Here is a 57,671-nt window from a genome sequence, read left to right on the forward strand (position 1 = left end):
AAACGGGCGCCTCGGCGCCCGTTTTCGTTTGCGCAAGTATTGGCTGGTTGGTCGAAGAGCGTCGGGCCTGAAGGCCCTCCCACAAAAGTCTTCGAAGGCTACGACGGGCCTGAAGGTTCTCCGACGACAGCTGTCGCAAGCCACGAATATTTTTGTGGGAGGGCCTTCAGGCCCGACGCTTTTGTATCAGGTAGCGATGCCGCTCAACGCGGCGCCAGCCGGGTCAGTCCTTCGTTCAACATCAGCCGGGTCGCCGCCGCGCGCTGATCCATCGGCAGATCCTTGAGCGCATCGAGCAGCCAGCCGAACGAGCGGCAGCGCGCCTGGCGCGCGGCGCCGTCGTCGCCGTCTGCGTTCAAGCCGGCGGCGAAACCGTCGTGCAGGATCATCGCCTTGGCGCCTGCCGACTTGAGCGTCTGCTTGGCCGCGGCGGCATCGAAGCTCTGGCGCGGACTTTGCAGCCCGGTCGCGGCGATATTGATCAGCGCATTGCTGAAACGCTGACGGCTGTCCGGGCCCAGATTCTGCGCCGCGGCCATCAGCGCCTGCGCGCTGCGGTCGGCGCTCGGGTCGAACAGCGCGCACAGCGTGCTGGCATCGTCGGGCACGCGCGAGGCGCGGTGCAGCGCCTGGAACAGCTCGTCGATGTTGCCGTCGGGCGCGCGCATCACCGTATCGTTGGCGCTGGCCATGATCGCGGCCGGGTCGAGCTGGGACAGGTCCAACTGCGACAGATCCAGTTGCGAGAGATCGAAACCGCGATGCTGCGCGCCGGTCACCGCCGGCGTCAGACACAGGGTGAGCAGCAGGCCGAACGGCAGGAGCTTGGACATGGCGGAGGCGGCGGAAGGGGCTCGCCGCGAGTCTAGGCGGCGCCGGATGAACCTTCGCCGTGCCGCGCGGACGGCGCGGCGCGATCGGCCGCGCCGGGCAACAGGTTATGCGGAACTATCGGCGACGGACGCGGTAAGCGGCCGCCGCGAGCGTTTCGCCGACACGCGAATGCGCCGCGTCGCAATGCCGATCCGATCGCCGCGCCGACAGCCGCCGCGGCGATCGCGCCGGCGCTTATTCCTTCTCGACTTCGAAGTAGCCGTACACCGCGCCGCCGTCGGGCAAGCGGTCGTAGCCCATCGCCACGGCCACGCGCTGCGGACTCAGCAAGCCGATCTTCCACACGCTCACGCCGTCGAAGCCGGCCGCGCCGGTCTTGGCGAACTCGCGCTTGCCGCCCAACTCGTCCTGGATGTGGTTGCCGGTGTAGCTGTCGAGCACCACCCACTGCGGGCGTGCCTTGTAGAGGAAGAACCGCTTGGCGACGATGCGGTACTGGCCTTCCCACAGTTCGGTCAGCGCATTCTCCAGCGCGGCCTGCTGTTCGCCGTGCTGATCGGCGCTGAGTACGGCGTCGTCGGCGTTGTGGGGAATCTTGTCTAACAACATGGGTGAGTCCTTTGCGAAAGTGCAACCCGCGCAGCAAAGCAGCAGGGTCGTCACGAGGATTTTGAGCAATCTTGATCCGAGGCCGGTCATGCCGCGAACTCCAAGGGGCGAGGCCGTGCGCTGCGCGCTCAGGCGCGCATCGACGGTCCGCGGGCGGGCGAGGCGACTTCTTCGGGTTGCGGCGCGGCGGCGGCTTGCTGCTGATCGTTGAGCTGGCTGCGGCCGGTGGCGGCGAACTGCTGGCCGTCGGGCGAGGCGGCCAGATCGCGCATCGACTGCTTCAGCGCGGCCGGGTTGTCCAGGCTGGCCAGCATCGAGTCGAGATGGCGGTCGCCGGTTTCGGCGCTGGCTACCTTGACCTTCGGCTGCTGTGAAGGCGCCGGGCCGATGTCGATCTTGTTCAGGCCGCCGCCATCGACGATATCCTTGAGCTTGACCGAGATGCTGGCGTTGGGTGAGCCGGGGCCTTCGCTTATGCGCTCGTTGTGGCCCCAGGGGTTGCGTACTTGCAGCATGACCTCGTTGCGTTCGTTCTTGTAGACGCGCTCGACCATGAAGGCGTGGCGATCGACCAAGCCGTCCTGAGGGGCGTCGGCTGAGAAAATGTGGGTGTCTTCGGATTTGGTCGCCAGAGTGACCGGTCGGTGTTCCTTGAGCGCGGTGTCCAGGCGCTTGAAGGACTTCTCCATGCCCATGTCGTCGAAGTCGTCGGCGTCGAGCGTCTTGCCGTGCACGCCGGTCAGCGTGTACAGCGCATCGGCCGGCCAGCCGCCGTTGGCGATCTTGTCGTAACCTTGCTGCAGTCCGTCCTTGGGGTTGCGGTCGTGCATCTTGGCGTAGGCGGTTTCCATCACCGCCGGCCAGATCGGCGAATTCTGGCCCGGATGGCCGTCGACGGTGCTGCCGCCGCGGCGGGAGAGGTTGCCCTCGATTTCGCGCTGGGTCACTTCGACCTCGACCGCCTTGGTCACGTTGTCCTTGAACCAGCCAGGATCGTGTTCCCTGTAGAGCGTGACCGTGAACGTGCCCTTCTCAGCGTTGTACTTGATCGCGTTTTCCAGCCGTTCGGGCTGCTGTTGCGCCAACGAACCCAGCGAGGAGACGAAGTAGCAGTCGCCGAGCGAGTTCTGTTCGATATCCGACGAGCTGGGATGGCCGCTGGGGCCATACAGGGTCGCAGCGGAGAACTGGCGCGATTCGGGCGGCGGCGGGGGCGAGGTTTCGATAGCGACGGCCATGACTGCGGTCCTTTGCTTGGCGTTGTTGGGTCTGCGCGAATCTAGCGCGGACCGTTAGTGGGAACAAGTTGCGTTACTGCACTGTAGGGACGGGCGATGGCCGATAATCCGGCCACCGATCCGGGCAGGCGTCCGGCCAATGACGGCGTTAAGGATTGAACGAATGGAGCAGGAATTCTCGACCCTGGTGGACACGGCCAAGCGGTTGGCGCTGTTGGCCGAAACCCTTGAGCGCCGGTCCGAGGCGGCGGTGCAGGAGCAGCAACAGGCTGTTCAGGTTCTGGAACAGGCCTTGGGGCGGATTCGCGGCGACCTGGGCCAGGTGATGGACGGCGCGGCGACGCGGGTCGCGCAATCGGTCCAGCAGGGGCTCGATTCCAGCCTCGGTCAGGGCGCCGAGCAGTACGAACGGGTGGTGGCGAGCGCCTCGCAGCGACTGGGCGGGGCGAGCCAGGCGCTGGCGCAGGCGCAGGACTCGGTCGCGGCGGGCACGCGCAAGGCGGTGATCGTCGCCTATGCCGCGGTGGCCGGCGCGATGGCGTTGCTGGTGATCGGTGGCGCGATCTTGCTGAATTTCGAGTATCGCCAGTACCAGCAGGCGCGCGATCGCACCGCCGCCGCGCAGGTACGCGCCGAACTCGCCGAGGCGTTCACCCGGATCGGCGTGACCTCGTGCGCGGGTACGCCGTGCATCCAGTTGAACAAGGACGCGCCGCGCTGGGGCAGCAACAGCGATTACCTGCTGATCCAGCGTTATCCGGATAAAAAGCCGCGCTGATCGGCCCGGGCCCGGATGGTGGCGCGGCGTCAGCGCTCGATCAGATCGATCTTGTCCGGCTTGCCTTCCCATTCCTTGGCATCGGGCAGGGCGTCCTTGCGCGTGGTGATCACCGGCCAGGCCTTGGCCAGTTCGGCATTGAGCGCGACGAAGGCTTCCTGGCCGGCGGGCACGTCGTCCTCTGGATAGATCGCGTTGATCGGGCATTCGGGCTCGCACAAGGTGCAGTCGATGCATTCGTCCGGGTCGATCACCAGGAAGTTCGGGCCTTCATGGAAACAGTCCACCGGGCACACCTCGACGCAGTCGGTGTACTTGCACTTGACGCAATTCTCGGTGACGACGAAGGGCATGGCTGGGTCCTGATATGTGGTCCGGTACAAGCAGGCCGGGCGGTCGATAGTGTAGCCACTCGCATCGTGCGCGCCCAAGACAAGGATTGGCCGATTGCCGGGCGATCGCGAAGCTGCGAAGCGGGTAACGATGAAAATGGAACTGTTCGAACAGCTGTATTCGCGACCGCGGTCGAAAACCCTCGTGGACGGTCGAACGGCGGGCCAGCGCCGCGCTGCGGAACGGCCCACAACGAAAAAGCCCGCGTCTCCGCGGGCTTTTCCTGCGACCAGGTCGCATATTTGGCGCTCCCTACGGGATTCGAACCCGTGTTTTAGCCTTGAGAGGGCCACGTCCTAGGCCTCTAGACGAAGGGAGCAGGTGGTTCATCCGCCAGTCGCGAGCCGGGTCTGCGGGTCAGGCAGGCCGATGGAAGGCGGTTGGGGGCGGATCGCACGGACTCTCAACCCGATGCGGCCTGCTAGTATATGCGCCGCCGTAGCCTCGGGCAACGGTTGGACCCACGAAACTTCTAGAAGGCGGCGCGCCCGCGCTCGATGCAAGCCGACAATTCCTCACTTACTCCCAAGACCTCGCTACGGGTTATCCCGCGCGACCAGCACAACGTCTCGCGCAAGGAGATCAGCCCCAACGCGTTGCGAGTGCTTTACCGCCTGCGCGACAGCGGCTTCGGCGCCTACCTGGTCGGCGGCGCGGTGCGCGACATTCTGGTCGGCGGTCATCCGAAGGACTTCGACGTCGCCACCGACGCCACGCCCGAGCAGGTCAAGGGGCTGTTCCGCAACTGCCGCCTGATCGGCCGGCGCTTCCGTCTGGCTCACGTGGTCTACGGCCGCGAGATCATCGAGGTCGCCACCTTCCGCGCCAACAGCGACGACGGCAGCGGCGATCGCGAGACCGATACCGGCGGCCGGCTGGTGCGCGACAACGTCTACGGCAGCATCGAAGACGATGCGGTGCGCCGCGACTTCACCGCCAACGCGCTGTATTACGCGGTCGAGGATTTCTCGGTGCGCGATTACACCGGCGGCTTCGAAGACGTGCAGAACCGTCTGATGCGCCTGATCGGCGATCCGGAAACGCGCTATCGCGAAGATCCGGTGCGCATGCTGCGCGCGGTGCGTCTGGCGGCCAAGCTCGGTTTCGAGATCGAAGCGGCGACCGCCGCGCCGATTCCGCACCTGGCGTCGCTGCTGGCCGATGCTGCGCCGGCGCGTTTGTTCGAAGAGTGCCTGAAGCTGTTCCTGTCGGGTCACGCGGTGGAGAGTTTCCTCGGCCTGGAGCGTTACGGCCTGCTGTCGGCGCTGCTGCCGGAAAGCGCCGCCGCGCTCAAATCCAACCGCAGCGGCGCCTTGCGCCGGATGTTGCTGGAAGGCTTGAAGGGCACCGATGCGCGGGTGGCGGCCGATGAACCGGTCTCGCCGGCGTTCTTGTTCGCCTTGCTGCTGTGGCCGGCGTATTGCCGCGACTTGATGGGCCTGCAGGCGCAGGGCGTGCACACCGCCGAGGCGCAGCGTCGCGCCGCCGATCGGGTCACCCTGCATCAGCTGGCCACCATCGCGCTGCCGCGTCGTTTCTCGCTGCCGATGCAGGAGATCTGGCTGCTGCAGTCGCGTTTCCAGCAACGTCAGCGCAAGCGCGTGTTCCGCCTGTTGTCGCATCCGCGTTTCCGCGCCGCGTTCGATTTCCTGGTGCTGCGCATGGCCGCCTCCGAGGAACATGCCGGCGACGTGACGTTCTGGCGCGAAGCGCAGGCGCATCCGAACGAGCTGCTGGCCCAGGCCGAAGCGCAGCCGCGCGCGGCCGACGATGAGGACGGCGAAGAAGGCGACGGCCGCGCGCCGCGCAAGCGCCGCCGTCGCCGTCGCGGCGCTCCGGTGGCTTCGGAGTAAGTCGCCGGGTCGGTTCCCGAGCGATCGGTTCGGGAACCGGCGGGCCTCGGATCGGCGGTTCGGCGACAGGCCGGTTCGCGGCAGGCTCGCCGGAAAGCCGATCGCTTCGAACCACGAAGCCCCGGCGGCTGCTGGTCCAGCGCGCGGCTTCCACCGCGGCAGCCTTCACTTTCCCGATGCGCTCTGCGCTTGGCCGGAACGATGAGCGTGATCGATTCTTCTCCCACCACGACCGCCTACGTCGGTCTCGGCAGCAACCTCGGCGACAGCGCCGCGGTGTTGCGCGCGGCCTTGCGGGCGCTTGATGCATTGCCGCGCACCCGTCTGAGCCAGGCCTCGCGGCTGTACCGCACGCCGGCCTGGGGTCAGACCGACCAGCCCGATTTCCTCAACGCCGTGGCCGCACTCGAGACCGCCTTGCCGGCGCGCGACTTGTTGGCGGCGATGCTGGAGATCGAACGCGACGCCGGGCGTTCGCGCCGCGCCGACGGCAGCGACCGCTGGGGGCCGCGCACGCTGGACCTGGATCTGCTGTTGTACGGCCAGGCGACCATCGCCGAACCCGGCCTGCACGTGCCGCATCCGCATTTGCACGAGCGCGCGTTCGCGCTGGTGCCGCTGCTGGAGATCGCCCCGCAGGTCCGTATCGCCGGCGTCGGCCTGGCGCGCGAGGCGCTGGCCGGAATCGATATCGGCGCGATCCAGGCGCTCGGGCCGGACGATCGTTGACCGGCGCGAGCCGGATCGGCACAGCCGAGTCTTCGCGCGAACCGCCGCGGCGGCCCCGGTTGTCCGCGTAAGGCGGGCCGACAGCGTTCCGCCGGTGAGGGTCGCGTCGGCGCGGCAACCTGTTAAGTTATGGCGCTCTCCCCACGACGTCCGTCGCCACCGGACGAATCGCCATGTATACCTCGGCTCCGACCGACGCCAACGCCCAAGAAAAACGCAAAGCCTGGACCGTGCCCATGCTCGCCGACGCCAAGCGCGACGGCCGCAGGCTCGTCATGTTGACCGCCTACGACGCGGGTTTTGCCCGCACGATGGATGCTGCGGGTATCGACGTGGTGTTGGTCGGCGATTCGCTGGGCATGGTCGTGCAAGGCCACAACAGCACCTTACCGGTCGCCACCGCCGACATCGTCTATCACACCGCCTGCGTCGCGCGCGGCCTGTCCAAGGCGCTGCTGGTCGCGGACCTGCCGTTCCAATCCGACGCCACGCCCGAGCGCGCGCTGGACGCGGCGACCGCGCTGCTGCAAGCCGGCGCGGCGATGGTCAAGATCGAAGGCGCGGGCCACAAACTCGACGTGATCCGCTTCCTGGTCGAACGCGAGATTCCGGTCTGCGCGCACCTGGGGCTGACTCCGCAATCGGTGCTGCGCCTGGGCGGCTACAAGCTGCAGGGGCGCGACGACGTCACCGCGAACAAATTGCGCGGCGACGCGCGCGCGGTCGCGCAGGCCGGCGCGGCCTTGCTGGTGCTCGAATGCGTGCCGACCGGCCTGGCCGGCGCGATCACCGCCGATCTGGCCATTCCGACCATCGGCATCGGCGCCGGTCCGCATTGCGACGGCCAGGTGCTGGTGCTGCACGATCTGCTCGGCGTGAACTCGGGCCATCGCCGGCCTAAATTCGTCAAGGATTTCCTGGCGCAGGGCGGCTCGGTCGAGGGCGCGTTCCGCGCTTACGCCGACGACGTGCGCAGCGGCGCGTTCCCGGACGCTTCGCACTCCTACGACTGATCGCGGCCGGGCGCTGGAAATCTTCGGCGCCCGACCCGATATCGCGCTTGAAGCAAGCATCATCCATCCAAGCATCCTCCGGCAGGGACTGGCCCGGGTTTCGTCGCGCACGGAGTGGCGCCGTTCAACCACGAGTACCGCATGCTGACCGTCGATCAACTGGACGCCCTGCGTTCGACCCTGGAAACCTGGCGCCGCGCCGGCGAGCGCATCGCCTTCGTGCCGACCATGGGCAATCTGCACGCGGGCCATCACTCGCTGATCGCGTTGGCGCGTGAGCGCGCCGACCGGGTGGTGGCGAGCGTGTTCGTCAATCCGACCCAGTTCGGCCCGAACGAGGATTTCAGCCGCTATCCGCGCACGCCCGAAGCCGACGCCGAAGGATTGAGCGCGGCCGGCTGCGATCTGCTGTGGCTGCCTTCGGTCGAGACCATGTACCCGTACGGCGCCGACAACACCGTGTCGATCCGAGTCCCGCAAGTCACCGAGACCTTGGAGGGTGCGCACCGTCCTGGCCATTTCGACGGCGTGGCGACCGTGGTCGCGCGTTTGTTCAATCAGGTCCAGCCCGATGTGGCGGTGTTCGGCCGCAAGGATTTCCAGCAGCTCGCGGTGATCCGCTATCTGGTTCGCGATCTGGCCTTCCCGATCGAAATCGTCGCCGCGTCGACCCAGCGCGAGGCCGACGGGCTGGCGCTGAGCTCGCGCAATCAATACCTCTCGGCCGACGAGCGCCCGCGCGCGGCCGAAATCCATCGCGTTCTGCAGGGCATGCGCGAGGCCGTTCAGGACGGCCGGCCGCGCGAAGCGGTCGAGGCCGAAGCGGCGCAACGTCTGGCCGCGGCCGGCTTCGCGGTCGACTACGCGGCGGTCCGGCGCACCGATCTGACCCTGCCCGAGTCCGCTGCGGCGGCGGGCAATGCGGCCCGGGTGGCCCTGATCGCGGCCCGTCTGGGCCGAACCCGCCTGATCGACAACCTGGAATTCACCGCCTGAACAGGGCCGGGCCGGCCGGGCTGGACGGGAAAGCACCGTTCCGCCGACCATGGCCCCCGCCCATGTTGCAGCGCGCCATGCGCTGCTAGACTTCAGGCCCTTCGCGCCCGCGCGCCTGCGGACCCACGAGTAACGACCATGCAACTGAACCTGCTCAAGGCCAAGATCCACCGCGCCACCGTCACCCACGCCGAGTTGCATTACGAAGGCTCCTGCGCGATCGACGGCCGTCTGCTCGATATCTCGGGCATCCGCGAGTACGAGATGGTCCACATCTACAACATCAACAGCGGCCACCGCTTCTCCACCTACGCCATCCGCGGCGAAGAAGGCAGCGGGGTGATCTCGGTCAACGGTGCGGCGGCCCACAAGGCCCAGCCCGGCGATCTGGTCATCATCTGCGCGTACGGTATCTGCGACGAAGCCGAGGCGGCCAAGTACAAGCCGACCCTGGTCTACGTGGACCGGCACAACCAGCTGACCCACACCAACCATTCGATGCCGGCTCAAGCCGCCTGATCGATCCTCAACAAGAGCCTCTCGCACGATGAGCGATGACGTCCGACTTCACGAGCTGCGCGCCGAGGTCGGGCGCGTCGCTGTCACCCCGCTGGCCCGACTGATCGCCCAGGACCCGGCCCGCGCCGCGGATTTCGCGATCCAGGTCGGCCCGCTCTACGCCAGCTTCGCGCGCCAGCACTACGACCGCGACGCACTGGCCTGGCTGCAGCGAGCGGCCGCCGACGCCGGCAGCGTTCAGCGCCTGCGCGCGCTGTTCGACGGCGAGATCGTCAACGTCACCGAAGGCCGCCCGGCGCTGCATACCGCGCTGCGCGGCGATCTGTCCTCGACCGACACCGCACGCGCCGCGCATCAGCAGGCGCTGACCGCGCGCAAGCAGATGCGCGCGGTGATCGACAAACTCGCCGCGAGCGAGGTCACCGACATCGTCAGCGTCGGCATCGGCGGCTCCGACCTCGGTCCGCGCCTGGCCGCGGACGCGCTGACCGGCGCCACGCCCGGCCGCTTCCGCGTGCATTTCCTGTCCAACGTCGACGGCCACGCGGCCCAGCGCACGCTGGCCGGGCTGGACCCCAAGCGCACCGCGGCGCTGTTGATCTCCAAGACCTTCGGTACGCAGGAAACCCTGCTCAACGGCGGGATTCTGCGCGATTGGCTCGGCGACGACTCGCGTTTGTACGCGATCAGCGCCAATGTCGAGCGCGCCGCGAGCGCGTTCAACATTCCATCCGAACGCATCCTGCCGATGTGGGATTGGGTCGGCGGTCGCTATTCGCTGTGGTCGGCGGTGGGTCTGCCGATCGCCTTGGCGATCGGCATGGACCAGTTCGAACAATTCCTCGACGGCGCCGCGCGGATGGACGCGCACGTGCTGGAAACGCCGCTGGAGCGCAATCTCGCCGCCTGGCACGCGCTGACCGCGATCTGGAACCGCAACGGCCTGGGCTATGCGACCCAGGCGGTGCTGGCTTACGACGACCGCCTCAGGCTGTTGTCGAATTATCTGCAGCAGTTGGTGATGGAAAGCCTGGGCAAATCCACCCGCCTGGACGGCTCGCCGGTCAGCGGCGACACCGTGCCGGTGTGGTGGGGCGGGGTGGGCACCGACACCCAGCACAGCTTCTTCCAGGCGCTGCACCAGGGCACTTCGATCGTTCCGGCCGACTTCATCGGCGTGATCCACTCCGACGCGCCGTATCCGCAGAACCATCGCGCGCTGCACGCCAATCTGCTGGCCCAGACCGAAGCCTTCGCCAACGGCCAGAGCAGCGACGATCCGCATCGCGCCTACGCCGGCGGACGGCCGAGCACGACGATCCTGCTCGACGCGCTGACTCCGGCCTCGCTCGGCGCGTTGCTGGCGATGTACGAACACAGCGTGTATCTGCAATCGGTGTTCTGGGGCATCAACGCCTTCGATCAGTTCGGCGTGGAACTCGGCAAGCAAGTCGCCAGCCGTTTGTTGCCGGCGCTGGCCGGCGAGGCCGAAGCCGAGGATCCGGTGACGCGCGAGCTGTTGCGCAAGCTGCGAGGCTGAGCGGATCTGGTACGAGGTGGATGTCGCGAGGTCTTTTGTGGGAGGGGCTTCAGCCCCGACGCTCTTGTGTCAGATCACTGTGAATCGGCCGAAGAGCGTCGGGGCTGAAGCCCCTCCCACAAAAGACCTGGTGATTCATCGAAACCTTGCGAGGTTTTTGCAGGCCGGTTGCGGCGCGGTTTTACGAAATTCCATGCCGCGCCAGCGCCCATTCGACATGCTCGCGCACCACTGCGCTGGAATGCTCGCGCCGCGAGCGCAGCGCCGCGACGACTTCGGGCGAATCCGGCGCATTGCCCAGCGCCACCGCGATATTGCGCAGCCACCGCTCATGCCCGCTGCGGCGGATCGCCGAGCCTTCGGTGCGGCTTAGGAACTCCGCTTCGTCCCAGGCGAACAATTGCGCCAGGGTCGCCTTGTCCAGGTCGTTGCGCGCGCGGAAGTCCGGCTCGTCGGTGCGCTGGGCGAATTTGTTCCAGGGGCAGACCAACTGGCAATCGTCGCAACCGAAGATGCGGTTGCCGATGGGTTCGCGCAGTTCCAGCGGAATCGCGCCGTCGTGTTCGATGGTCAGATAGGCGATGCAGCGCCGCGCATCGAGCCGGTGCGGCGCGACGATGGCCTGGGTCGGGCAGACGTCGATGCAGCGCGTGCAGGTGCCGCAGTGCGCGGTCGCCGGCGTATCGACCGGCAAGGGCAGGTCGAGGTAGATCTCGCCGAGGAAAAACCACGAGCCGCCGTCCTTGTCGATCAGGCAGGTGTGTTTGCCGATCCAGCCCAGTCCGGCGTTGCGCGCCAACGCGCGTTCCAGCACCGGTGCGGAATCGACGAACACGCGATGGCCGAACGGCCCGACCAGTTCGGCCAGGCGGTCGGCCAGCCGTTGCAGGCGTTGGCGCATGAGCTTGTGGTAGTCGCGACCCAGGGCGTAGCGCGCGACATAGGCGCGTTCGCGATCGGCCAGGGTGGCCCAGGCGTCCTCGTCGTCGCGGCGGCCGTAGTCGAGCCCGACCGAGATCACCCGCACCGTGCCCGGCAGCAAGGCGCTGGGGCGGGCGCGCAGATCGCCGTGCCGCGCCATCCAATCCATCGAGCCGTGCAGGCCCTGTTCCAGCCAGTCCAGCAGATAGGCCTCGTCCTGGCCCAATTCGACGCCGCTGATGCCGCAGCGCTGGAAACCGAACTCTCTCGCGATCTGACGGATGCGCGCGGCCAACGCCGCGTAGTCGGGCGCGGCGGCGGTGTCGGGCGAGGCGGGGCGGGCGTCGGGCTGGCTCACGATGCGGCAAGTATAGAATCGCGGCATGTCCTCGACCCGCGAATCTGCTGTGACCTCGTCCGCTGCGCCCCTGTCCCAGTGCTGCCTGTTCGACGCGGCGGCCCTGCGCGCGGTGGAAACCGCGGCGGCGGCCGAACTGGGCGATGCTTATGCGCTGATGCACCGCGCCGGCGAGGCGGCGTGGCGGGAATGGCTGGAGCGCTGGAGCCAGGCCTATTCGCTGCTGGTGGTCTGCGGCCCCGGCAATAACGGCGGCGACGGCTATGTGATGGCGCTGCACGCGCACCAGGCCGGGCGCCGCGTTTGCGCGATCCGGCTGCGCGAGCACGCGCCACGCGGCAAGCTCGCGCAACGCGCGGCCGGCGAATACGAGGCCGCGGGTGGCCGCACCGTCGAGTTCGACGGCGCGCTGCCGCCGGCCGATGCGATCGTCGACGCCTTGTTCGGCATCGGCCTGAAGCGGCCGCCGGAAGGCGCCGCCGCCGATCTGATCGCCGCGATCAACGCCCACGGCGCGCCGGTGTTCGCGCTGGATACGCCCAGCGGTGTGGATTCCGATCGCGGCGCAGTCGAAGGCGCGGCGGTGGTGGCCGATCGCACCATCGAATTCATCGCGCGCAAAGGCGGATTGCGCACCGGTGCGGCGCTGGATCATGTCGGCGCTCTGAGTCTGGCGACGTTGGGCCTGGAGCCCGCGCATTACCACGCCCATCCGATCGCCGAATGGCTGCAGGCCGCGGATATGCGGCGCTGGCTGCGGCCGCGACGTCGCGACAGCCACAAGGGCCGCAACGGCCGCGTGTTGTGCGTCGGCGGCGATCATGGCCATGGCGGCGCGCTGCTGCTGTGCGCGCAAGCGGCGCTGCGCAGCGGCGCGGGGCTGGTCGATGCGGCCACGCGCGAGGCGCATGTGGCGCCGATGCTGGCGCGTCTGCCCGAGGCGATGCCGCGCGCGGTGGAGAGCGCCGAGGATCTGCGCGCGGCGATCGAGGCGGCGGACGTGATCGCGATCGGCCCGGGACTGGGTCAGAAAGACTGGGGAAAACAGCTGCTTTCGGCGGCGATCGACAGCGGCAAGCCGTTGTTGCTGGACGCCGACGCGCTCAATCTGCTCGCCGCGCAGCCGCGTTGGTTGTCGGCCGATACGATTCTCACGCCGCATCCGGGCGAGGCCGCGCGTCTGCTCGGCAGCGACACCGCGCGCGTGCAGGCCGAGCGTTTTTCCGCGGTACGCGCGCTCGCCGAACACTACGGCTGCACGGTGGTGCTCAAGGGCGCCGGCAGCTTGATCGCCGCGCCCGGCGGCGCGGTGCGGGTGATCGGCGCGGGCAATCCGGGCATGGCCGTGGGCGGCATGGGCGATGTGCTCAGCGGCGCGATCGCCGCATTGCGCGCGCAAGGATTGAACGCGTTCGATGCGGCCAGTTGCGGCGCCTTGCTGCATTCGGTCGCCGGCGACGAGGCGGCGCGCGACGGCGGCGAACGCGGTCTGTTGCCGAGCGACCTGATGCCGTGGCTGCGCCGCCACGCCAATCCGTCCACCGATACGCGATGATGCATGCGATGAACTCTCAAGCGCCTTCTCAATCCGCTTCGACGACTTCATCGCGATCGCTGGTGTTGAACCTGGCCGATGCCGAGGCCACCGACGCATTGGGCGCCGCGCTCGCCGCCGCGCGCGCAACGCTTTCGCCGATGCCGACTCTGCAAGCGCATCTGCACGGCGATCTGGGCGCGGGCAAATCCACTCTGGCGCGTGCGTTGTTGCGCACACTCGGCGTGCGCGGCGCGATCCGCAGCCCGACCTACACCCTGGTCGAACGTTATCCGCTCGCCGAAGGCGGCGAGGCCTGGCATCTGGACCTGTACCGGATCGGCGATGCGGGCGAGCTGGAATTCCTCGGCCTGGATGGCGGCGAGGCCACGCTGTGGCTGATCGAGTGGCCCGAACGCGGCCGCGGCTGGCTGCCGCCGGCGGATCTGCGCATCGATCTGGCGGTCGACGGGGCGGGGCGGCGGGCCGAACTGAGCGCCGTCACTGGGGCCGGTTCGGCCTGGCTGGAGGCCCTGGCCGGGGCGACCGGTTAGCGGGCGTTTGCGACCGACTCCTGAATGATTCCATAGGAAGTAGCGGCAGGTACCGGATTTGCAAGGGAAAAATACTTGCAATTCATCAATTCCGGTGCTTGACTTACACCCATGCGAGTAAAAGGGGTCACCGTTCAGAAATTCCTGCTTGGCTTGGCGCTGCTCGCGGCGCTGGCTTGGAATCTCGCGCACGCCAGTGAAATCAAGGGCTTGGAGCTGCACAACGGCGCAACCGGGACCCGCGCCGAGATCGTTCTCGACGGTGCCGGCGAATACAAAGTCATCAGCCTCAAGGGCCCCGATCGCCTGGTCGTGGATCTGCCCGCCTCGCGCCTGGGCAAGAGCGTCAAGCTTCCAGCCGGCGCCGGCATCATCAAATCCGTGCGCAGCGGCGAGCCGCAGCCGGGTACGGCGCGGATCGTGTTCGACCTGGCCCAGCCGGTCGCGGTGCTCAAGCCGCGGATCGAGCAGGGCGCTTCGGGCGCGCGTCTGGTGCTGGAATGGCCGGGCGACGGCAGCGAAACCGCCGCGGCGGTGGCGGTCGCGCCGCCGAGCGCGTCGCCTGCCGCCGTCGTCGCGGCCCAGCCGCCGGCCTCGGCTCCGAGCGAAGCCGAGGCGACCGCCGCGTCCAACGCCGCAACCCAGAAACTGATCGCCGAATTGGCCGCACGCGCCGCCGCGACCCATCCGACCACATCGCCAGCGGCCGCGCCGACGGCTCCCGCCAGCGCGCCGCCACCGGCCTCCGTCGTAACGGCTCCGCCCGCCGCCGCGGTGGCGACGACCGCGTCGGCGCCGGTACACAACACCGCTCAGCAAGCCGCCAATCAGGCCGTGTTCGAACAGGCCGCCCAGGCGCCGGTGCCGAACACGGTCGCGACCGGCGTGCCGACCCGTATCGCCACCGGCGTGCCCACGCGCGTCGCCACCGGTGTTCCCGCGCCGGTGCCCGGTTCGGCTGCCGCGATGGCGCCCGCCGCGATGGCGCCCGAAGCGGTGCCGCCGCCGGGTGCGGTCAAGACCATGAAGGACGTGATGCGCGGCCGCGGCATGCGCCCGTTGATCATCGCCATCGATCCCGGCCACGGCGGCCAGGACCCCGGCGCGATCGGCCTGACCGGCAAGCGCGAAAAAGACGTAACCCTGGCGATCGGCCGCGAGCTGGCGCGCCAGATCAACGCCACCCCGGGCCTGAAGGCCTACATGACCCGCGACAGCGACGTGTTCATCCCGCTGCCGCGGCGTGCCGCCCTGGCGCGTCAGGCCAAGGCCGACATGTTCGTCTCCATCCATGCCGACGCGGCCGAGAACCGCGCCGCCAAGGGTTCCTCGGTGTATGTGCTCTCGCTCAAGGGTGCGTCCTCGCAGCGCGCGCGCTGGCTGGCCGACAAGGAAAACGCCTCCGACCTGATCGGCGGCGTGCGCCTGCAGCAGACCGACAACACCCTGGCCTCGGTGCTGCTGGACCTGACCCAGAGCGGCCATATGAAGGCCTCCGAAGACGCGGCCGGGCACGTGCTCGACGGGCTCAAGGATGTCGGCAACAACCACAAGCCGCATATCGAGCGCGCCAACTTCGCGGTGCTGCGGACCTCGGACATGCCGGCGATGCTGGTCGAAACCGCGTTCATCTCCAATCCGGACGAAGAGCGCCGGCTGACCGATCCGAGTCATCAGCGCGCGCTCGCCCGCGCCGTGCTGAGCGGGATCAACACCTATTTCACCCGTCAGCCGCCGCCGGGCACGATGTACGCCGCGCGTGCCGAGGCCCAGCAGGCTTCGCCGGGCGGGTTCGGTGGTGGCAGTCCCTGAGGTTCTGGTATCGCTTCGGTACGGTTTTGATTGGCGGCTCTTCGGGGCCGTCTTCGTTTTGGGAGGGCTGGTCCTCACTCCAAGCCCGACCCCGGCCCAAACGCATAGCGGTTTGGGCGTCCACGCGCACGCGAGCCAGTGGCTCGCAAGCTGCGCGCGTTCACCCCGCTTGCGGGAGAAGGTGCCCGGAGAGCGGATGAGGGAGGGCTGGAGGGGCCAGCCACCACCGCGCAACACACCAAACCGCAAGCTCCGGATCGCGGCGACCCTCGGCCAGCGGCTATCATCGATCCCCATTCCCCAACGGCGCCCCGCGCACCGAAACGCCGCCTGTGAGCATCCGCCAACTCCCCGATACCCTCATCAATCAGATCGCCGCAGGCGAGGTGGTCGAACGGCCCGCGTCGGTGGTCAAGGAATTGGTCGAGAACGCGCTCGACGCCGGCGCGCGCCGGGTCGACATCGATCTGGAAGAGGGCGGCGTGCGCTTGATCCGCATCCGCGACGACGGCAACGGCATCGCCGCCGACGAACTGCCGCTGGCGGTCTCGCGCCACGCCACCAGCAAGATCGCCTCGCTCGACGATCTGGAGGGCGTCACCACCTTGGGCTTCCGCGGCGAAGCTTTGCCCTCGATCGCCTCGGTCAGCCGCTTCGCGCTGTCCTCGCGGCGGATCGGCGAAGACCGCGGCGCGGTGCTGGAGATCGACGGCGGCCGCCTCGGCGAAGTCACGCCAAAATCGCATCCGCAAGGCACCACGGTCGAAGTCCGCGACCTGTTCTTCAACGTCCCGGCGCGGCGCAAATTCCTCAAGGCCGAACGCACCGAGCTGGGCCATATCGAAGAATGGCTGCGCCAGCTGGCGTTGGCGCGGCCTGACGTCGAACTCCGCGTTTCGCACAACGGCAAGGCCACCCGGCGCTGGAAAGGCGAGGGCGACTTGATCGACATGGGCCTGTCGGACGTGCGCATCGGCGAGGCCCTGGGCGAGGAATTCGCCAAGAACGCGTTGCGAGTGGACCACAGCGGCGCCGGTCTGCGCCTGCACGGTTGGATCGCGCAGCCGTCCTACAACCGCGCCAGCGCCGATCAGCAATACCTTTACGTCAACGGCCGTTCGGTGCGCGATCGCAGCATCGCCCATGCGGTCAAGCAGGCCTATGCCGATGTGCTGTTCCATGGGCGTCAGCCGGCCTATGTGCTGTTCCTGGAACTCGACCCGCGCCGGGTCGACGTCAACGTGCATCCGGCCAAGCACGAAGTGCGCTTCCGCGACGCGCGGCTGATCCACGACTTCGTCTACCGCACGCTCAACGACGCACTGGCGCAAACGCGCGCGGGCACTTTGCCGTCGGCGCAGGTGCCGGGCGGCGGCGATCCGTTCGCTTCGGCCAACGGCGAGGGCGCCGCACCGTCGAACCTGTATCAGTACCGGCCGACCGCGCCGCTGGGTCTGCAGATCAGCGAAACCCGCGTGGGTTATGCGGCGTTGTACGGCAGCGGCGGCGGCACGGTGTCCGGTCCCGCGCCGGGCGCCGGACTGTATGCCGGTTCCGGCAGCGCCTACGCCTCGCCGTCCCCGGGCATGCCGCTGTCGGCGTTGCCGCGCGGCGACGACGACACCTTGCCGCCGTTGGGTTACGCGATCGCCCAGTTGCACGGCATCTACGTGCTTGCCGAAAGCGCCGAAGGCCTGATCGTGGTCGACATGCACGCCGCCCACGAGCGCATCGGCTACGAAAAACTCAAGCACGCGCACGACGGCGAAGGCCTGCGCACCCAGCCCCTGCTGGTGCCGGCCAGCCTGGCGGTGTCCGAGCGCGAGGCCGAGGTCGCCGAGCGCGAGGAAGCCACCTTGATCGCACTCGGCTTCGAGGTCACCCGTAGCGGCCCGCAATCGCTGACCCTGCGCGCGGTGCCGGCGCTGCTGGCCCATGGCGACGTCGAGGCGCTGTTGCGCGACGTGCTGGCCGATCTGCGCGAGCACGGCGAATCGCGCCGGGTCGCCGCGGCCCGCGACGAACTGCTTTCGACCATGGCCTGCCATGGCGCGGTGCGCGCCAACCGGCGTCTCACTTTGCCCGAGATGAACGCCTTGCTGCGCGAAATGGAGGCGACCGAGCGCTCCGGCCAATGCAATCATGGGCGTCCCACCTGGGCGCGTTTCAGCCTGCCCGAAATCGACCGCTGGTTCTTGCGAGGGCGTTGATGATGTCCGCAGTCCGTCCGTTGTTCCGACGTTCCTCCGCGCCGCTGCTGGGCGCGGCATTGCTGCTGGCTGCGCTGGCCGGCTGCGATTCGCCCGAGCAGCAGGCCGCGCGTCAGCGCCAGGCCGCCAGCGTGGCCCAGGCCGGCGACAACTTCGCCCGCGACGAGCAACTGTGGCGCGAACAGCGCCGCGAATCGCTGCTCAAGCCCGACGGCTGGACCAGCTTGATCGGACTGCATCCCGTCGAGCAGGGTTCGCACTACTTCGGCAGCGATCCCGACAACGGCATCCGCCTGTCGATGGGGCCGGAGCACATCGGCATGATTTCCCTGGACAAGGACCGCCTGCGTTTCGTGCCGGAAAGCAGCGTGGCGTTGACCTTCAACGATCAGCCGCTCAAGGGTTCGGTCAATCTGCTCGCCGACGACTATCCGGCCGGTCCCAGCAAGATCGGTTTCGACGAAGGCAAGGGCGTGTTGACCGTGATCGAGCGCGGCGACAAGTACTACCTGCGCGTGCGTCACGCCGAAGCGCCGGCGCGGATCGCGTTCAACGGCATCGACTACTGGCCGGCGCAGGAAGACTGGAAGATCACGGCCAAGTTCGTCGCCCATCCGCCCGGCAAGACCATCGAGGTGGCCAACATCATCGGCCACGTCGAAGCCACGCCCAATCCCGGCGCGGTCGAGTTCGAGCGCGACGGACGCACTTACCGCATCGAGGCGCTCGACCAAGGCGGCGACGAACTCATGCTGGTGTTCGCCGATCGCACCAGCGGCCACACCAGCTACAGCGCCGGCCGGTTCCTGGACGTGCCGCGGCCGAACCTGCAAGGCAAGGTCACCGTCGATTTCAACAAGGCTTACAACCCGCCGTGCGCGTTCACCGCGTTCGCGACCTGCCCGCTGCCGCCGGAGGGCAATCGCGTGGACCTGGAGATTCTCGCGGGCGAGAAGACCTACAAATCCCCCGCGACCGCGCCGCCGCACGCCTCGTGAACGGTCGCCGGCGCCAACGCGGGAACCTGCCGTCTTGAACGACGCTCGCAGCCGCCGCATGCGCGCCGCAACCAATGATCCCAACTCTTCCCGGGCCGCTGTCCCCAGCGGTCCGCCTCACCGAATCCAAGGACACATCCGACTCATGCGGTTCCTGAAGTTGTTCGCTCTGCCGATGATCACCGCGACGCTGCTGAGCGTGTCGCTGACTTCCGCCACCGCGCTGGCCGGCGGCGAGCGCGCCGCGGCGCCGGTCGGCAAGGCGCCGCCGGTGCCGTTGTTGTGGAAGGTTTCCGACGCCGACAACGCGGTGTACCTGCTCGGCTCGTTCCATCTGCTGCGCCCGGACGACTATCCGCTTTCGACCGACATCGATCAGGCCTTCGGCGCATCGGACAAGGTCTTGTTCGAGGTGTCGCCGCAGGAGATGTTCGATCCGACCGTCGGCCAGCGTTTCATGCAGCGCGCGCAGTACGCCGACGGACGCACGCTCAGTCAGGTGCTGCCGGCGGACTTGCGCGAAAAGCTCAATCGCGTGCTGGCCAAGAACGGTCGCTCGCTGAGCCAGGTCGACACCCTGGAGCCGTGGTTCGTCAATCTCTCGCTGGTGCTCGGGGTGTCGCAGTCGATGGGCTTCAGCCCGCAACTGGGCCTGGACCAGTACCTGATGCGCCAGGCCGCCGAAGCCGGCAAGACCGCCGGCGGTCTGGAGAGCATGGATCATCAGCTCGACGTCATGGATTCGGGCCCGCTGCCCGAACAGATCAAGGCGCTGCGCGAGTTCCTCGACAAGCCCGACGAAGTGCCGGGCATGCTCGAAGACATCCACAAGGCCTGGCGCACCGCCGATCTGTCCGAGCTGGACGAGAAGGCGCGGCGGGAGATGAAGGACAAGACCCCGGAGACTTACCGGATGGTCAACACCGAACGCAACGAAGCCTGGCTGCCGCAGTTGAGCAAGCTGCTCGACGAGGCGAAGAAGGGCGACACCCTGGTGGTGGTCGGCAGCCTGCACCTGCTCGGCGACGACGGACTGGTCGAGCGTCTGCGCAGCAAGGGCTACAAGATCGAGCGCGTGTGCTCGGCCTGCGCCAGCGGTACGCCGGATCTGGCCCCGCCGCCGGCACCCGCGGCACCGACCGTGACCCTGGATGCGCCGCCGCCGGAATCGGCCAAGCCGCCGGCCGAAGGCAAGCGCGAAACGCGCAAGTAAGTCGGCTCGAGTCGCGCGCGAAAAACCGCGACGAGCGCAGCATGGCTGCGAAGTCTCTGGATCCCCGCCTGCGCGGGGATGACGGCAAAAGCAAGGCAACGCTTCGGCGACTCGCCTCGAACGCCGTTCGGCTCAGGGCCGCCAGAGCGCCATCGACGCGGCGGAATCCGCCGGCACCAGCACGATGCAATCCACCGGACAGGCCGGAACGCACAACTCGCAACCGGTGCACAGCGGCTCGATCACCGTGTGCATGTGCTTGGATCCGCCGATGATCGCGTCGACCGGACAGGCCTGGATGCACTTGGTGCAGCCGATGCAATCGGCTTCGACGATCAGCGCCACCGGCGTGGGTTTGTGCTGGCCGCGGGCGCGGTCGTAAGGCCGCGCCGGCACGTCGAGCAAGCGCGCCAAGGCCCGCGCGCCGGCATCGCCGCCGGGCGGGCAGTGATCGATGCCGGCGTCACCCTGCGCCATCGCTTCGGCGTACGGCCGGCAGCCGGCGTAGCCGCATTGGCCGCATTGGGTTTGCGGCAGCAGCCGATCGAGGCGTTCGGCCAGATCCGGGATTGGGGATGGGTGATTCGGGATTGGCATGGCGCTCTATGGAAAGGAAACAGCCGCAGCGAGTTCCGAATCCCTAATCCCGAATCCCGGCCTTATCGAATCGGCATGCCCGGCTCGGCGCCGCCGTCGGCATCGAGCAGGAACAGATCGCCGCCGTCGAAACCGGCCGAGAGGATCATGCCTTCGCTCAGGCCGAAGCGCATCTTGCGCGGGGCCAGGTTGGCGATGAACACCACGCTGCGGCCGACCAGTAGTGAAGGTTCGGCGTAGGAACCGCGGATGCCGGAGAAGATCTGGCGTTTGCCCAGATCGCCGGCGTCGAGCTCGAAGCGCAGCAGCTTGTCGGAGCCTTCGACGAATTCGCAGGCCAGCACCTTGCCCACGCGCAGATCGAGCTTGGCGAAGTCGTCGATGGCAACCGTCGCGACGGCGGACGCGGCAGCAGGTTGAGCCGCGACAGCCGGCGCAGAAGCCCCGGCAGCGGCGGAAGCGTCCTTCGCGCTCTTCGCAGCGGTGTTTTCAGATGCCGCGGCCGCGGACGGGGCGAGGGATTCCTTGCTGGCGTCGATCATGTTCTCAATCAGTTGGGTGTCGATACGGGTGAACAACGGGGCGTAGGCGCCGATGGTGTGCGCGGTCAGCGGCGAGGCCAGATCGCCCCAGTGCGCGACCGGCGCCTGCAGGAAGGCCTCGGCCTGCGCGGCCACGCGCGGCAGCACCGGCTTGAGCGCGGCGGCGAGCACGCGGAACAGGTTCAGGCCCTGCGTGCACACGGCCTGCAATTGCGCGTCCGCGCCGTCCTGCTTGGCCAGCACCCAGGGCTTGTACTCGTCGATGTATTTGTTGGCTTCGTCGGCCAGCGTCATGGTCAGGCGCAGTGCGGTCGCCGCTTCGTTGCGGTCGTAGGCCTGGGCGATCGGGATCAGCTGATCGACGAAGCGCTGGTACATCGCCGGATCGGGCAGCGCATCGGCGAGGCGGCCGTCGAAACGCTTTTCGATGAAGCCCGCGCAGCGGCTGGCGAGGTTGACGAACTTGCCGACCACATCGGCGTTGACCCGCGCGACGAAGTCGGCGAGGTTCAAGTCGATGTCTTCCACGCCGCCGCTGGTCTTGGTGGCGAAGTAGTAGCGCAGTGCTTCCGGATCCAGGCCCGCGTCGAGGTAGGTGCGCGCCATGATGAAGGTGCCGCGCGATTTGGACATCTTCTCGCTGTTGACCATCAGATAGCCGTTGACGTGCAGGCGGGTCGGCGCGCGGAAACCCGCGCCGTGCAGCACCGCCGGCCAGAACAGGCCATGGAAGGTGACGATGTCCTTGCCGATGAAGTGGTGCAGTTCGGCTTGGCTGTCGCGCGCCAGATACGACCAGAAGTCGAGGCCTTCTCGTTCGGCCAATACCTGGAAGCTGCTCAGATAACCGATCGGCGCGTCGAGCCAGACATATAGGTACTTGCCTGGATGCCCCGGAATCTCGAAACCGAAGTACGGCGCGTCGCGCGAGATGTCCCAGGCGCGCAGACCGCCTTCGGCGTCGAGCCATTCGTGCAGCTTGGCCTTGATGCCGGGCGTGCCGACGTCGCCGGCCAGCCACTCGCGCAGAAAGGCGTCGAAATGGCCGACCTCGAAGAAGAAATGCTCCGACTCGCGTAGCTCCGGCGTCGCGCCGCTGACCACCGAGCGCGGTTCCTTGAGTTCGGTCGGTGCGTAGGTGGCGCCGCAGTTCTCGCAGTTGTCGCCGTACTGGTCGGGCGTGCCGCAGTTGGGGCAGATGCCCTTGACGTAGCGGTCAGGCAGGAACATCTGCTTGACCGGATCGAACAATTGCGCTACCGAACGCCGGCCGATGTGGCCATCGTTGTCCAGGCGCGCGTAGAAGCCTTCGGTCAGCTTGCGGTTGACCGCCGAATGGGTGGAGTCGTAGTGATCGAACTTCACGCCGAAGTCGGCGAAGTCGCGCTCGTGACGGACCTGGATGTCGGCGATGTACGCCTCCGGCGTCTTCCCTGCCTTTTCCGCGCCGAGCATGATCGGCGTGCCGTGGGTGTCGTCGGCGCAGACGTAATGGACCGTGTTGCCGCTCATTCGCTGCGCGCGGACCCAGATGTCGGCCTGCATGTAGCCGACCAGATGACCCAGGTGCAACTCGCCATTGGCGTAGGGCAGAGCGTTGGAGACGACGATTTCGCGGGACATGAGCGGGGTAGCCGTGGGTGGTCGTGAATTATGGCATGGGGCCGTTGCCAGCTTCGGGTGTGTGGCCGGGGCCGCGGAAGTCGGGATCGGCGCGATGTCCGAAGTTTTTTGTGGGAGGGGCTTCAGCCCCGACTCGATCCGGTCGCAGCGCCGCTTCATGGAGTTGCACCGCTCCGACAGTCGGGGCTGAAGCCCCTCCCACAAAGACTCCGGTTGTGAACGGCGACGGGGCCGATCAGAAACTTGGCCGAGGCCGGAGCCATTAACAAGAAACCTGGTCAAGGCCGGAGCCCATTAACAAGAAACCCGGCCAAGGCCGGAGCCCATTAACAAGAAACCCGGCCGAGGCCGGGTTTCCGTGAGCATACGGACCGGCCGAGGCTTATTCTTGACGCATCCAGGTCTGAGTGCGGCCGAGCATCGAGAAGCCCATGAAGCCGCGCACCTCGAGCTTTTTGCCGCTCTCGACGGGGGTGACCTTGACCGAGTAGATCTTGCCGGTGGCCGGGTCGAGGATCTGGCCGCCGTCCCAAGTGTTGCCGTCCTTGCGGATGCCCCACAGGATCACCATGCCCTTGACCGGCTTGTCTTTGCGCTCGCCGGCGCACTTTTCGCACAGCGGGTTGGGGCCGCGTTCGGACTGCAGGATTTCGTTGACCCGGCCGGCCAGGCTGCCGTCCTTGGCCTCGTAGATTTCGACCACGGACTTGGGCTTGCCGGTCTTGTCGTCGATGGTGGTCCACGAGCCGATCGGCGTGGCCTGGGCGAACGCCGCCGTCGGCAGCGCCAGCAACAACAGTGCGAGCAGTTTGATGCGCATGTATCCCCTCCCAGAGACAGTGAGCGTGACGGGCCGCGTACCGGTTGGCGGTGGGCGGCAGTTGCAGCCTTTATACCGCATCCGCCCACGTATGGAATCGGGGCGACGGTAGGTTCCGCGGTCCGGCCCGCAGCACGCAGGCCCCCGTGTCGCGGGCCGCTCCGAGCGGTAGTTTCGGGTGTTGCGGGGGGCTGGATCGAAATGAATGCGCCCAGCGGCGGCACCAGGCCTTACCATGTATGCCGGCCGCGACGCGGCACCCAGACCGAGTTTCCAATGCGCAAGCATCATCCGTGGCCGGCGGGATTACCGGCGTGAGCGAGAGCCTGCAAGCCCTGATCGCGGCGCTGCCTCTGCCCGACACCGACCTGAGCCTGGCCGACAGCGAAGCCCGCGTCCGCGCCGGCGCCGCCGAGGGCCGGGTCGCGGTGTCCATCAATGCCGGTTACCCGCTGGCCGGCCTGCGCGCCGGCCTGGAGTCGGCGATCGGCGCGCTGCTGGCGCCACAGGGCTTGACCCTGGCCAGCCTGGAACTCAACTCGCGGATCGTCTCGCACGCGGTCCAGCCCAACCTGTCGCCGCTGAGCAACGTGCGCAACGTGATCGCGATCGGCTCGGGCAAGGGCGGGGTGGGCAAGTCGACCACCGCGGTCAATCTGGCCCTGGCCCTGGCCTTGGACGGCGCTCGTGTCGGTCTGCTCGACGCGGATATCTACGGCCCCAGCGTGCCCACCATGCTCGGCGTGCACGGCAAGCCCGACAGCCCCGACGGCAAGCACATCGAGCCGCTGCGCGCGCACGGCATCGAGGCGATGTCGATCGGGCCGCTGGTGGAACAGGACACGCCGATGATCTGGCGCGGCCCGATGGCGACTTCGGCGCTGACCACCTTGCTCAACGACACCCAGTGGAGCGAGCTGGACTATCTGATCGTCGATCTGCCACCGGGCACCGGCGACATCCAGCTGACCTTGTCGCAGAAGATTCCGGTCGCCGGCGCGGTGATCGTGACCACGCCGCAGGACGTGGCCACATTGGACGCGCGCAAGGCGCTGCGGATGTTCGAGAAGGTGCAGGTGCCGGTGCTGGGCCTGATCGAGAACATGGCCGTGCATATCTGCACGAACTGCGGCCACGCCGAGCATCTGTTCGGCGAAGGCGGCGGCGCGCGCATGGCCGTCCAGTACGGGGTGCCGTTGCTGGGCAGCCTGCCGCTGGAAATCGCGATCCGCGAGCAGGGCGACGCTGGCGTACCGGTGGTGGTGGCCCAGCCCGATTCGGCCGCCTCGCGCGCCTATCGCGGAGCCGCGCGCCGGCTGGCCGCGCAGTTGGCGCGTCGGCCGCGGGTGACCCCGTCGATCTCGGCCTCGCTGCTCGGCTGAGCGGGCGCGCCGATTTCGGCGTCCGCGCCGCTTACAATCGCCCGCTGCCTCTATTTTGTCCGTACGCGCGGCCTCGCCGCGCCCTGATGGGAACACCGCATGAGCATCAAGTCCGACCGCTGGATCCGCCGCATGTCCGAGCAACCCGGCGGCATGATCGAGCCGTTCGAAGCCGGCCAGGTCAAGCATGCCGCCGACGGCCAGCGCATCGTCAGCTACGGCACCTCCAGCTACGGCTACGACGTGCGTTGCTCGCGCGAGTTCAAGGTGTTCACCAACATCAACTCGACCATCGTCGATCCGAAGCATTTCGATCCGGGCAGCTTCGTCGACATCGAGAACGACGTGTGCATCATCCCGCCCAATTCCTTCGCCCTGGCGCGCACGGTCGAGTATTTCCGCATTCCGCGCGACGTGCTGGTGGTGTGCCTGGGCAAGAGCACCTACGCGCGCTGCGGCATCATCGTCAACGTGACGCCGCTGGAGCCGGAGTGGGAAGGCCACGTGACCTTGGAATTCAGCAACACCACGCCGCTGCCGGCGCGCATCTACGCCAACGAGGGCGTGGCGCAGATGTTGTTCTTCCAGTCCGACGAGGTCTGCGAGACCTCTTATAAGGACCGCGGCGGCAAGTACCAGGGCCAGACCGGCGTCACCCTGCCGCGGACCTGAGTGGCGACGCGGCCCGGCCGTGGGCCGGGCCAGTCCCGGCTATCTGGCGGTTTGACACCCCCGGGCACGCTCCGGGGCAAGGCCGCGCGCGCGCCAGGCACCGATCCGGACGAGGGCCGGACGCAAATTGGCGCGAGCCGGATGCGTCAGTTACCGCCCGCGCCTGTTATCTTCGCCGGGTAAATCCAAGGCGCCGCGGTTGGGGAAACCGTGGACGCCCTATCAACCAGCAAGGAGTAGACGAATGGACCCGCAGAACCCTTATCAGAGCCCGCAGTCGCCAGTAACCGCTCCCGACACCGGCGACCAGGAGCTGGCCGAGCGTGGCATCCGCCTGGTCGCGGCGATCATCGACGGCGTCATCATGATGGTGCTGATGTTGCCGCTGATGTTCGTCGGTGGCTATTTCGCCGCCGTCACCGAGGCCGCCCAGACCGGCTCGCAGCCTTACGGCCTGCAGATTCTCTGGGGCCTGGTCGGTCTGCTGCTGTTCTTCGCGGTGCAGTACCTGCCGCTGAGCCAGACCGGGCAGACCTGGGGCAAGAAGGTCATGAAGATCAAGATCGTCGACCTCGACGGCAACAAGCCCAGCGTGGGCACGCTGTTGGGCAAGCGCTACCTGTTCCAGAACGGCATCGGCATCATTCCGTGCCTGGGCGCGGTGGTCTCGCTGGTCGACATCCTGATGATCTTCCGCGAAGACCGTCGCTGCTTGCACGACCAGATCGCCGGCACCCGCGTGGTGGTCGCGCGCTGAGCGCAAGCTAAGCGGTACGCTTCAGCGAAACGCGTCGATGCCTCAGGCATCGGCGCGTTTTTCTTTGGTCAGCGTCTTTTGCTTTTGTCGTTCCCTTCTTTGAAAAAAGGGGGCAGGGGGACTCGCTCCTCGGCGTCGTTTGCGCAAAAGCAAATCCCCCGGCGCAGCCGGATTCGCCAGCGGCCCAAGCCGCGCAGGCGCCAGCCCCCTTTTTCAAAGGGGGCGAGTTTCAGATACGCGCAGCCCCGCAGCCCCGCAGCCCCGCAGCCCGCAGCCCGCAACCGCTTCGCGCGCCTTTGCTGTTCCCCCTTTGAAAAAGGGGGGCAGGGGGGATTTGCTCTTAGCCGTCGCCACAGCAAGCGCAAATCCCCCGGCGCAGCCGAATTCGTCACCGGCCCAAGCCACGCAGGCGCCAGCCCCCTTTTTTCAAAGGGGCGAGTTTCATGAAGGAGCGGTTTCAGATAACCGCCGCCCGCTTCACGGCTTCTGGTAGGTCACGAAGAAACCCTGCAGGTCGCCGTTCTCGATGTACGGCTCCACGCTGACCACGTCGTAACCGCGGGTGGTGAAGGCTTGGTGCGCGCGGCTGAGCGCGTTGGCCGCGCCCTGATTGCGGAAGCCCCAGCTGGCGTCGACCCACAAGGTCACCGCGCGCAGGTTCTTGGTCACCGCTTCCTGCGCGACCTGGTCGGGGTTCTTGTCGAACAGCCCGGCGTGCGCGGGCGAGGCGGCGAAGGACGCGGCGGCGAGCAAAACGGCGAGCAAGGTGCGGTGCATGGGAGCTCCATCCAGCGGCTAGAGCCGCGATCGGTGTCAGTGTTCGGCGCCGCCGGCGATGCGGCGGTCGACCGAGGTCGCCAGCGCGGTCTGCATCGCCACGCGCAGGGCCTGGACCACGCTGTCGGTGGCCAGACTCGCTGCGCCGGGATGGCGCTCGGCTTGCGCGGGAGAATACGGAATGTGGATGAAGCCGCCTCGAACGCCGACGTGACCGGGTTCGCTCAAGGCATGCATCAGCCCGTAGAACACGTGATTGCACACGTAGGTGCCGGCGGTCTGCGATATCTCGGCGGGAATGCCGGCCGCGCGCACCGCCGCCAGCATGGCCTTGATCGGCAAGTTGCCGAAGTACGCCGCCGGGCCGCCTTCGACGATCGGGATATCGATGGGCTGCGCGCCGAGATTGTCGACGATGCGCGCATCGTCGATGTTGATCGCGACCCGTTCGATCGACAACAGCGAGCGTCCGCCGGCCTGGGCCACGCACAGCACCATCTCCGGCCGCAGCGCGTCGATGTGCGCGCGCAACTCGCGCACCGATTCGCCGAACGCCACCGGCAGCCGGCGTGCGGCGATGCGGTGGCCTTCGACGATGGCGCCGTCGAGTTGGCGCACCGCTTCCCAACTGGGGTTTGTTTGATCGCCGCCGAACGGCTCGAAGCCGGTCAACAGCACGGTGCCTTGCGGCTTGCGGTGGGACGTCATCGGAAGGCGATCCAGTACATCAACAGCACATTGCAGATCAGCAGCACCGCGCCGGTGGGCCATTGCGCGCGGATAACGCCGTAGGGGTCCTTGAGTTCCAGCAACGCGGCCGGCACCAGGTTGTAGTTGGCAGCCATCGGCGTCATCAGCGAGCCGCAGTAGCCCGACAGCATACCGATCGCGGCCAGCGAAGCGGCATCGGCGCCGTGATGCTGGATCAGCAAGGGCAGGGCGATGCCGCCGGTCATCACCGGAAACGCGGCGAAGGCGTTGCCCATGATCGCCGCGAACAAGGCCATGCCCAGCGCATAGGCGACCACCACGACGAAGGCGTTGTCGACCGGAATCACCGAACGCACCACGCCGGCCACGGCCTGGCCGACGCCGCCGGCCTCGAACACGCTGCCGAGCGCGGCCAGCAACAGCGGCAGCAGCGCGGCCCAGCCGATCGAATCGACCAGCCGCCGCGACTGCTCCACGCCGCTCCACGGCGTCTGCCGTGTCAGCCGGCAGGCGGCGAACAAGGCGACGATGCAGGCCAGGGCCAGCGCGATCAAGGTGACGTTGGCGCTTTGCAGCAGCGGCGCGTCGCCGATCTTTACGTACTTCAGGCCCAGCGCGCCGAGCAGAGTCACCGCCGGAATCAGCAGCGCCGGCCAGAACAGGCGGTTGCCCAGGCGCCGCGCTTCGGATTGTTTCTCTTCGCCGTCGGTTTCCGCGTAACGACCCTTGCCGAGCCCGCCGAAACCGGCCAGCACCGCCAGCACCACCACGCAGGCGCCGACGGCTTTGTTCGGCAGGTGTTCGGCCAGGAACATCAGCGCCGCGATCAGGCCCCAGAACAACGCGGTGGTGTAGCGGCGCGGATTGGCCGCGTCGCGGACGCCGCGCCAGGCCAGCGCGGCGAAGTAGGCGCCCATCAGCCAGTAGACGAAGGTCAGGGTGATCATGGCGACGGCGCCCGATCGTCGGCGGCGGCATCGGCGGCGTCGCCCGCACGGGCGTTGCGCGCCTGCTCCACGCGCCGCGCCAACGTGCGCTCGAATCTCAGCACCCGCAGCACATGGATGACGAAGGCGCAGATCGCGGTCGGAATGCCCCATAGCGCGATCTGCAGCGGATCGAGCGCGAGTCCGTGTTCGGCGAAGAAGCTCTGGATCAGCAGCACCGCGCCGAAGGCGATGAAGATGTCCTCGCCGAAGAACAGGCCGACGTTGTCGGTGCCGGCGGCCATCGCGCGGATGCGCTGGCGTTCGTCTTCGCTCAACTCGCCGTGCGCGCTCTGCGCCGCGCCCTCGGCCATCGGCGCCAGCAGCGGCCGCACGGTCTGCGGGTGGCCGCCCAGGCTGGTCAGGCCGACCGCGGAGGCCAGCTGGCGCATCAGCAGATAGGCGATCAGCAAGCGGCCCATGGTCGCGCCGCGCAAGCGCGCGACCCAATGCTGGGCGTGTTCCTTCAGGCCATGGCGTTCGAGCAGGCCGATCACCGGCAAGGTCAACAGGAACAACAGCAGGAAGCGTTTTTCGGTGTAGGCCTTGCCCAGCACTTCGAGCACGTCCAGCGGCGAGAGCTGCGAGGCCAGTCCGGTGATGAAGCCGGCGGCGACCACCACCAAGGCCGGGTTGAGCCGCAGCACGAAGCCGAGCACGACCGCGGCGACGCCGATCAAGGGCCAATAATTCATGCCGGGTCCTGGTAACGGAGAAAGAGGGCGGAAACGCTGCACGACCGCGCCGCCGATGGCGCGCGACGACGATCCAGGTCGCCGCTCACAAGGCGGCGACCTGAATCCCGTCGGCTTGCAATGCCTCGCGCACCGCACGCGCGAACGCTGGCGCGTCCTCGCGATCGCCGTGCAGGCACAGCGTGTCGGCGCGCAGGGCGATGCGGCCGCCGCCGGCGACGTCGACTTCGCCGTGCAGCACCAGATCGCGCACTTGCCGGATCGAGTCGGGCAGCGATTCGATCACCGCGCCGGGCTGGCCGCGCGGCAGCAGCCGGCCGTTGGCCGCGTAACCGCGTTCGGCGAAGACTTCGTGGGCCACGCGCAGGCCGGCGTGTTCGGCCGCGTCGGTGAGTCGGGATTGGGCCAGCCCGTAGACGATCAGGTTCGGATCGAAGGCGGCGACCGCGGCGACAATGGCTTCGGCGACGATGCGGTCGTCGGCGGCGAGGTTGTACAGCGCGCCGTGCGGCTTGACGTGAGTCAGGCGCAGACCTTCATCGTCGGCGATCGAGGCCAGCCGCGCCATCTGGCCCAGCATCAGCATGCCGATTTCGTCTCGGCTCAGCGGCAGGGTGCGGCGGCCGAAATGTTCCGGATCCTCGTAGCCCGGATGCGTGCCGGCGGCGACGCCGTGGCGGCGGCACAGGCGCAGGGTCTCGCGCATGCTGGCCTCGTCGCCGGCATGGCCGCCGCAGGCGATGTTGGCCGAGCTGACGTAGGGCAGGATCGCGGCGTCGTCGCCGCAGCCTTCGCCGAGATCGCAGTTGAAGTCGATGCGTCCGGACATGGCGGGCGTGTGGCTAGTTGCGCTTGAACAACAGGCCCAGGCCGACCGCGATCAGGATCGCCGGCCACCAGGTCACCAGCACCCGGGTCAGGCTGAGATTGGTGAAGCCCAGGTTGTTGAGCAGGAACAAGGTGCCGATGACGATCAGGATCAGGGCGCCGACAACGTGGGATTTCATTTGCGGGTTTCTCTCGAATGTCGCGAAACGTCGATGGCCCGGCGTTGCCGGAGCCGGGTGGGGTCCGGGGACGAGTCTAGTGCTCCACGGCCGGTTTGCCCAACCGGCGCGGGCACGGTCCGTCGGCCTCCAGGTCGCGGCGATACGCAAGCCCGTCGCGCGCGGCAGCGCCATTTCACGGTGTTTTCCCGTGTAACCAATGTGTTCCTCGCGTACCCGGCGGTGTTCTGAATAGCGTGATTTGCATCACCAAACGGCGATGTCGTTACGAAAATCCTGAACTGGCGTGGGGGATCGGCGGCGCGTCTGCGTCCAGTTATCTGATCGCTCCCACCGGCCCTTAACCGGCCACCGCGCAGCGCCCCGACGTACGACGTGTTTCAAGGACGATTCTGATGACCGCCCCCCTGTTCCGACTCGCCTTCTTCGCCGGGCGCGATTCGCGCCGCCCTCTCCCCACGGAAACCGGATCTGCGCAGAACGCGCACGCCGAGCCGACCCGGCGCGCATCCGCGGCGGTCGCCGGCCATCGCGGCACCGCGCCGGCGACGGCGATGGTCGTGCTGATGGCGGCCTTGGCCGCGCCGCCCAGCCGCGGCCAGATCGTCGGTGCGCCCGAGGTGCCCGGCAGTCAGCGCCCGGTGATTCTGACCACGCCCAACGGCCTGCCAATGGTGAACATCCAGACGCCGTCGGCCGCCGGCGTCAGCCGCAACGTCTACCAGCAGTTCAACGTCGGCCCGGAGGGTGCGGTCCTCAACAACAGCCGCACCAACGTGCAGACCCAACTCGGCGGCTGGGTGCAGGGCAATCCGAATCTGGCCGGCGGCGCGGCGCGGATCGTGCTCAACGAAGTCAACGGCGGCGATCCGAGCCGCCTGCGCGGTTATCTCGAGGTCGGCGGCCAGCGCGCCGAAGTGATCATCGCCAACCCGGCTGGCATTTCGGTCGACGGCGGCGGCTTCATCAACGCCAGCCGCGCCACCTTGACCACCGGCACGCCGCAGTTGAACTCGCTCGGCGGGCTGGACGGCTTCCTGGTCCGCGGCGGCACCATCGCCATCGACGGCAAGGGCCTGGACCTGAGCCGCACCGATTACGCGGCGATCCTGGCGCGCGCGGTGCAGGCCAACGCCGGCATCTGGGCCAGCGAACTGAAGGTCGTGACCGGTGCCAATCAAGTCTCGGCCGACCATGCCCGCGTCGACGCCGTCGCCGGCAACGGCCCGGCGCCGGTCTACGCGCTCGACGTAGCCGCGCTCGGCGGCATGTACGCGGGCAAGATCGTGTTGATCGGCACCGAAGCGGGCCTGGGCGTGCGCAACGCCGGCACCGTGCAGGCCGCGGCGTCGAACGTCGTCGGCGCGCCCTTGGCCGCGGCCGGCCAACTCGTCGTCACCAGCGCCGGACGCCTGGAGAACCTCGGCACGCTGCAAGGCACGGCCGATACGAACGTGAGCGCGGCTGCGTTGGCCAACAGCGGCCGCGTGTCCAGCGGCGGCAACCTCAAGATCGCCACGCAGGCCGACCTGGCCAACACCGCCGCCGGCAAGGGCGGCATGATCGAAGGCTCGCGGCTGGAATTGAACAGCGCCGCCGGCGATCTGGACAATCGCGGCGGCACGCTGCGGCAGACCAGCAGCGCGGGCCTGGTCTTGAACGCGCCCAGGCTCAGCAACGCCGGCGGCGTCATCGGCCAGGAGCCGATCGCGCAGGGGCCGGGTCCGGGCACGCCAGGTACGCCAGGCACGCCAGGTACCGGCCCGGGCACGCCGGGAGGCGGGAACCCGGGAGGCGGCACGCCGGGTGAACCCGGCGGCGGCATAACGCCGCCGCCCTACGTTCCGCCGTCGCCCGGTGCGATCGCCGCGGCAGGTGCGGTGCGCAACGACGGCGGCCGGATTTACGGCGGCGCCGATATCGATGCGCAAAGCGCCGATGTCGACAACAACGGTGGCTCGCTGAGCCTGTCGACGCTCACCGTCAGCCAGCCGCGCTTCGACAATCACGGCGGCACGCTCAATATCAGCCGCGCGTTCAACGCCAATGTCGAACGCTTCGATAACAGCGGCGGCAAGCTCAATGCCGGCAGTCTGAACATCTCCGCCAGCGGCGATTTCTTCAACACCGACGGCCAGCTCACCAGTGCCGGCGATGCCACTGTCAACGTCGGCGGCAACGCCGACAACACCCGCGGCACCGTCTCCGCCATCGGCGTGCTGACCGCCAATGTCACCGGTAGTGCGATCAACAACGCGGGTAGTTTGATCGCCAATCGCGGCGTGAGTTTGAATGCCGCCGCGCTGGACAACAGCAAGGGCAGCATCCAGTCGGCGCAAGCCGGCACGCAGTTGAACGTAGCCGGAGCGCTGAACAACGCGCAGGGACAGATCGGCGCGAACACGGACCTGATCGTTCGCGCCGGCAGTCTGGCCAACAGCGGCAGCTTGCGCGGCAGCAACGACACCACGCTCACGGTGAGCGGCGCGCTGAGCAACGACGGCGGCATTACCGCGGGCCGTGACGTGACGATCGCCGCCGGCAGCGTGCAAGGCGGCAAGAGCGGCGTGCTGGGGGCCGGCGTGCAGAGCGACGGCAAGCTCGGTGGCGCGGGAACGTTGCAAGTCACCGCCAGCGGCGCGCTGGTCGCGCAGGGCACCAACCTCGCCGCGGGCAACGCCAGCTTGCAGGGCGGCAGCATCGATCTGTCGGACAGTCAGACCAACGCGGCCAACATCGCGCTTACCGCAACGCAAGGCGACATCGCCACCCGCAAAGCCACCGTGGCCACCGCCGGCACGCTGCGCATCGCGACCGCGGGCAACGCGGCCCAGACCCTGGTCAACGATGGCGGCAAGCTCAACGCGAATCAGTTGGACATTCAAGTCGCCAATCTGAGCAACGGCCAGAGCGGCGAGATCGTGCAGACCGGTACCGGTGTCAGCACACTCGTCGCGCGCGGAACGTTCGACAACAGCGGCGGGCGCATCTCCAGCAATGGTGCGGACCTGACCCTACAAGCGGCGAATATCGGCAACAACGGCGGCAAGATCGAACATGCGGGTGCGGGCACGCTGAAGATCGCAGGCGGCAACTACACCGGTGCGAACGGCCAGATCATCAGCAACGGCGGTTTGAACGTCGCCTTGACCGGCGGTTTCAACCAGAACGGCGGCGTAGCCAACGCCAAGCGCGTCGCCATCGAGGCCGGTTCGCTGAGCAACCGCGGCGGCCAGATCGTCCAGACCGACAAAGACGCCACCCGCATCGCAGTCGCGGGCACGATCAACAACAGCGGCGGCACGATTGCCAGCAACGGCGATACCACGGTGACTGCCGGCGGCCTGATCAACCAGAACGGCATCTTGCGTGCGGCCGATACGTCGAAGCTCGATCTGACGGTCGCGGGCGCCCTGGACAACAGCGCGAAAGGCGAGATCGGCGCGGGCGGAAATCTGCGCTTGAACGCCGGCAGCATGAACAACGACACCGGCCGCATCACCTCGGTCGGCGATTTGAACGCGCAGATCGGCGGCGCAGCCAGCAACCGCGGCGGCACGATCGCCGCCAACGGCAACGCCGCGCTCAATGCGGCCAGGCTGGACAACAGCGGCGGTACCGTCGCGGCCGTCACCGGCGCGCTCGATGTCGTCACCACCGGTGCAACCGACAACGCGGGAGGAACCCTGCAGGCCGGCGGCGCTACCCGCTTGAGCAATGGCGGCCTCAATAACGTCGACGGCAAGATTTTCGGCGACAGCATCGCCATCGACTCGGGCGTCGCCGCATTCGACAACACGCGCGGCACCATCGCCGGCGTCAAGACGGTCGACCTCAAGTCCGGAGCGCTGACCAACAGCGCCGGCCTGATCCAATCCGGCACCGCGATGTCGATCGACACGCGCGGCCAGACGCTGGTCAACACCAACGCGGCGGGCCACGGCACCAAGCAAGGCGGCATCAGCAGCGGTGGCACGTTGGCGCTGAACGCAGGCGCGGTGAATAACGCCGCGGGCTACATCGGCGCGAAGGAGGCATTGACCGCGAATACGCAGGGTTTCACCAACACCAGCGGCGGCCTCGTCCTGGGTCAGTCGACGGTCGCGATCAACACGCAAGGCGCGGGTTTCGACAATCGCAACGGACAGTTGCTGGCCAAGAGCGATCTCACCCTCAACGCCGGCGCGGTCGACAACACCGACGCGCTGATCCGCTCGCTCGGCACCGCCACGCTCAATGCCGGCAACATCGTCAACGCCAACACCAACAAGGCCGAGCGCGGCATCGAGGGCAAGAACGTCAACCTCGGCGTCGGCAACCTCGACAACAGCAACGGCGCGATCCGCGCGGACCTGATCGCCAAGATCACCAGCGGCGGTACCGTCAACAACAGCAACGGCCTGATATCGGCCGGCGACACGGTCGCCATCGTCGACCCCAACGCCGGCAATCCCGGCGCCAAGTCGCTCAACCTGATCAACACCGGCGGCACGCTGGTGGCCGACAAGCTGCTGAACATCGACGCGGCACGCTTCAGCGGCGACGGACGTGCCCTGTCGGGCAAGGACCTGAGCATTGCCTTGACTCAGGACATCGTCAACAACGGCGAAGTGGCTGCCAACGGGAGCGTGAGCTACACCACCACCGGCAACTTCACCAACAACGGCAAACTCGCCGCCGGCCAGACGCTCACCGTCGGCGGCAGCACGGTGAACAACACCGCCAGCGGCGATATCGCCGGCAACGTCACCGTCGTCAATGCCGGTACCTTGAACAATCGCGGCATCATCGACGGGCGCAACACCCAGATCAATGCCGGAACGGTCAACAACGTCGGCACCGGCCGCATCTATGGCGATGCGATCTCCATCGGCGCGGGTACGATCAACAACGATGTCGAAACAGCCAACGGAGCTACCAAGGTCGGCACCATCGCCGCGCGCGACACGTTGAACATCGGCGCGGGCACCATCAACAATCGCGAAGGCGCATTGATCTTCAGCGGCGGCCTCGGCGCCAATGCCATGAACATCGGCGGCGCACTCGATGCCAACCGCCTGGCTATCGGCCAGGGCGGCGCGCTCAATAACCTGAGCGCGAACATCGAGTCGATGGGCGGCATGTCGTTGTCGATGGGGCAGGTGAACAACCGCGACGTGCATATTCGCAGGGGCGAACCGAAGGTCACTCCGAGCGTGGTGCAGGGTGCGGCGGCGGAGACGCCGTGGGGCAACGGCAATGGTGGCATCTATCCGCTCGACCAACTGCGACTCGACCCGATCAACGGTTGGATGTTCCTGCGTAAGCCCGACGGCACCGAAGAACTGATCGGAATCGGCGGCTACGCGGTGTGGACCAACTACATCACCACCACCGAGGAAACCGCGACCGATCTTGCCCCCTCTCGCATCGTCGCGGGCGGCAATATGAACGTGAATGGCCGCCTGTACAACCAGGACAGCCAAGTTCTCGCCGGTGGAACGATCACGGCCAACGATTATGTGCCCGACCCGATGACGGGAACGGTCACCGCGATCGGTTTCGCCAACGCGGTTAACCACCTCAACGAGGTTCTGTTCACCAACGTCCCGCTCACCATCCCGCCCAAGAGCATTGGATTGGGGGCGTCCAGGTACGAACAGAACACCAACGCCGTTCGCCGTTACGACTCAGGCACGGCCGGTTCGGCCAACGTCGACACCAAGGCGGGCAGTGCGGGCGGCGTCAACAACGGCAACGGTCCGGCCACCATCGTGGAAGTGCCGGCGAACGTCGGCGCGGTCGTGCGTGCGTCCGGCGCCAATGCCGGCGCAGCCAGCGGTGCTGGCGGCTCCGACGGCACCGGTGCCAGCCAGAACGTACCCATGGTCGTGCGCACCAGCACGCCCGGCGCAACGATTCCCAGCGCCAGCCTGTTCGGCCTGCGCCCCGATGCGGGCAGCCGCTATCTGGTCGAAACCGATCCGCGCTTCGCCAATTATCGCCAGTGGGCCAGCAGCGATTATCTGCTCAACAGTCTGGGCCTGAATCCGAACAATCTGCTCAAGCGATTGGGCGATGGGTTCTACGAGCAAAAGTTGATTCGTGAGCAGATCGCGCAGCTCACCGGGTATCGCTTCCTCGAGGGCTTCAACAGCGATGAAACGCAGTACACCTCGCTGATGAGCGCGGGCGCTACGTTCGCCAAGCAATACGGCCTCACTCCCGGTATTGCGCTCAGCGCCGCGCAGATGGCGCAGCTGACCAGCGATATCGTCTGGCTGGTCGAGCAGACCGTGGCGTTGCCGGGTGGCGGGACTCAGCGTGTGTTGGTGCCGCAGGTGTATGTGCGGGTTCGGCCGGGCGATATCGATGGTTCGGGAGCGTTGCTCAGCGCTGATACGATCAAGATCAAGAGTGGCGGCGATGTCACCAATACCGGCACTATCGCCGGCCGCTCGCTCGTGTCGATCAATGCCGAGAACATCAACAATCTCGGTGGCCGTATCGTTGGCGGTAGCGTCGGCCTCAACGCCCGCAATGACCTGAACAACATCGGCGGAAGCATCGTTGCGCGCGATATGGCGATCCTGACGGCAGGGCGCGACATCAACATGCAGACGACGACCACGTCCGCGAGCAGCACGGCCGGGAGCAGCACAGCCGTCGACCGTGTGGCTGGTGTCTACGTGACCAATCCGGGCGGCGCGCTGATGGCCTCCGCCGGTCGCGATACCAATCTTGTCGCCGCAGCCTTGGTCAGCGCCGGCGGCGTATCGGTGGGCGCCGGGCGCAACATCAACATGAGCACCGTGACCGAGGGTCATACCCTCGCGATCGCGAGCAAGAACGCAGCAGGTATTGCGGCGGAGAGCCGAGAGGTGGGTTCGGTCATCCAAGGGCAGGGCAGCGTCAGTCTTGGGGCTGGCAATGACATCAACATCCGCGCGGGGGCGGTGGCCAGCGTGGATGGTGCATTGGTGGCGACCGCCAAGAACGACATCAACCTCACCTCTGGACAGGCCACGACCAGCGTTGCGACGGCAACGCAGAGTTCTTCCAAGAGTCTGTTCAAGAAGAGCAGCTCCAGCACCTTCGACAGCACCAGCAACACAGAGGTGCTCTCCAGCAGCCTGAGCGGCAAGAGCATGGCGCTGGTGGCTGGTAATGACATGAACCTGCAGGCCGCGCAGCTTCAATCCGCCGATGGGATGAGCCTGTCGGCGGGACGCGACATCAATCTCACCACCGCCACCCGCAGCAGTACCGAACTGCACGCCAGCCAGCAACGAACCAGCAGCACGGCTTTGGCCAGGGGCTGGGCCTTGGCCTCCGATGCCGGAGGGCCGATCGGCGGCTACGGCAACCGTAAGAACTCGGGCAACAGCACCAGCGCCGAAATACGCAACGAGGCCGTGGGGACCACCATCTCGGCCGGCAGTCTGCGGACCGTCAGTGGACGCGACACCACCTTGCAAGCGGCCACTGTCGTGGCTGATCGAGACATCACGATGGTGGCCGGGCGCGACCTCACCATCGAGAGTGCGCAGAACACCGAACTCAGCGCCAGTTCCGCGGCCAATGCGAGGAGCGGCTTCATCGGCTCCTGGTCCGCGCCCGGATTGGGCAACGTCAAAGGGTTCGGAGCCCAGGCGGCCAGTCGCACTACCCAGCAGGCCAGCCAGGTGGCTAGCCTCACAGGCGATGTGACTCTGGTGGCGGGCAATGAGTACCGCCAAACCGCCAGCAGCGTGATGGCCGCGGGGCAGGCCGGCCCGCTGGTTGGCGGCAACGTCAACATCCTTGCGAAGAACGTCGTCATCAATGAGGCCTACAACACCGAGCAGACGGTGGATGTGCAGCGCAGTTCCAGTACACAACTGGGCGGCAGCGCCAACTTCATGGGCATCGGCACGGACAGCCTCCGCAATGCCCAAAGCACCGTCCGCGCGGTGGCCAACACCGGTGGCGACGGCCGGATGATGGCGCTGGGTGCGTTGAACCTCGCCATAGCGGGCAAGCAAGCCTTCGGTGCCGCCAATAGTCTGGCCGGCGCCCTGAGCGGCAGCGGGCCCAGCCTGACCGGCATGAGCGAGTTGGGGACATTGAGTTACGGGGTGAGCGTCAGCCTGAGCCGAAATACCAGTCAAGGCACGAGTTTCGGTACCAGCAGCACTGCCGTGGGTTCCAGTGTGGTGGGGGCCAACAACGTCAACATCATCGCCACCGGCGGAGGCAAGGGCTCCAATATCCACGCGGTGGGTTCCACCATCGCGGCGGGCAATACCGTCAATCTTGCGGCAGAAAACGACATCACTTTGGAGGCCAGCCGTAATTCCAGCGTGACGGCTGGCCGGAATTCCAGCAACGGGGCCAATGTGGGCGTGACCTTTGGTGCCGGCGCGCAGAACGGTTTTAGCATCCAACTCGGGGTGAGCAGCGGCAAGGGCCGGGACAACCAGAACGATGTCAGCTACAACGCCACCCAGGTCACAGGCGGCAGGGCGGTCAATATCAGTTCGGGCGGCGACTTGAACCTGCGCGGAGCCACCGTGGAGGCTAACCGCGTGATGGCCGACGTCGGCGGCAACCTGAACATCGAGAGCCTGCAGGATGTGAGCGTGGGGCAGTCGCGGCAGAGCAGTTCGGGCATCAATCTCAGCCTGTGCATTCCGCCGTTCTGCACCGGCCTGATCGCAACGGTTGGCGGCAACGCGGCCGGGGCCAAGGCGGATGGGGTGTTTATCAGTCCGGCAGTTCAGTCCGGTATCAAGGCAGGCGACGGCGGCTTCAATGTCAATGTGAGAGGCGACACGAAGCTGGTCGGTGGCGTCATCGAATCCACGCAGGCGGCCATCGACGCGGGCAAGAACAGCTTCAGGACTGGCGGCACGCTGACCATGACGGACCTGCAGAACCTGAGCCAGTCCAGTGGCAGCGCCTACTCAGTGAGTGGATCGGTAGGCATAGGGCAAACCCCCAATGCCAACCCCGCGCGGGACGCGAGTTCGGAGCCAGGCCTCAGGCCCGGTGGGGTGGGGTTGGGCAGCTACACCGGCAACAACCAGGCCAGCACGACCCGATCGGGAATCAGCGGTATCGCTGGAGACCAGAGTGTCAGGACAGCAGATCTCAGTAGCGCGGGCACGCTGGTGCGAGACTGGAATACGCAGTCCATTATTAAAAACGTGCAGGCGCAGGCGCAGATCACGCAGCAGTTCCAGCAGCAGGCCGGGCAAGCCGTGGGTGCTTATGCGGGCGACAGGTACAAAGAGGCGCTTTTGAATGAAAACAGGGCTTCAAACTCCGCTGACGGAACTTATGGAGGCAAGACCGTCAGCGAGTGGCGGCAGGAGTCCATCGATTGGCGTGAAGGCGGGATCAGTCGCGCGGCGCTGCACGCCGGTGTGGGTGCTTTGGCGGGCGGAATCGGCGGTGCCTTGGGCGCGGCCACAAGCCAGGGTGCTATTGGAATTGTCTCTGATTCGATTCGCCAGACGGATCTGCCGCAGGCAGTCAAGGAAGCGCTTGTCGTCGTAGCGAGCACGACCATCGGCGCGATTGCCGGCGGAAATGCCGGCGCGGCGTCGGCGTTCAACGCTGCTTCCAACAACTACCTTACCAGCAAGCAAGTCAGGAGCATGATGGATGCTCTGGCGCAGGCTAAGGATCAGCAACAGCGCAACGCCATTCTTCAGATCTTCGCCGATCTGAGCTTGGAGCAGGGCCGCGCTTCAGCGAACTGCAAGGAGAACTGCGCGCAAATCGCCGCGGAGATCAAAGCGGGAAGTGACGAGCTGGGTGCGAATTTTAGCCAGCTGGCTCGTTACTCCGGGGGTGGGTTTGGATTTACGACCAATGAAGCGACAAAGGCCATTTACCACTTGCAAAACTCCGATGCGAATCAAATCGCCAATCGCATCGCCTTAAGCAGCGCGAACGATCAGTACAAGCAAGTGCTTGCGAAGGCTTATCCCTCCATGAGCCTGAAAGTGAAGGGCGCCATTGAAGCGGCGCTTGCCTGCAGCACCACTGCGTGCATGACCGAGCAATATCAAGCGCTCGATACATTGAAGGGCGATGCAAGCGGTCAGGACGCAATGGCCCTTTATGACGCGGCTGAGCGGCTGAAGGGCCAGGCGCAGGTGATGGGCGCGTGCATGCCGGGGGTCAATTGCGCGTTTTCGCAGGTAGGCCTTGCCTTGGGAATGGCCAGACTCGACAGCGCGCTGGGCGAAGCCCACAGAGCTGGCGCAAGACCGAAGCCGCCCACCACCCTTTGCTCCTTCCGCGGCGACATGCAGGTCAGAACCAAGGAAGGGTACAAACCCATCGAGGCGATCAGCAGCAGGGACTGGGTGTATTCCCGCGACGAAGCGACCGCCCGCTATGGCTATAAGCAGGTGTTGGCGCAGTACAGCAATCCCTACAAGGAAACGGTCTATCTGACGATAAAGGATCGTGACGGCAAGCCTCAGACCATTGTCTCGAACAGGATTCATCCGTTCTTTGCCGTGCCGGTCGTGGATGGTGCGGAAGTGGGTCATTTACCTCCGGCATCCTCGGATGGCCATCGTTACGCGGGCGAGATTCAAGGCGGGCAGTGGATCGATGCGGCCGACCTGAAGACCGGCTATAGATTGCTCACCGAGCAAGGGCAGTGGCAGACCGTCGTAAGCTTGGGCATCGTCCAGGAGCCGCTGCGCGCGTTCAACCTCACGGTCGCCGACTATCACACCTACTTCATCAAGGGCACGAGCGGTGAGCAGGGGGTCTGGGTCCACAATCAATGCAATCTACCTCCCGGATATACCCGAAACCCCGATGGCACGGTGCAAGGTCCCAGGGATGGGGTCTATGCGCCAACCACTGCCGTGGACTTTGCCGGCAACCGGGTATACAGAGATGCATCAGGCAACTACTACACGCTCACCCCCGTCGGCGCGACCAGACTAGGGTCGCCAAACCCGCCGTCGGGTATTGGCTCAACAGGTAACGTCGGCCAAGACTGGTTGGATACCAATATAAATGGTGTGTCGCAGCAGCCGTTTCCTAGCGCTTACGGAAACCGTGTAGTTGACCGTCTTTCCACGGATCGTGTCGCCCATGAATCGAAAGTCGGGCACCTGGATCTGGATGATGATACGGCCAAGCAAATACTGAAAGATACGGAGTTGCTCAACGCAATGATGGATCCGGGGGCGGCCAACCCAGTGACTTTTGTGAAAGCGGTGGAGTGGCATTTTTTTAGGAGCCCGGTTACTAAGCAAATCGGGCCGACTCAGAGATTAGAAGATGCGCTAAAAGCGGCAGGCATTAAAATTGTTATCCACTGATCATGAAGTCATCAGTCAATTCTCTTGTTCGGAAGGCGGGGCGCATTCGAAGCGGGGAGTTGGGTGTTGGCCGGGAAGGCAAATTTCTTGCTTTCTTTGTGGGCATTTACTATGGGGCAGCTGCCATTAAAAATAATGGCGCCATTCGATGGGTTCAGTCGGATCAGATGGCGGATGGAAAGAAGTCGGCGGATTTCGGGCAGCCGGTTCTGCGCAGCCCCGCTTTGCAATGAACGCAAGCCGTCATGTCCATTGGGCTGACCATCAGATAAAGATCAGGGAGTTCATTTTGAAAACCACTCTGCTGGCCGTGGCTTTGCTGGCCAGCCCGCTGTTCGCTTTTGCGCAGCAAGCCAGCGTTCCCCAACCGATCATCGAACAGCAACGCCAACAGGAGCGCGAACGGGCTTTGCGAGAGCAGAACGAGCGCGCGGTCGATGAGCGCGCTCAGCCTGCGCCGCCTGCACCGACGCAAAAGATCCTGAGTTCCGAAACGCCGTGTTTCCGTATCGATCGTGTGGTGTTGACCGGCGAACATGCGGCGCAGTTTCAGTGGGCGGTCGAGGATCTGTCGGGCCCGGACGGCGACGATTCGCCGATCGGGCGTTGTCTGGGTACGGAGGGCGTCAACGTCGTGATCGCTCGCGCCCAGCAACGCGTGATCGAACGCGGCTGGGTGACCACGCGCGTGCTCGCTGCACCGCAGGATTTGTCCAAAGGAACGCTTACCTTGACCTTGATTCCTGGACGGATCGCGACGATCCGCTTGAAGGAAGGTTCCACCGACACGCTGCTCGGAGCGACCGCGTTGTTGGCCAGCGCGATTCCGGCACGGGCCGGCGATCTGTTGAATCTGCGCGATATCGAACAAGGCCTGGAGAATCTCAAGCGCGCGCCGACCGCCGACGCCGATATCCGCATCGAGCCGTCGACGGCGGCGAACGCCAAGCCCGGCGACAGCGATCTGGTCGTGCAATACGTGCAGTCGCGCAAATGGCGTCTGACCTTGAGCGCGGACGACAGCGGCACCGATTCGACCGGTCGCAATCAGGGCGGAGTGACCGCGTCGTTGGACAATCCGTTCGGGCTCAACGATCTGCTTTACGTCAGCTACAACCACGCGATCGCCAGTCCGCTGTTTCACGGTGCGGACAAGGGCAATGAAAGCCGCACGGCGCATTACTCGCTGCCGTATGGTTATTGGGCGCTGAGCCTGACCGGTTCCAGCAGCGAATACCACCAGAGTGTGGCCGGTCTCAACGAGCCTTATGTGTATTCGGGCGAGAGCGGCAACGGCGAGGTGAAGCTGTCGCGATTGCTCTACCGCGACCAGCACCGCAAGACCGCGATGGCGGTGAAGGCGTTCCGGCGTTCTTCGCACAACTTCGTCGACGACACCGAAGTCCAGGTGCAGCGCCGGGTGGTCGGGGGCTGGGAGGCGAGCGTCAATCACAAGGAGTTCGTGGGCAAGGCGACCTTGGAGGCGACGCTGGCCTACAAGCACGGCACCGGCGCGTTCGGTTCGATGCATGCGCCGGAGGAGCCGTTCGGCGAGGGCACTTCGCGGTTCAAGCTCTATACCGCCGAACTCAATCTCAATGCGCCGTTCAAGCTCAAGCTCGGTACGAGCGAGCAGAGTCTGCGTTATGTCGGACTGATCCGCGGGCAGTGGAACCGCACGCCGTTGACGCCGCAGGATCGTTTCGCGATCGGCGGGCGTTACTCGGTGCGCGGTTTCGACGGCGAGACCAGTCTGCTCTCCGATCGCGGCTGGCTGATCCGCAACGATCTGGGCTGGGCCTTGCAGGGTGGTGCGGAGCTGTATCTGGGCGTGGACTACGGCCGGGTCGGCGGGCGCTCGGTGGCCGAACTGATCGGCAATGAACTGGCCGGCGGCGCACTCGGTATCCGCGGCAACTGGGGCCGATTGAGCTACGACGTATTCGCCGGCGCGCCGATCTACAAGCCGCGCGGGTATCCGACCGCGGAGGTCACGTTCGGGTTCAGTCTGCTCGCCAGTTTCTGAGTCGGGCGCGTGGGCGAACAAAAAAAGGGCCGCGATGCGGCCCTTTTCTCTGAATCGCAATCGGCGAATTATTTTTCCGCGGGCTTGTCAGGCGAACCCGATGCGGGCGCCGCGGCAGGAGCGCCCGCCGCGGCCGGCTGAGGCGCGGTCCACAGCTTGGCCTGCGCCGCGCCGCCCATCATTTGCCCGCGCACCAGCGGGATCGGCGGACCGCCATAGCTCAGGAACTGATCGTGGAAGGCCTTCCAGCCCGCGCGCCCGCCGCGGTCGGCGGTCCAGTCCTCGCGCAGTTGCATGATCATCAACTTGCCGAGCGTGTAGTTCAGATAGGCCGGGTCGTAGGTACCGCGCGCGGCCTGTTGGCGCGCATTGCCCGGATCCTGGAACGCCTTGTCCTTGAACATCTGCTCGGACTGGGCAACGGTCATGCCGCCGGTGTGCAGGCCGATCGCCGACAGATAACGCACGTTGCGCAGCAGCGCGTTGGTGAGCTGGCCGATGTGGATTTCAGGGGTGGCGCCGTCCAGGCCGGCGTCGAACATCATCTCTTCGGTGTAATGCGCCCAGCCCTCGGCGTAGGCATAGCCGACGAACAACTGCGCGAACTTCCACTGCGAGCGGTTGGCGTGCAGGAACTGCAGGAAGTGTCCCGGCCAGACTTCATGCGCCGAGGTGAACAGCAGATCGGCCTTGCCCGGCACGTAGGCGTCCTGTTCGGCCTTGGGCCACTTGGGATCGGGCGGGGCGATGTAGTAGACCGAAGGCAGGTTCTTCTCGTACGGGCCCGGGATCTCGATGTAGGCGAAGTTGCTGCGGTTGAACGGCGGCGCTTCTTCGACCTTGGCTTCCTCGGTGCCCGGGATCGAGACCAGATCCTTGTCGACCAGGAACTGGCGCAGCCCGGTCAATTGCGCGCGCGCGCCTTCGACCGCGCCGCCGGCCGGCTTGTCGGCGTTGGCCTTGTCGATGCACTGGGTGAGCGAGCGGCCCTTGGCGTACTCATCGCAAGCGGCCTTCAACGCGGCCAGATTGCGCTGCAGATCGGCTTCGCCGGCGGCCTTGAGCTGATCCAGCGGCAGGTCCACGCCCTCGGTGGCCTTGAGCATCCTGGAGAATTTCTCCGCGCCCAGGGCGAAGTCCTGCGTCGCCTGCGGTTTCTGCGCGGCCAGATAGTCGGCCAGTGCCTGCATCGACTCGATCGCCTTGGCGTTGGAGGCCTTGAACCGCGCCTGCAGCGCGTCGTCCTTGACCTCGGCGAAGGCTTGCGGCACGTCGTTCTTGAAGAACTCGGCCAGACCGCCGAACACCATCGTGCCCAGTTCGATGTAACTGGCCGGCAGCGGGCCCTTGAGGTTGCCGCGGATCTGTTCGGCGGCCTTGGGCAGGGCTTCCTGATAGCTCACGAACGCGGCCATGCGCTGCGGCAGCGGCGCGTAGGGGCGGGTCAGGTACATGCTCGGCGACAGGTCGCCGGCGTAGAAACTCGGGTTCTTGCTGGCGAAGCCCGATTCCTCCTGCCAGAACAGCTGCCCGTCGATCACCGCGCGCACGTAGTCGCGCTGATAGCGCTGCGTCGCGTCCAGGCGATCGTCGCCGAAGGCGGCGACCGCGTCGCGCTGCTGGTGCAACCATTGGATGTTGCGCTGCAGGCCCTCGGGCGAGAAATCGGTGATCTTGCCGTCGAACTCGTGCTTGCCGGCGTTGGCGCCGACGACCGGGAAATGTTCGAAATAGCCTTGCACGAACGCGTCCACGGCCGCGCCCCATTCGGCGCCGGCCGGTTGGACGGCGGCTGCGGTCCGGGCAGCGTCGGCGGACGCGGCGGGTGCGGCGGTTTCGGATGTGCAGCCTGCGGCGAGCGCGGCGGCGACACAGGCAGACAGCGACAGCAGACGCAGGCTACGCATTGCGGTATCTCTCCGGAAAGTGGCGAGGGAAAGTGGCGAGGACGGTTCGCGGCCGGAACGGCACGGGCACCGATCATCGGTGGGTTTTCCCGGGACGGCCAGTGCCCTTGGTCGTGGTTGGGCCCAAGCCGTCGTACGGGCGAGGCGCGTGCGGACGAGACGTGCGTGGACCCAGCGCGCGCAGGCCCGCGGGATTTACTGCCGGGAGTGTGCCGGGCACCGTTGGGCGAGCCGATTCATGGTGTCGAGCTCGGCCGGTGCGAGCAATTCCCCGGTATCGACGCCGGATATCCGTCCGCGTTTTTGCAGATCGTCGAGAAAATTTTTCGCTATATCCGCGGGGCCGGCATCGGTGCTGAACGCTCGCGTCGAGAAATCGATCGCTTGCCGCAGGAAGGCCTCGGCGCGGGGACGGTCGCAGGTTTGATAGGCATAGAACGCGCGATACAACAGCGCCGCGTGAATGGCCTCCCGCTCGTTCTTGTGCAGCGATTCGGGATCGATGCGGTCGCTGCGCAGCCAATCGGCATTGGCCTGGAGCCGGGCCGCGAAGTTGCGGTCGGCCTCGACGAAGCGGCCACGCCGGTACAGCAGCCTGTCCCAGAACAACTCGGTCAGAGTCGGAAACAGGTCGGTAGGCTTGAAGTAACGGCGCATGTCCTGTCTGGCGGCAGTCAGCAGCGCGCTGGCTTGCTCGAGGTCTTCGTCGCGGCCAAAGTGCCCCAGGTAATGGCCCAGGAACATTTCCTCCAACGGCGCCGGAATACCGGCCCGGCGTTTTTCGTCCAAGGTCTGTCGCAACAAGGCCAATGCCCGTGGAATGTCGTCCGGGCGGCGCATTTCGGGCGGAATCCGAAACAAGGACATTGCGTAGTTGCGGCGCGCATCGACGACCTGCTCGTTATCAGGTCCGAACTTGCTTTCGCGCACACGCAGGCCCCAGGCCCAGCCTTCGGATTCTTCGCGCGCATTGTGGGTCGTCATCGGCAGGCCGATGACCGTCGCATCGACGTACTCGGGGTGCTCGCGTCCGTAGGCGGCGGCGATCAGCTCGCGCCCTTTGAGAACGGTTTCCTTCGTCACATCGGGGAACTGGCTGTAGGCCAGCAGCACCCAGGCGCGGCCGGTCTTGGGATGACGCTCGCCGAGCGTGCGTTGCCGGTTGGCCAGCAACTGCTGCGCCAACGGAATCCTGCCGGCGCCGACTTTCCAGCTGAGAATGAAGATCAGGCGTTCGCGCGCATCGTCGGCCAGGATCGGGTTGGTGTGCTCGACCAGCGCGATCGCGCGTCGCGCGTCGTCCTCGGCCTGATCGAAGCGCAACAGGCGGCTGCGGAAACGGGCGCGCAAGATCAACAACTGCGCCTGGATTTCCTCGTGTCCAGGGCCGAGCGATTGGGCCTGATCGAACGCCAGGTCCAGCGTGCGCAACGCCGTGGGGGTCGTGCCCTGGCCCCACTGCGCCATCGCCAGCTCGCCGAGCAAGGTGACGCGGATTACGCGCGCTTGCGCGGAGTCGCTGTTGCCGAGCTCGGCGATCCGCGCCGATGCCAGGGACGCGGCGTCGGCGTAGTCGGACCGGATATTGAGGATCGCCACGCGGGTTGCGGCGATGAAGCCGTCGTTGTCGCGATCCGCACCGATCCGTTGCGCCTGTTCGGTCAGGCGCGCGGCATAGGCGTAGTCGCCGATCATCGCGTAGCTGCGCGCCAGCGTCGCCAGGCTGCGCGCGCGCAAGGCGGGCTGATCGTCCAGCGGAAGCTTGGCCATCTCGCGCTCGGTTTTCTCCAGCAAGGCGCGCGAGGAGAACGGCGTGTTGCCCAGCCCCGACAAGGTCGCGCTGCCCAGGGTGGATGCGAACAGTTGGCTCACCGCCTGGGTGGCCTCGGCTTCCCGCGCGGCCTGGCGCCGTTGCCACAGCGACAGGCCGGTCCCGGCCACCATCGCCAGCATCAGCACCGTGCCCAGCAGCGCCGCGGCGGGATTGCGCCGCCGCCACTTTCGCACCCGCGACCAGGGTCCTCCGGGGCGGATGCCGATCGGGCGGTGCTCGCGCCAGCGCCGCAGATCGCGACCGAATTCGTCGACGCTGGGATAGCGGTCCTGCGGTCGGGTGGCCACCGCCTTGAGCGCGATCGCCGACAAATCGCCGGACAGCTCGCGTCGCAGCACGGCGAGGTCGCGCGCGCCGCGCTGGTGCGCGATCGTTTCGCTGGCGTCCTTGAGCAGCGCGTCCATCGGCAACGGCTCGCCGATCGACAGCGGGATCAGGTCGCGCAGACGGTTCAACGGCAGCGGCCATTGCCCGCACAGCAATCGATAGCTCAGCACCCCGAGCGCATACAGGTCGGCTGCCGGCGCGTGCACGCCGTGCTGGCGCGCTTCCGGCGCCGCGTAGTCGGGCGTGACCGCGATCGGTTCGCGCAAGCTGTCGTCGCCGGTGAAGTGCGAGGAGATGCCGAAGTCGACCAGATGCGCGCGTCCGTCCGCGCTGACCAGCACGTTGGGCGGCTTGATGTCGCGGTGGACGATGCCTTGCGCATGCGCGTAGCTCAAGGCCTCGCACACCTGGATCAGCAGGTCGACGCGTTCGCCCACGCTGCTGCGTTGGCGATCGCACCAGACGTCGATGGCCATGCCGTTCACATAGCGCATTGCGAACCAGGGATGGCCGTCCTCGCCGACGCCGCCGTCGAGCAGGGTGGCGATGCCGGGATGTTCCAGCCGCGCCAGATGATTGCGTTCGGCGACGAAGGCCTGCAGCAGTTCGGACGTGGCCAGCGTGGCGCGCACGCATTTGAGCGCCGCGCGTTGTTGGTACTGGCCATCGTCGCGATGGGCGGCATAGACCGTGCCCATGCCGCCCTCGGCGATGAGCCCGTCGATCCGCCATGCGCCCAGGCGCGTGCCGATGCGCGGATCCTCGCGCGCCGGTGCCGGGTCGGTCGCGCGCGCCTGCGCCAGCAGTTCGACCGGTGCGGTGTCCAACGCGCTGGTCGCGGCATCGGCTTGCAGCAGTGTTTCCAGGGCGCGGAGCAGTTGCGGGTCGCGCCGTTGCAAATCCGCGCGCATGCGTTCGCGCGCCGACTCGGATAGATCGAGGTACTCGTCGAACACCGGCAGCGCGCGGATCTTGTCGTCTTGCGTCATCTTGAAAGTCCAGGCGCGCGCGGGCGCTGCGGCGCGAGCAGGTCGTCAGTCGTCTTGTTCGCCGTGCTCGCCGAGGGTGCTCGACAGGAAGGCGCGCGCGCGACGCCAATCGCGGCGCACGGTGCGGTCGGTGACGCCCAGCGCCTGCGCGACTTCCTCGTCGGTCATGCCGCCGAAGTAACGCAGCTCCACCAGCAGGCCCAGGCGCGGTTCGGCCGCGGCCAGCTGGTCCAGGGCCTGGTCGATCATCAGCAGTTGTTCCAGCCGCGCGTCGTAGGCCAGGCCGGCGTCGTCCTCGTCCAGCGACACGGACTGGTGGCCTTCGCCGCGTTTTTCCGTGAGCAGCCGACGGGTTTCGTCGATCAGCGCGTAGCGCATCGCGTGCACCAGCACGCTGATCAGGTGGGCGCGGTCGTTGACGTTGAAGGTGGCCTGGCTCAAACGCAGCCAAGTGCGGTTGACCAGCGAAGTCGGCGAGCGTTCGCCGCCTTTCCAGCGTTGCCGGATCTGCATCCGCGCGAGCCGGTGCAGTTCCTGGTACAGCGCCGCGTAGACGCGATCCCAGGCGCCGGCGCGTCCGTTCTGGGCCTGATGGATAAGCTCGGTGATCGAATCCAAAGCCGCCTCGGACAAGGACGCCATATCGGCGCTTCCGGGATCGGAGGAGGGGTCGGGACGGCTGCGATCTGTTTCTGACATGTCCGGATTTTGCCTTATTTGGCGATTTCCGCGTCCATTAGATCGGGGTGTTTGCGATGTCCAGCGTCACAGTGCACATGCATGCGTGGTGAAGTGCGTACTTATGATGCGCAAATTGTATCTATTGTGTTGATTGAGGCGACGAACGGCTCAGCGGGCGTGTAAACGGGCGCAATCCTCCGTCGAGCGCGATGCAGCGGTGTCGCCGCAAGATGGGCGAATCGGTAGTGTCCGGCACCCGAAATCCGGCGGATCGGTCGGGTCTCGGCGCGAGCGCCACCGCCGCTTGTCGGATAGCTTGGGTTTGCGCTGGGCCGCGCCTGCCGCGTCGTTTCCAAATCCGAAGGCGTGAGCGTATGCCGGCCCGTCCGCGCGCTCGGCCGAACCGTCGTCAGCGGTCGAGCCGCGCCTCAATCGCCAGCCGCAGTCGCGCCAGTTCCGCACGCGCACGACGCGCGGCCGCGGCCGCCTCGCCAGCGTCGCAGGCGCGGAAATACAAAGGCGCGTTCGGCCGGGCCTGCGCCAGGCGCGGCAGATCGGCGGCGATCACATGGCCCAGGCGCGGGTATCCACCGACCGTTTGCGCGTCGGCCAGCAGCACGATCGGCCGGCCGTCGGCGGGCAACTGAATCGTGCCCGGCGCGACCGGTTCCGACAGCCCGCTGGACTCCGGCGCGGCGAGGGCGTCGCCGTTCAGGCGCAGGCCCTGGCGGTTACTGGCGGCATCGACCCGCCAGGACTGTTGCCCGAACCGGGCGGCGAGTTCGCCCAGGCCGGGGGCGTGGCTGGCCAGATAACGGATCGGCGCCTGCGGGTCGTGGGCGAACTCCGGATCGATCCACCACGACGGCATCCGCGGCGCCGCCGTGTCGACCGCATCGTGCGCGCCGACCGGCAGACGGTCGCCGGCGCGCAAGGCGCGTCCGTCGATGCCGCCGAATCCGCCGCGCAGATCGGTGGCGCGACTGCCGAGCACCCGGCGCACGTCCAGCCCGCCTCGCACCGCCAGCCAGGCGCGTGCGCCCGTGCGCATGCCGCCGAGGCTCAAGCTGCCGGCCGGCAGATCGATCGGGCGCGCCGACGGCAGCCACTGGCCTTCGAAGCGCGCTTCGCAGGCCGCGCCCATCAGCGCGATGCGCAGCGGCCGCTGCAGGCGCAGGCTCGGGCCCTGCAAGGTGAATTCGAGCACCGCCGCATCCGCGCCATTGCCGACCAGGGCATTGGCGAGCGCGGCACAGGCCGGATCGAGCGCGCCGCTGCGGGCGACGCCGAGGTGGCGCCAGCCGCTGCGGCCCGGGTCCTGCACATGGCTTAGCGGACCCGGTGCGATCACCTCGATCCAGGCCGCCGCGTCGGCCGTTGCCGGCGCGCTCACGACGCAGCCTGCAGACGTGCGAATTCGTTCGCGTCGATCGGACGAAAGCGTACCCGGTCGCCGGGTTGCAGCAGGCTGGGCGCGTCGCGCGCGCTGTCGAACAAACGCACCGGCGTGCGCCCGAGCAGGCGCCAACCGCCCGGGCCGGGGCGCGGATAGATGCCGGTCTGAGCGCCGCCGATGGCGACGCTGCCGGCGGCGACTTCGGTGCGCGGCGTGGCCAGGCGCGGCAGCGCCAGCGCCGGATCGAGTCCGGACAGATACGGGAACCCCGGCGCGAAACCGATCATCGCCACGGTGTAGTCGGCTTGGCTGTGGCGGGCGATCAAGGCCTGCGCGGACAGGCCCAGCTGCTCGGCGCTGGCGTGCAGATCGGGGCCGAACTCGCCGCCGTACGCGACCGGGATCTCAACCGTGCGCCGCTCGCCCGACGCCGCGCCGTCGACGGCATCCATCGACAGGCAATGCGCTTGCAGCCAGGCGCGCGCTTCGGTCGCATCGACCGCGGCCGGGTCGAAGAACACCGCCACGCTGGCGTAGGCCGGCACCAGGTCGCGCAGCCAGGCCGGCGCTTGCGCGCGCAAGTGCGCGCTCAAGGCGTGCACTTGCGCGTTGATCGTCTCGTCGATCGCGCTGCCCAGGCGCAGCAACCAGGCATCGTCGGCCAGGGCTTCGAATTCGATCGCCGCGTTCGCGACGGTCCGTCGCCCGGTGTTCACGCCGACAGCGCGTCCTGCAGCCGGCGGATGCGTTGCACCAATGCATCGGGCGAATACGGCTGCGCCGTCGCCATGCCCCAGACCGGACGCGGCCAGGCGATGTCCTCGCGATAGCGCGCGATCACGTGCACGTGCAACTGCGGCACCAGATTGCCGAGCGCGGCGATGTTGAGCTTGTACGGGGCGAACGCGGCCTGCAGCGCGCGGCTGGTGCGGGCGATTTCGCGGGTCAGCGTGAGCTGCTGGTCCTCGACCAGATCGACCAGTTCGACCGCGCCGTCGACCCGCGGCACCAGAATCAGCCAAGGGTGGTTGGCGTCGTCCATCAGACGCAGTTCGCTCAGTTCGAACTGGGCGACCGGATGGGTGTCGTCGGCCAATTGCGGATGCAGGTGCCAGGGATTCATTTCAGGCTGTCCGCGAGGAAATCCAGGGTGCGGGTCCAGGCCTGCGCCGCGCTGGCCGGCTCGTAGGCGCCGCCCACATCGCGATTGAAGCCGTGGCTGGCCTCATAGACATGGATCGGTGCGAGCGGCAGCGCCTGGCGATGCTGTTCGATCGCTTCCGGCGGGATGCTGCCGTCGTGGCGGCCGAAGTGGAACAGAATCGGCGCAGGTACCGGCGCGCGGGCCGGCTCGTCCAGAAACCGTAGCGTTTGCGCGCCGTAATAGCTCACCGCCGGCAGATCGAGGCGGCGGTTGGCCAGGAACGCCAGCGAACCGCCCCAGCAGAAGCCGACCGCGGCGGTGCGCAGGCCTTCGCTTTGCAGCAGGTGAGCGGCGGCGGCGACGATCTCGGTCGCTCGGTCGAAGCCGACCTGATCGCGCAATTCGCGGCCGCGCGCGTAGGCCGACTGCTCGTAGTCCAATTCCACGCCCGGTTCGACCGGATCGAACAGGGCCGGGGCGAGGGCCACGTAACCGGCCTGGGCGAAGCGCTCGGCGACCGCGCGGATATGCGCGTTGACGCCGAAAATCTCCTGAATGACGACCACCGCGCCGAGCGGCACGCCGCTGGGGTCGGCGCGCCAGGCCCGCACCGGTCCGGCAGGGGTGTCCAGATCGATCCAATCAGCCATGAGGACGCTCCACATACGAATGAACCTCGAATCGGGGCCAGTTTAGCCCCGGAGGCTATAATTCGCGCCCCCATCCGTTCCGCCGGCCTCCGGGCCGCCGCCCGCGGACGGATTCTCTCGTTCAGGTCTATCGACGCATGTCCTCCGCCAGCCCCGCGCCAGCCAATCCCAAAGTCGGTTTCGTCAGCCTGGGGTGCCCCAAGGCCCTGGTCGATTCAGAACGCATCCTCACCCAACTGCGCGTGGAGGGCTACGACATCGTCCAGACCTACGACGATGCCGACGTGGTGGTGGTCAACACCTGCGGCTTCATCGACTCGGCGGTGACCGAATCGCTGGACGCGATCGGCGAGGCCATCGCCGAAAACGGCAAGGTCATCGTCACCGGCTGTCTGGGCAAGCGCGCGGAGCTGATCCGCGAGGCGCATCCGGGCGTGCTGTCGATCAGCGGCCCGCAGGACTACGGCAGCGTGATGAGCGCGGTGTACAAGGTGTTGCCGCCCAGGCACGACCCGTTCATCGATCTGGTCCCGCGCCGTTTGGCCGATAACGATATCGGCGTCAAGCTCACGCCCAAGCATTACGCCTATCTGAAGATTTCCGAAGGCTGTAACCACCGCTGCAGCTTCTGCATCATCCCGTCGATGCGCGGCGATCTGGTTTCGCGCCCGGTCGATCAGGTACTGCGCGAAGCCGAGAAACTGGCGATGGGCGGGGTCAAGGAACTGCTGGTGATTTCGCAGGACACCTCGGCTTATGGCGTGGACGTCAAGTACGCGCAGCGCGAATGGCGCGGCAAGAGCTACCAGACCCGGATGAAGGCGCTGTGCGAAGGCCTGAGCGAGCTCGGCATCTGGACGCGTCTGCATTACGTGTATCCGTATCCGCACGTGGACGACATCATTCCGCTGATGGCCGAGGGAAAACTGCTGCCGTACCTGGACATCCCGTTCCAGCACGCCAGCCCGCGCGTGCTCAAGCTGATGAAGCGCCCAGGCGCGGTCGACAAGACCTTGGAACGCATCCAGCGCTGGCGTTCGACCGCACCGGACATCGCCATCCGCAGCACCTTCATCGTCGGTTTCCCCGGCGAGACCGAAGCCGAGTTCGAAGAATTGCTGGACTTTCTCGACGAAGCCCAGTTGGACCGCGTGGGCGCATTCGCCTATTCGCCGGTCGACGGCGCCAAGGCCAACGATCTGCCCGATCCGGTCGATGAAGACATCAAGCAAGAACGCCTCGCGCGCTTCATGGAACGCCAGGCCGAGATTTCCGCGAACAAGCTCGAAGCCAAGATCGGCAGCGTGCAGCGCTGCATCGTCGACGCGATCGACGGCGATCTCGCCATCGCCCGTTCGATGGCCGACGCGCCGGAGATCGACGGTCTGGTGCAGATCCAGAACGGTCTGGAAGCGCAACTGCGTGTGGGTCAGTTCGTCGACGTCGAGATCATGGGCAGCGACGAGCACGATCTGTTCGGCGAGGCGGTGTTGGAGGATTGAGGGGCGCATGGCCGTTATGTAGCGGCTGCGTTGTAGGTTCGTCGTTATCGCGGATTCGCGGTCGCGGCTCGCGCCGCTCCTACCAGGGCACCCTGTAGGAGCGGCGTGAGCCGCGACCACGACACTCCGACCACGGCGCAACCCCCATCAAACCCGCGCTACCACAAGCCGCGACTAAACCGCCAACCCCGCCGCATTGCCCGACGCCCAGGCCCACTGGAAGTTGTAGCCGCCCAACCAGCCGGTCACGTCGATCACCTCACCGACAAAATAAAGACCGGGCACGCGCTTGGACTGCATCGTGCTCGACGACACCTCGTCGGTGTCGACACCGCCCAGGGTGACCTCGGCGGTGCGGTAACCTTCAGTGCCGCTCGCGGTCAACGGCCACGACGACAAGGTCGCGGCGATCTGTTTGAGTTCGGGCGGGTTGTACTGCTTCATCGGCTTGTTGCTCAGCCACAGCTCGCACAAGCGCTGGGCGAAACGCTTGGGAATGGTCTCGCCGAGCACGGTCTTGAGCTCCGCCGCCGGCCGTTCGCGTTGCTGGGTTTGCAGCCATTCCAGCGCGTCGACGCCGGGCAGCAGGTCCAGTCGCAGATCGTCGCCGGGCTGCCAGTACGAGGAAATCTGCAGAATCGACGGACCGCTGACGCCGCGGTGAGTGATCAGCATCTGGTTGCTGAAGTCCACGCCGTTGCAGCTCGCGGTGACCGGCAGGGCCACGCCGCTGAGATCCTGCAAACGTTCTTGATGTTTTCCGCTGAGGGTCAGCGGCACCAGTCCGGCGCGCGTGGGCAGCACGTTGTGGCCGTAGCGGCGCGCCAGTTCGTAGCCGAAACCGCTCGCGCCCATGCTTGGAATCGACAAGCCGCCGCTGGCGATCACCAGGGATGCCGACGAAAAAGCGCCCTGCGCGGTATGCAGGCGGAACGCGCTGTCGCCTTCGTTGTGGGCGATGCGGTCGATCGAACAATCGGTCTGGATGCGCACGCCGGCGGCGAGGCATTCGTCCACCAGCATCTTTACGATGAGCTTGGACGACACGTCGCAGAACAACTGCCCGAGTTCTTTCTCGTGATAAGCGATGCGATGACGCTCGACCATCGCGATGAAGTCCCACGGCGTATAACGCGCCAGCGCGGATTTGCAGAAATGCGGATTGGCCGAGAGGTAATTCGCCGGGGTCGTGCCGGTGTTGGTGAAGTTGCAGCGTCCGCCGCCCGACATCAGGATCTTCTTGCCGACCTTGTTGGCGTGTTCGATCACCAGCACCCGGCGGCCGCGCCGGCCCGCGGTCAGCGCGCACATCAGTCCGGCCGCGCCGCCGCCGACGATGACGACGTCGTAAACCTCCGCCATCTCAGGCCGCTCGCGCTTCCGGGCCCTGACGCACCGTCGGCGTCAGCGTGTGGCTGGCCTTGTCGTTGCTGAGCGCGACTTCGCCGTCGGCGATCTGGCAGTCCAGGCGGAAGCTGCGCTCGACCATCGAGGCCATCGCTTCGACCGAGGCGGCGTCGATGTCGAGCACGGTGAGGTTCTTCAAGCGGCGCAGGATGGCGACGTTCTTTTCCCACCAGATATTCGCCGCGTTGCCGCCGTAGTTGACCACCACGACCTGGCGCGCGCGCCCGCAAGCCTTGCGAATGCGCGACTCGTCCGGCTGCCCGACATCGATCCACAACTCGATGTCGCCGGTGTAATCGCGCAGCGCCAGATCCGGTTCGTCCTCACTGCTCAACCCCGGGCCGAATTCCAGGCGCTCGTGCGCGTTCAGGGCGAAAGCCAGCATGCGCACCATCAAACGCTGCGGCGTTTCCGAGGGATGTTGAGCCAGGGTGAGGGCATGGGCGGCGTAGTAATGCCGGTCCATGTCGCTGATTTGCAGTTCGATCTTGACGATGGTGGCGTTGGGCGCCATGGGCATGCCTGCTGGAAAAACAGCGCGCATTCTAGCTCCTGGCGGGCCCGGCGCCCGGTTTCGGGCCAAGGCGGCCTGAATGGTGCGGGCAAAGCGGCGCAAACGGCGTGTGGACCGGACTTTCGTCCGCTCGCACGCCCGGTTTTCGCCCAGGATCGGCGAAAATGCGCGCATGCCCCGTCACGATGCTCCCGCCGCCGCGCCCAGCCGTCTGCAACTGCCGCCCGGGCCGTGGACGAACTTGCTCGACGGGCTGTGCGCGCGGTTTCCGGCGATCGCCCGCGAGGTCTGGCTCGATCGTTTCGCGCGTGGCCGGGTGCTCGATGCGCAGGGAGAGCCGCTGACGGCCGACACCGCTTATCGCGTCGGCATGGAGATCGGCTATTTCCGCGAAGTCGAACAAGAACCGGTCATTCCGTTCGAAGAGCGCGTGCTGTATCGCGACGAACGCCTATTGGTGGTCGACAAACCGCATTTCCTGCCGGTCGTTCCTGCCGGCGGCTTCGTCGAGGAAACCCTGCTGGGGCGTTTGCGGCGGCGGTATGGCGAAGCCGATCTCGTCGCGTTGCACCGGCTCGACCGCGGGACCGCCGGCGTGGTGCTGTTTTCGCGCGATCCGGCCACGCGCGGTGCCTATCAGGCCTTGTTCCGCGAGCGGCGCATCCGCAAACGCTACGAAGCCTTGGCGCGGCCGCTTGCGCAGTGGCAGTTCCCGCTGCTGCGGCGCACGCGGTTGCTCGCGGGCGAGCCCTTCTTCTTGATGCGCGAGGCCGAAGGCGAGGCGAACAGCGAAACGCGTATCGATGTGATCGAGCGCGGCGCGGATGTGTGGCGTTACGCGCTAGAGCCGGTCAGCGGACGCAAGCATCAGCTGCGCGTGCATATGGCCGCACTGGGTGCGCCGATTCTCAACGACCGCTTCTATCCTCTGGCCGAGCAGGCTGAAGACGATTTTTCGCGGCCGTTGAAGCTGTTGGCGCGCGGATTGGCGTTCGTCGATCCGATCGACGGAAGCGAGCGGCGGTTCGAAAGCGGGCTGAGTTTGTAGCGCGCCGGGTGTGCGATGGCGGAGCGCGGTGGTCGGTTCGAATACCCGAGATTCCTTGGCTACCGCATGGGCTACCTGTAGGAGCGGCGCGAGCCGCGACCGCGCCAACACAGCTGCGTCGAAGCGTACGCAATCGTTGTGAATTCGCGGTCGCGGCTTGCGCCGCTCCTACGGGGGCACTTGAGGGAATTGCGCGAGTTCGTGGCACGGCAACGGGTTGCCGTTATGCAACGCTGGCCGAACATGCTTCGACCCGCTCG

General features: G+C 66.9%; 45 protein-coding genes, 1 tRNA gene and 1 pseudogene (1 of these 47 only partly in view). 23 read left to right on the plus strand and 24 right to left on the minus strand.

Annotated elements, in window-relative coordinates:
* Positions 1–267: the 3' portion of a DUF6053 domain-containing protein gene (locus ACTOWJ_RS17870; protein ID WP_441336103.1), read on the plus strand. The gene continues 27 nt to the left of window position 1, outside the view; 267 of the gene's 294 nt are visible here — the last part of the coding sequence; its start codon lies off the left edge, out of view; it ends in the stop codon at positions 265–267.
* On the opposite strand, the gene ACTOWJ_RS17875 is transcribed toward ACTOWJ_RS17870, so the two are convergent.
* The 3 genes from ACTOWJ_RS17875 to ACTOWJ_RS17885 all read right to left on the minus strand — a co-directional run bounded on the left by ACTOWJ_RS17875 (position 204) and on the right by ACTOWJ_RS17885 (position 2,681).
* On the minus strand, positions 204–833 hold the full coding sequence (locus tag ACTOWJ_RS17875) for a hypothetical protein (RefSeq protein ID WP_441335965.1): 630 nt from the start codon (positions 831–833) through the stop codon (positions 204–206). The two genes, ACTOWJ_RS17870 and ACTOWJ_RS17875, sit on opposite strands and share 64 nt — an antisense overlap.
* A gap of 235 nt (positions 834–1,068) precedes the next feature.
* Positions 1,069–1,443 carry a hypothetical protein gene (locus ACTOWJ_RS17880; protein ID WP_441335966.1) on the minus strand — a complete coding sequence of 125 codons (375 nt, stop codon included), beginning with the start codon at positions 1,441–1,443 and terminating at the stop codon, positions 1,069–1,071.
* A 128-nt stretch (positions 1,444–1,571) separates the two neighbouring features.
* On the minus strand, positions 1,572–2,681 hold the full coding sequence (locus tag ACTOWJ_RS17885) for a C2 family cysteine protease (protein ID WP_441335967.1): 1,110 nt from the start codon (positions 2,679–2,681) through the stop codon (positions 1,572–1,574).
* A gap of 163 nt (positions 2,682–2,844) precedes the next feature.
* Here ACTOWJ_RS17885 and ACTOWJ_RS17890 point away from each other — a divergent pair, with 163 nt between their 5' ends.
* Positions 2,845–3,459, plus strand: a complete 615-nt coding sequence (locus tag ACTOWJ_RS17890) for a hypothetical protein (RefSeq protein WP_441335968.1) — start codon at positions 2,845–2,847, stop codon at positions 3,457–3,459.
* Between the two features lie 29 nt (positions 3,460–3,488).
* On the opposite strand, the gene fdxA is transcribed toward ACTOWJ_RS17890, so the two are convergent.
* Complete coding sequence (fdxA, locus tag ACTOWJ_RS17895; protein WP_441335969.1) at positions 3,489–3,812, minus strand: ferredoxin FdxA; 324 nt, start codon at positions 3,810–3,812, stop codon at positions 3,489–3,491.
* A gap of 283 nt (positions 3,813–4,095) precedes the next feature.
* Positions 4,096–4,171, minus strand: a tRNA-Glu gene (locus tag ACTOWJ_RS17900).
* 178 nt (positions 4,172–4,349) lie between these two features.
* On the opposite strand from ACTOWJ_RS17900, the gene pcnB reads away from it, so the two are divergent.
* The 7 genes and pseudogenes from pcnB to ACTOWJ_RS17935 form a co-directional block, all read left to right on the plus strand.
* Positions 4,350–5,705, plus strand: a complete 1,356-nt coding sequence (pcnB, locus tag ACTOWJ_RS17905; RefSeq protein ID WP_441335970.1) for a polynucleotide adenylyltransferase PcnB — start codon at positions 4,350–4,352, stop codon at positions 5,703–5,705.
* A 210-nt stretch (positions 5,706–5,915) separates the two neighbouring features.
* The gene (gene folK / locus ACTOWJ_RS17910) at positions 5,916–6,434 is read left to right on the plus strand and encodes a 2-amino-4-hydroxy-6-hydroxymethyldihydropteridine diphosphokinase (RefSeq protein ID WP_441336104.1); all 519 of its coding nucleotides are present in this window, start codon (positions 5,916–5,918) and stop codon (positions 6,432–6,434) included.
* Between the two features lie 173 nt (positions 6,435–6,607).
* Entirely contained in the window at positions 6,608–7,447 is an 840-nt protein-coding gene (panB, locus tag ACTOWJ_RS17915; RefSeq protein WP_441335971.1) for a 3-methyl-2-oxobutanoate hydroxymethyltransferase, read from the plus strand.
* Between the two features lie 141 nt (positions 7,448–7,588).
* On the plus strand, positions 7,589–8,443 hold the full coding sequence (panC, locus tag ACTOWJ_RS17920) for a pantoate--beta-alanine ligase (RefSeq protein WP_441335972.1): 855 nt from the start codon (positions 7,589–7,591) through the stop codon (positions 8,441–8,443).
* A gap of 138 nt (positions 8,444–8,581) precedes the next feature.
* Complete coding sequence (gene panD, locus ACTOWJ_RS17925) at positions 8,582–8,962, plus strand: aspartate 1-decarboxylase (RefSeq protein WP_123647667.1); 381 nt, start codon at positions 8,582–8,584, stop codon at positions 8,960–8,962.
* 28 nt (positions 8,963–8,990) lie between these two features.
* Positions 8,991–10,502 carry a glucose-6-phosphate isomerase gene (gene pgi, locus ACTOWJ_RS17930; RefSeq protein ID WP_441335973.1) on the plus strand — a complete coding sequence of 504 codons (1,512 nt, stop codon included), beginning with the start codon at positions 8,991–8,993 and terminating at the stop codon, positions 10,500–10,502.
* A gap of 37 nt (positions 10,503–10,539) precedes the next feature.
* A pseudogene (locus ACTOWJ_RS17935) lies at positions 10,540–10,614 on the plus strand (DUF6053 domain-containing protein); the annotation flags it as partial.
* 69 nt (positions 10,615–10,683) lie between these two features.
* Here the strand turns inward: ACTOWJ_RS17935 and queG are convergent.
* Positions 10,684–11,808: a tRNA epoxyqueuosine(34) reductase QueG gene (gene queG / locus ACTOWJ_RS17940; RefSeq protein ID WP_441335974.1), complete on the minus strand. Its 1,125-nt coding sequence runs from the start codon at positions 11,806–11,808 to the stop codon at positions 10,684–10,686.
* Between queG and ACTOWJ_RS17945 the strand changes: the two genes are divergently transcribed.
* From ACTOWJ_RS17945 to ACTOWJ_RS17970, 6 genes are all read left to right on the plus strand, one after another.
* The gene (locus ACTOWJ_RS17945) at positions 11,807–13,336 is read left to right on the plus strand and encodes an NAD(P)H-hydrate dehydratase (protein ID WP_441335975.1); all 1,530 of its coding nucleotides are present in this window, start codon (positions 11,807–11,809) and stop codon (positions 13,334–13,336) included. The genes queG and ACTOWJ_RS17945 overlap by 2 nt on opposite strands.
* A gap of 8 nt (positions 13,337–13,344) precedes the next feature.
* The gene (gene tsaE / locus ACTOWJ_RS17950; RefSeq protein ID WP_441335976.1) at positions 13,345–13,869 is read left to right on the plus strand and encodes a tRNA (adenosine(37)-N6)-threonylcarbamoyltransferase complex ATPase subunit type 1 TsaE; all 525 of its coding nucleotides are present in this window, start codon (positions 13,345–13,347) and stop codon (positions 13,867–13,869) included.
* A gap of 111 nt (positions 13,870–13,980) precedes the next feature.
* Entirely contained in the window at positions 13,981–15,681 is a 1,701-nt protein-coding gene (locus tag ACTOWJ_RS17955; protein WP_441335977.1) for an N-acetylmuramoyl-L-alanine amidase, read from the plus strand.
* A 332-nt stretch (positions 15,682–16,013) separates the two neighbouring features.
* On the plus strand, positions 16,014–17,891 hold the full coding sequence (gene mutL, locus ACTOWJ_RS17960) for a DNA mismatch repair endonuclease MutL (RefSeq protein ID WP_441335978.1): 1,878 nt from the start codon (positions 16,014–16,016) through the stop codon (positions 17,889–17,891).
* Positions 17,891–18,889: a DUF1684 domain-containing protein gene (locus tag ACTOWJ_RS17965; protein ID WP_441335979.1), complete on the plus strand. Its 999-nt coding sequence runs from the start codon at positions 17,891–17,893 to the stop codon at positions 18,887–18,889. Before mutL ends, ACTOWJ_RS17965 begins: the two co-directional genes overlap by 1 nt.
* 145 nt (positions 18,890–19,034) lie before the next feature.
* Positions 19,035–20,102, plus strand: coding sequence for a TraB/GumN family protein (locus tag ACTOWJ_RS17970; protein ID WP_441335980.1), 1,068 nt, complete (start codon positions 19,035–19,037; stop codon positions 20,100–20,102).
* Between the two features lie 132 nt (positions 20,103–20,234).
* On the opposite strand, the gene rnfB is transcribed toward ACTOWJ_RS17970, so the two are convergent.
* The 3 genes from rnfB to ACTOWJ_RS17985 form a co-directional block, all read right to left on the minus strand.
* Positions 20,235–20,699 (minus strand): Rnf electron transport complex subunit RnfB, encoded by a 465-nt coding sequence (rnfB, locus tag ACTOWJ_RS17975; protein WP_441335981.1) that lies wholly within the window; start codon positions 20,697–20,699, stop codon positions 20,235–20,237.
* A gap of 62 nt (positions 20,700–20,761) precedes the next feature.
* Positions 20,762–22,864 (minus strand): methionine--tRNA ligase, encoded by a 2,103-nt coding sequence (gene metG / locus ACTOWJ_RS17980; protein WP_441335982.1) that lies wholly within the window; start codon positions 22,862–22,864, stop codon positions 20,762–20,764.
* 382 nt (positions 22,865–23,246) lie between these two features.
* Positions 23,247–23,684, minus strand: a complete 438-nt coding sequence (locus tag ACTOWJ_RS17985; RefSeq protein WP_441335983.1) for a DUF2147 domain-containing protein — start codon at positions 23,682–23,684, stop codon at positions 23,247–23,249.
* A 527-nt stretch (positions 23,685–24,211) separates the two neighbouring features.
* Here ACTOWJ_RS17985 and apbC point away from each other — a divergent pair.
* The 3 genes from apbC to ACTOWJ_RS18000 all read left to right on the plus strand — a co-directional run bounded on the left by apbC (position 24,212) and on the right by ACTOWJ_RS18000 (position 26,495).
* Positions 24,212–25,066, plus strand: a complete 855-nt coding sequence (apbC, locus tag ACTOWJ_RS17990; protein ID WP_441336105.1) for an iron-sulfur cluster carrier protein ApbC — start codon at positions 24,212–24,214, stop codon at positions 25,064–25,066.
* Positions 25,067–25,165: 99 nt separating this feature from the next.
* The gene (dcd, locus tag ACTOWJ_RS17995; protein ID WP_036115729.1) at positions 25,166–25,738 is read left to right on the plus strand and encodes a dCTP deaminase; all 573 of its coding nucleotides are present in this window, start codon (positions 25,166–25,168) and stop codon (positions 25,736–25,738) included.
* 244 nt (positions 25,739–25,982) lie between these two features.
* Positions 25,983–26,495 carry an RDD family protein gene (locus ACTOWJ_RS18000; protein WP_441335984.1) on the plus strand — a complete coding sequence of 171 codons (513 nt, stop codon included), beginning with the start codon at positions 25,983–25,985 and terminating at the stop codon, positions 26,493–26,495.
* Between the two features lie 477 nt (positions 26,496–26,972).
* Here ACTOWJ_RS18000 and ACTOWJ_RS18005 read toward each other — a convergent pair whose 3' ends face one another.
* The 6 genes from ACTOWJ_RS18005 to ACTOWJ_RS18030 form a co-directional block, all read right to left on the minus strand.
* Positions 26,973–27,272: a hypothetical protein gene (locus ACTOWJ_RS18005; protein ID WP_441335985.1), complete on the minus strand. Its 300-nt coding sequence runs from the start codon at positions 27,270–27,272 to the stop codon at positions 26,973–26,975.
* Between the two features lie 36 nt (positions 27,273–27,308).
* On the minus strand, positions 27,309–27,980 hold the full coding sequence (gene pcp, locus ACTOWJ_RS18010; RefSeq protein ID WP_441335986.1) for a pyroglutamyl-peptidase I: 672 nt from the start codon (positions 27,978–27,980) through the stop codon (positions 27,309–27,311).
* Positions 27,977–28,930 carry a DUF979 domain-containing protein gene (locus tag ACTOWJ_RS18015; protein WP_441335987.1) on the minus strand — a complete coding sequence of 318 codons (954 nt, stop codon included), beginning with the start codon at positions 28,928–28,930 and terminating at the stop codon, positions 27,977–27,979. Before ACTOWJ_RS18015 ends, pcp begins: the two co-directional genes overlap by 4 nt.
* Positions 28,927–29,664 (minus strand): DUF969 domain-containing protein, encoded by a 738-nt coding sequence (locus ACTOWJ_RS18020; protein ID WP_441335988.1) that lies wholly within the window; start codon positions 29,662–29,664, stop codon positions 28,927–28,929. Before ACTOWJ_RS18020 ends, ACTOWJ_RS18015 begins: the two co-directional genes overlap by 4 nt.
* An 85-nt stretch (positions 29,665–29,749) precedes the next feature.
* A complete protein-coding gene (locus ACTOWJ_RS18025) occupies positions 29,750–30,493 on the minus strand; it encodes a LamB/YcsF family protein (RefSeq protein ID WP_441335989.1) in 744 nt (247 codons plus the stop codon).
* Positions 30,494–30,506: 13 nt separating this feature from the next.
* Positions 30,507–30,671 carry a LiaI-LiaF-like domain-containing protein gene (locus ACTOWJ_RS18030; protein WP_441335990.1) on the minus strand — a complete coding sequence of 55 codons (165 nt, stop codon included), beginning with the start codon at positions 30,669–30,671 and terminating at the stop codon, positions 30,507–30,509.
* Between the two features lie 395 nt (positions 30,672–31,066).
* On the opposite strand from ACTOWJ_RS18030, the gene ACTOWJ_RS18035 reads away from it, so the two are divergent.
* The 3 genes from ACTOWJ_RS18035 to ACTOWJ_RS18045 are packed head-to-tail and all read left to right on the plus strand — an operon-like array spanning position 31,067 to position 44,012.
* Positions 31,067–41,986, plus strand: a complete 10,920-nt coding sequence (locus ACTOWJ_RS18035; protein WP_441335991.1) for a two-partner secretion domain-containing protein — start codon at positions 31,067–31,069, stop codon at positions 41,984–41,986.
* Positions 41,987–41,988: 2 nt separating this feature from the next.
* On the plus strand, positions 41,989–42,219 hold the full coding sequence (locus ACTOWJ_RS18040) for a hypothetical protein (protein ID WP_441335992.1): 231 nt from the start codon (positions 41,989–41,991) through the stop codon (positions 42,217–42,219).
* Positions 42,216–44,012 carry a ShlB/FhaC/HecB family hemolysin secretion/activation protein gene (locus ACTOWJ_RS18045; RefSeq protein WP_441335993.1) on the plus strand — a complete coding sequence of 599 codons (1,797 nt, stop codon included), beginning with the start codon at positions 42,216–42,218 and terminating at the stop codon, positions 44,010–44,012. Before ACTOWJ_RS18040 ends, ACTOWJ_RS18045 begins: the two co-directional genes overlap by 4 nt.
* Positions 44,013–44,080: 68 nt before the next feature.
* Here ACTOWJ_RS18045 and ACTOWJ_RS18050 read toward each other — a convergent pair whose 3' ends face one another.
* From ACTOWJ_RS18050 to ACTOWJ_RS18080, 7 genes are all read right to left on the minus strand, one after another.
* The gene (locus ACTOWJ_RS18050; protein ID WP_441335994.1) at positions 44,081–45,919 is read right to left on the minus strand and encodes a DUF885 domain-containing protein; all 1,839 of its coding nucleotides are present in this window, start codon (positions 45,917–45,919) and stop codon (positions 44,081–44,083) included.
* A 195-nt stretch (positions 45,920–46,114) separates the two neighbouring features.
* Positions 46,115–49,069: a serine/threonine protein kinase gene (locus ACTOWJ_RS18055; RefSeq protein WP_441335995.1), complete on the minus strand. Its 2,955-nt coding sequence runs from the start codon at positions 49,067–49,069 to the stop codon at positions 46,115–46,117.
* A 45-nt stretch (positions 49,070–49,114) separates the two neighbouring features.
* A complete protein-coding gene (locus ACTOWJ_RS18060; protein WP_441335996.1) occupies positions 49,115–49,711 on the minus strand; it encodes an ECF-type sigma factor in 597 nt (198 codons plus the stop codon).
* 448 nt (positions 49,712–50,159) lie between these two features.
* On the minus strand, positions 50,160–51,143 hold the full coding sequence (locus ACTOWJ_RS18065) for a biotin-dependent carboxyltransferase family protein (protein WP_441335997.1): 984 nt from the start codon (positions 51,141–51,143) through the stop codon (positions 50,160–50,162).
* Positions 51,140–51,862 carry a 5-oxoprolinase subunit PxpB gene (pxpB, locus tag ACTOWJ_RS18070; RefSeq protein WP_441335998.1) on the minus strand — a complete coding sequence of 241 codons (723 nt, stop codon included), beginning with the start codon at positions 51,860–51,862 and terminating at the stop codon, positions 51,140–51,142. The genes ACTOWJ_RS18065 and pxpB overlap by 4 nt, the downstream gene beginning before the upstream one ends.
* Entirely contained in the window at positions 51,859–52,269 is a 411-nt protein-coding gene (locus ACTOWJ_RS18075) for an HIT domain-containing protein (protein ID WP_441335999.1), read from the minus strand. The genes pxpB and ACTOWJ_RS18075 overlap by 4 nt, the downstream gene beginning before the upstream one ends.
* Positions 52,266–52,940, minus strand: coding sequence for a dienelactone hydrolase family protein (locus tag ACTOWJ_RS18080; RefSeq protein ID WP_441336000.1), 675 nt, complete (start codon positions 52,938–52,940; stop codon positions 52,266–52,268). The genes ACTOWJ_RS18075 and ACTOWJ_RS18080 overlap by 4 nt, the downstream gene beginning before the upstream one ends.
* Before the next feature lie 137 nt (positions 52,941–53,077).
* Between ACTOWJ_RS18080 and rimO the strand changes: the two genes are divergently transcribed.
* A complete protein-coding gene (rimO, locus tag ACTOWJ_RS18085; RefSeq protein ID WP_441336001.1) occupies positions 53,078–54,442 on the plus strand; it encodes a 30S ribosomal protein S12 methylthiotransferase RimO in 1,365 nt (454 codons plus the stop codon).
* 174 nt (positions 54,443–54,616) lie between these two features.
* On the opposite strand, the gene ACTOWJ_RS18090 is transcribed toward rimO, so the two are convergent.
* Positions 54,617–55,804, minus strand: coding sequence for an NAD(P)/FAD-dependent oxidoreductase (locus ACTOWJ_RS18090; protein WP_441336002.1), 1,188 nt, complete (start codon positions 55,802–55,804; stop codon positions 54,617–54,619).
* A 1-nt stretch (position 55,805) separates the two neighbouring features.
* On the minus strand, positions 55,806–56,363 hold the full coding sequence (locus ACTOWJ_RS18095; RefSeq protein ID WP_441336003.1) for a YaeQ family protein: 558 nt from the start codon (positions 56,361–56,363) through the stop codon (positions 55,806–55,808).
* 172 nt (positions 56,364–56,535) lie between these two features.
* Here ACTOWJ_RS18095 and ACTOWJ_RS18100 point away from each other — a divergent pair, with 172 nt between their 5' ends.
* Positions 56,536–57,411 (plus strand): pseudouridine synthase, encoded by an 876-nt coding sequence (locus ACTOWJ_RS18100; protein WP_441336004.1) that lies wholly within the window; start codon positions 56,536–56,538, stop codon positions 57,409–57,411.
* Positions 57,412–57,671: the final 260 nt, after the last annotated feature.

Origin of the sequence: Lysobacter sp. CA199 (assembly GCF_052078715.1) — a bacterium.
Classification (GTDB): domain Bacteria; phylum Pseudomonadota; class Gammaproteobacteria; order Xanthomonadales; family Xanthomonadaceae; genus Lysobacter.

Coding starts and splice junctions, on each gene's coding strand:
- ACTOWJ_RS17875 (WP_441335965.1), bottom strand. CDS start 833: ATGTCCAAGCTCCTGCCGTTCGGCCTGCTGCTCACCCTGTGTCTGACG.
- ACTOWJ_RS17880 (WP_441335966.1), bottom strand. CDS start 1,443: ATGTTGTTAGACAAGATTCCCCACAACGCCGACGACGCCGTACTCAGC.
- ACTOWJ_RS17885 (WP_441335967.1), bottom strand. CDS start 2,681: ATGGCCGTCGCTATCGAAACCTCGCCCCCGCCGCCGCCCGAATCGCGC.
- ACTOWJ_RS17890 (WP_441335968.1), top strand. CDS start 2,845: ATGGAGCAGGAATTCTCGACCCTGGTGGACACGGCCAAGCGGTTGGCG.
- fdxA (WP_441335969.1), bottom strand. CDS start 3,812: ATGCCCTTCGTCGTCACCGAGAATTGCGTCAAGTGCAAGTACACCGAC.
- pcnB (WP_441335970.1), top strand. CDS start 4,350: ATGCAAGCCGACAATTCCTCACTTACTCCCAAGACCTCGCTACGGGTT.
- panB (WP_441335971.1), top strand. CDS start 6,608: ATGTATACCTCGGCTCCGACCGACGCCAACGCCCAAGAAAAACGCAAA.
- panC (WP_441335972.1), top strand. CDS start 7,589: ATGCTGACCGTCGATCAACTGGACGCCCTGCGTTCGACCCTGGAAACC.
- panD (WP_123647667.1), top strand. CDS start 8,582: ATGCAACTGAACCTGCTCAAGGCCAAGATCCACCGCGCCACCGTCACC.
- pgi (WP_441335973.1), top strand. CDS start 8,991: ATGAGCGATGACGTCCGACTTCACGAGCTGCGCGCCGAGGTCGGGCGC.
- ACTOWJ_RS17945 (WP_441335975.1), top strand. CDS start 11,807: ATGTCCTCGACCCGCGAATCTGCTGTGACCTCGTCCGCTGCGCCCCTG.
- queG (WP_441335974.1), bottom strand. CDS start 11,808: ATGCCGCGATTCTATACTTGCCGCATCGTGAGCCAGCCCGACGCCCGC.
- tsaE (WP_441335976.1), top strand. CDS start 13,345: ATGAACTCTCAAGCGCCTTCTCAATCCGCTTCGACGACTTCATCGCGA.
- ACTOWJ_RS17955 (WP_441335977.1), top strand. CDS start 13,981: ATGCGAGTAAAAGGGGTCACCGTTCAGAAATTCCTGCTTGGCTTGGCG.
- ACTOWJ_RS17965 (WP_441335979.1), top strand. CDS start 17,891: ATGATGTCCGCAGTCCGTCCGTTGTTCCGACGTTCCTCCGCGCCGCTG.
- ACTOWJ_RS17970 (WP_441335980.1), top strand. CDS start 19,035: ATGCGGTTCCTGAAGTTGTTCGCTCTGCCGATGATCACCGCGACGCTG.
- rnfB (WP_441335981.1), bottom strand. CDS start 20,699: ATGCCAATCCCGAATCACCCATCCCCAATCCCGGATCTGGCCGAACGC.
- metG (WP_441335982.1), bottom strand. CDS start 22,864: ATGTCCCGCGAAATCGTCGTCTCCAACGCTCTGCCCTACGCCAATGGC.
- ACTOWJ_RS17985 (WP_441335983.1), bottom strand. CDS start 23,684: ATGCGCATCAAACTGCTCGCACTGTTGTTGCTGGCGCTGCCGACGGCG.
- dcd (WP_036115729.1), top strand. CDS start 25,166: ATGAGCATCAAGTCCGACCGCTGGATCCGCCGCATGTCCGAGCAACCC.
- ACTOWJ_RS18000 (WP_441335984.1), top strand. CDS start 25,983: ATGGACCCGCAGAACCCTTATCAGAGCCCGCAGTCGCCAGTAACCGCT.
- ACTOWJ_RS18005 (WP_441335985.1), bottom strand. CDS start 27,272: ATGCACCGCACCTTGCTCGCCGTTTTGCTCGCCGCCGCGTCCTTCGCC.
- pcp (WP_441335986.1), bottom strand. CDS start 27,980: ATGACGTCCCACCGCAAGCCGCAAGGCACCGTGCTGTTGACCGGCTTC.
- ACTOWJ_RS18015 (WP_441335987.1), bottom strand. CDS start 28,930: ATGATCACCCTGACCTTCGTCTACTGGCTGATGGGCGCCTACTTCGCC.
- ACTOWJ_RS18020 (WP_441335988.1), bottom strand. CDS start 29,664: ATGAATTATTGGCCCTTGATCGGCGTCGCCGCGGTCGTGCTCGGCTTC.
- ACTOWJ_RS18025 (WP_441335989.1), bottom strand. CDS start 30,493: ATGTCCGGACGCATCGACTTCAACTGCGATCTCGGCGAAGGCTGCGGC.
- ACTOWJ_RS18030 (WP_441335990.1), bottom strand. CDS start 30,671: ATGAAATCCCACGTTGTCGGCGCCCTGATCCTGATCGTCATCGGCACC.
- ACTOWJ_RS18035 (WP_441335991.1), top strand. CDS start 31,067: ATGACCGCCCCCCTGTTCCGACTCGCCTTCTTCGCCGGGCGCGATTCG.
- ACTOWJ_RS18040 (WP_441335992.1), top strand. CDS start 41,989: ATGAAGTCATCAGTCAATTCTCTTGTTCGGAAGGCGGGGCGCATTCGA.
- ACTOWJ_RS18045 (WP_441335993.1), top strand. CDS start 42,216: ATGAACGCAAGCCGTCATGTCCATTGGGCTGACCATCAGATAAAGATC.
- ACTOWJ_RS18050 (WP_441335994.1), bottom strand. CDS start 45,919: ATGCGTAGCCTGCGTCTGCTGTCGCTGTCTGCCTGTGTCGCCGCCGCG.
- ACTOWJ_RS18055 (WP_441335995.1), bottom strand. CDS start 49,069: ATGACGCAAGACGACAAGATCCGCGCGCTGCCGGTGTTCGACGAGTAC.
- ACTOWJ_RS18060 (WP_441335996.1), bottom strand. CDS start 49,711: ATGGCGTCCTTGTCCGAGGCGGCTTTGGATTCGATCACCGAGCTTATC.
- ACTOWJ_RS18075 (WP_441335999.1), bottom strand. CDS start 52,269: ATGAATCCCTGGCACCTGCATCCGCAATTGGCCGACGACACCCATCCG.
- ACTOWJ_RS18080 (WP_441336000.1), bottom strand. CDS start 52,940: ATGGCTGATTGGATCGATCTGGACACCCCTGCCGGACCGGTGCGGGCC.
- rimO (WP_441336001.1), top strand. CDS start 53,078: ATGTCCTCCGCCAGCCCCGCGCCAGCCAATCCCAAAGTCGGTTTCGTC.
- ACTOWJ_RS18090 (WP_441336002.1), bottom strand. CDS start 55,804: ATGGCGGAGGTTTACGACGTCGTCATCGTCGGCGGCGGCGCGGCCGGA.
- ACTOWJ_RS18095 (WP_441336003.1), bottom strand. CDS start 56,363: ATGGCGCCCAACGCCACCATCGTCAAGATCGAACTGCAAATCAGCGAC.
- ACTOWJ_RS18100 (WP_441336004.1), top strand. CDS start 56,536: ATGCCCCGTCACGATGCTCCCGCCGCCGCGCCCAGCCGTCTGCAACTG.